Annotated in this window: 51 protein-coding genes (2 of these 51 cut by a window edge); 27 read left to right on the top strand and 24 right to left on the bottom strand. The window is 69.2% G+C overall.

The annotated features are described in order from the left end of the window. Window positions 1–1,850, top strand: partial view of a VWA domain-containing protein gene (locus tag QHF83_RS22990; RefSeq protein WP_282420053.1) — the 3' portion only. The gene continues 154 nt to the left of window position 1, outside the view; only the last 1,850 of its 2,004 coding nucleotides appear in the window; its start codon lies beyond the left edge, outside the window; the stop codon is at window positions 1,848–1,850. Window positions 1,851–1,862: 12 nt separating this feature from the next. Here the strand turns inward: QHF83_RS22990 and QHF83_RS22985 are convergent, their stop codons facing one another. Further along, window positions 1,863–3,206, bottom strand: a complete 1,344-nt coding sequence (locus tag QHF83_RS22985) for an alkaline phosphatase family protein (RefSeq protein ID WP_282420052.1) — start codon at window positions 3,204–3,206, stop codon at window positions 1,863–1,865. Window positions 3,207–3,439: 233 nt separating this feature from the next. On the opposite strand from QHF83_RS22985, the gene QHF83_RS22980 reads away from it, so the two are divergent. From QHF83_RS22980 to QHF83_RS22970, 3 genes are all read left to right on the top strand, one after another. Continuing rightward, entirely contained in the window at window positions 3,440–5,053 is a 1,614-nt protein-coding gene (locus QHF83_RS22980) for a sigma 54-interacting transcriptional regulator (RefSeq protein ID WP_282420051.1), read from the top strand. A gap of 141 nt (window positions 5,054–5,194) precedes the next feature. Beyond that, window positions 5,195–5,917: a patatin-like phospholipase family protein gene (locus QHF83_RS22975; RefSeq protein ID WP_282420050.1), complete on the top strand. Its 723-nt coding sequence runs from the start codon at window positions 5,195–5,197 to the stop codon at window positions 5,915–5,917. Next, window positions 5,914–6,408, top strand: a complete 495-nt coding sequence (locus QHF83_RS22970) for a cupin domain-containing protein (RefSeq protein ID WP_282420049.1) — start codon at window positions 5,914–5,916, stop codon at window positions 6,406–6,408. Before QHF83_RS22975 ends, QHF83_RS22970 begins: the two co-directional genes overlap by 4 nt. 142 nt (window positions 6,409–6,550) lie before the next feature. On the opposite strand, the gene QHF83_RS22965 is transcribed toward QHF83_RS22970, so the two are convergent. Then, window positions 6,551–7,141, bottom strand: a complete 591-nt coding sequence (locus QHF83_RS22965; RefSeq protein WP_282420048.1) for a PepSY-associated TM helix domain-containing protein — start codon at window positions 7,139–7,141, stop codon at window positions 6,551–6,553. Further along, entirely contained in the window at window positions 7,134–7,850 is a 717-nt protein-coding gene (locus QHF83_RS22960) for a molybdopterin-dependent oxidoreductase (RefSeq protein ID WP_282420047.1), read from the bottom strand. Before QHF83_RS22960 ends, QHF83_RS22965 begins: the two co-directional genes overlap by 8 nt. A gap of 197 nt (window positions 7,851–8,047) precedes the next feature. Between QHF83_RS22960 and QHF83_RS22955 the strand changes: the two genes are divergently transcribed. Both QHF83_RS22955 and QHF83_RS22950 read left to right on the top strand, forming a co-directional pair. Further along, window positions 8,048–8,263, top strand: a complete 216-nt coding sequence (locus QHF83_RS22955; protein WP_282420046.1) for a KGG domain-containing protein — start codon at window positions 8,048–8,050, stop codon at window positions 8,261–8,263. 50 nt (window positions 8,264–8,313) lie between these two features. Then, on the top strand, window positions 8,314–8,643 hold the full coding sequence (locus QHF83_RS22950; protein WP_211365420.1) for a KGG domain-containing protein: 330 nt from the start codon (window positions 8,314–8,316) through the stop codon (window positions 8,641–8,643). 86 nt (window positions 8,644–8,729) lie between these two features. On the opposite strand, the gene QHF83_RS22945 is transcribed toward QHF83_RS22950, so the two are convergent. Beyond that, window positions 8,730–10,268, bottom strand: a complete 1,539-nt coding sequence (locus QHF83_RS22945) for a deoxyribodipyrimidine photolyase (protein ID WP_282420045.1) — start codon at window positions 10,266–10,268, stop codon at window positions 8,730–8,732. Between the two features lie 228 nt (window positions 10,269–10,496). Here QHF83_RS22945 and QHF83_RS22940 point away from each other — a divergent pair, with 228 nt between their 5' ends. Further along, window positions 10,497–12,644, top strand: a complete 2,148-nt coding sequence (locus tag QHF83_RS22940; protein ID WP_282420044.1) for a S9 family peptidase — start codon at window positions 10,497–10,499, stop codon at window positions 12,642–12,644. A gap of 91 nt (window positions 12,645–12,735) precedes the next feature. On the opposite strand, the gene QHF83_RS22935 is transcribed toward QHF83_RS22940, so the two are convergent. Beyond that, window positions 12,736–14,196 (bottom strand): cellulase family glycosylhydrolase, encoded by a 1,461-nt coding sequence (locus QHF83_RS22935; protein ID WP_282420043.1) that lies wholly within the window; start codon window positions 14,194–14,196, stop codon window positions 12,736–12,738. A gap of 86 nt (window positions 14,197–14,282) precedes the next feature. Here QHF83_RS22935 and QHF83_RS22930 point away from each other — a divergent pair, with 86 nt between their 5' ends. After that, window positions 14,283–14,729 (top strand): hypothetical protein, encoded by a 447-nt coding sequence (locus tag QHF83_RS22930; protein ID WP_282420042.1) that lies wholly within the window; start codon window positions 14,283–14,285, stop codon window positions 14,727–14,729. Between the two features lie 26 nt (window positions 14,730–14,755). Here the strand turns inward: QHF83_RS22930 and QHF83_RS22925 are convergent, their stop codons facing one another. Beyond that, on the bottom strand, window positions 14,756–16,243 hold the full coding sequence (locus QHF83_RS22925) for a vWA domain-containing protein (RefSeq protein ID WP_282420041.1): 1,488 nt from the start codon (window positions 16,241–16,243) through the stop codon (window positions 14,756–14,758). A 101-nt stretch (window positions 16,244–16,344) separates the two neighbouring features. Between QHF83_RS22925 and QHF83_RS22920 the strand changes: the two genes are divergently transcribed. After that, window positions 16,345–17,307 (top strand): hypothetical protein, encoded by a 963-nt coding sequence (locus tag QHF83_RS22920; protein WP_282420040.1) that lies wholly within the window; start codon window positions 16,345–16,347, stop codon window positions 17,305–17,307. Between the two features lie 6 nt (window positions 17,308–17,313). On the opposite strand, the gene lpdA is transcribed toward QHF83_RS22920, so the two are convergent. From lpdA to QHF83_RS22880, 8 genes are all read right to left on the bottom strand, one after another. Continuing rightward, on the bottom strand, window positions 17,314–18,723 hold the full coding sequence (lpdA, locus tag QHF83_RS22915) for a dihydrolipoyl dehydrogenase (RefSeq protein ID WP_282420039.1): 1,410 nt from the start codon (window positions 18,721–18,723) through the stop codon (window positions 17,314–17,316). A 167-nt stretch (window positions 18,724–18,890) separates the two neighbouring features. Beyond that, window positions 18,891–20,072, bottom strand: coding sequence for a thiamine pyrophosphate-dependent enzyme (locus QHF83_RS22910; protein ID WP_282420038.1), 1,182 nt, complete (start codon window positions 20,070–20,072; stop codon window positions 18,891–18,893). A 42-nt stretch (window positions 20,073–20,114) separates the two neighbouring features. Further along, on the bottom strand, window positions 20,115–20,909 hold the full coding sequence (locus tag QHF83_RS22905) for a hypothetical protein (protein WP_282420037.1): 795 nt from the start codon (window positions 20,907–20,909) through the stop codon (window positions 20,115–20,117). Window positions 20,910–21,009: 100 nt separating this feature from the next. Further along, window positions 21,010–22,233 (bottom strand): hypothetical protein, encoded by a 1,224-nt coding sequence (locus QHF83_RS22900; protein WP_282420036.1) that lies wholly within the window; start codon window positions 22,231–22,233, stop codon window positions 21,010–21,012. A gap of 135 nt (window positions 22,234–22,368) precedes the next feature. After that, window positions 22,369–22,983: a DUF4149 domain-containing protein gene (locus QHF83_RS22895; RefSeq protein ID WP_282420035.1), complete on the bottom strand. Its 615-nt coding sequence runs from the start codon at window positions 22,981–22,983 to the stop codon at window positions 22,369–22,371. Further along, a complete protein-coding gene (locus QHF83_RS22890; RefSeq protein WP_282420034.1) occupies window positions 22,980–24,011 on the bottom strand; it encodes a tocopherol cyclase family protein in 1,032 nt (343 codons plus the stop codon). The genes QHF83_RS22895 and QHF83_RS22890 overlap by 4 nt, the downstream gene beginning before the upstream one ends. Then, window positions 24,008–25,039 carry a HEAT repeat domain-containing protein gene (locus QHF83_RS22885; protein WP_282420033.1) on the bottom strand — a complete coding sequence of 344 codons (1,032 nt, stop codon included), beginning with the start codon at window positions 25,037–25,039 and terminating at the stop codon, window positions 24,008–24,010. Before QHF83_RS22885 ends, QHF83_RS22890 begins: the two co-directional genes overlap by 4 nt. 60 nt (window positions 25,040–25,099) lie before the next feature. Then, entirely contained in the window at window positions 25,100–25,777 is a 678-nt protein-coding gene (locus QHF83_RS22880; protein ID WP_282420032.1) for a hypothetical protein, read from the bottom strand. Between the two features lie 316 nt (window positions 25,778–26,093). Here QHF83_RS22880 and QHF83_RS22875 point away from each other — a divergent pair, with 316 nt between their 5' ends. The 5 genes from QHF83_RS22875 to QHF83_RS22855 all read left to right on the top strand — a co-directional run bounded on the left by QHF83_RS22875 (window position 26,094) and on the right by QHF83_RS22855 (window position 32,274). After that, window positions 26,094–26,399 carry a YfhL family 4Fe-4S dicluster ferredoxin gene (locus tag QHF83_RS22875; RefSeq protein ID WP_282420031.1) on the top strand — a complete coding sequence of 102 codons (306 nt, stop codon included), beginning with the start codon at window positions 26,094–26,096 and terminating at the stop codon, window positions 26,397–26,399. A gap of 23 nt (window positions 26,400–26,422) precedes the next feature. Next, window positions 26,423–27,181, top strand: a complete 759-nt coding sequence (locus QHF83_RS22870; RefSeq protein ID WP_282420030.1) for a hypothetical protein — start codon at window positions 26,423–26,425, stop codon at window positions 27,179–27,181. Between the two features lie 96 nt (window positions 27,182–27,277). Then, the gene (locus QHF83_RS22865; protein ID WP_282420029.1) at window positions 27,278–28,198 is read left to right on the top strand and encodes a hypothetical protein; all 921 of its coding nucleotides are present in this window, start codon (window positions 27,278–27,280) and stop codon (window positions 28,196–28,198) included. A gap of 37 nt (window positions 28,199–28,235) precedes the next feature. Then, entirely contained in the window at window positions 28,236–30,221 is a 1,986-nt protein-coding gene (locus QHF83_RS22860) for a protein kinase (RefSeq protein WP_282420028.1), read from the top strand. Window positions 30,222–30,279: 58 nt separating this feature from the next. Further along, entirely contained in the window at window positions 30,280–32,274 is a 1,995-nt protein-coding gene (locus QHF83_RS22855; protein ID WP_282420027.1) for a cation:proton antiporter, read from the top strand. Window positions 32,275–32,283: 9 nt separating this feature from the next. Here the strand turns inward: QHF83_RS22855 and QHF83_RS22850 are convergent, their stop codons facing one another. From QHF83_RS22850 to QHF83_RS22830, 5 genes are all read right to left on the bottom strand, one after another. After that, window positions 32,284–32,982 (bottom strand): hypothetical protein, encoded by a 699-nt coding sequence (locus QHF83_RS22850; protein ID WP_282420026.1) that lies wholly within the window; start codon window positions 32,980–32,982, stop codon window positions 32,284–32,286. Between the two features lie 33 nt (window positions 32,983–33,015). Further along, window positions 33,016–35,466 (bottom strand): hypothetical protein, encoded by a 2,451-nt coding sequence (locus QHF83_RS22845; protein WP_282420025.1) that lies wholly within the window; start codon window positions 35,464–35,466, stop codon window positions 33,016–33,018. Window positions 35,467–35,508: 42 nt separating this feature from the next. Continuing rightward, on the bottom strand, window positions 35,509–36,357 hold the full coding sequence (locus QHF83_RS22840; RefSeq protein WP_282420024.1) for an ABC transporter permease: 849 nt from the start codon (window positions 36,355–36,357) through the stop codon (window positions 35,509–35,511). Continuing rightward, window positions 36,350–36,880, bottom strand: coding sequence for a hypothetical protein (locus tag QHF83_RS22835; protein ID WP_282420023.1), 531 nt, complete (start codon window positions 36,878–36,880; stop codon window positions 36,350–36,352). The genes QHF83_RS22840 and QHF83_RS22835 overlap by 8 nt, the downstream gene beginning before the upstream one ends. Window positions 36,881–36,969: 89 nt before the next feature. Beyond that, on the bottom strand, window positions 36,970–37,788 hold the full coding sequence (locus QHF83_RS22830; RefSeq protein WP_282420022.1) for a rhomboid family intramembrane serine protease: 819 nt from the start codon (window positions 37,786–37,788) through the stop codon (window positions 36,970–36,972). A gap of 116 nt (window positions 37,789–37,904) precedes the next feature. Between QHF83_RS22830 and cysS the strand changes: the two genes are divergently transcribed. The 3 genes from cysS to QHF83_RS22815 all read left to right on the top strand — a co-directional run bounded on the left by cysS (window position 37,905) and on the right by QHF83_RS22815 (window position 42,123). Then, the gene (gene cysS, locus QHF83_RS22825) at window positions 37,905–39,470 is read left to right on the top strand and encodes a cysteine--tRNA ligase (protein ID WP_348980460.1); all 1,566 of its coding nucleotides are present in this window, start codon (window positions 37,905–37,907) and stop codon (window positions 39,468–39,470) included. 410 nt (window positions 39,471–39,880) lie between these two features. Continuing rightward, window positions 39,881–40,861, top strand: a complete 981-nt coding sequence (locus QHF83_RS22820; protein WP_282420020.1) for a DnaJ C-terminal domain-containing protein — start codon at window positions 39,881–39,883, stop codon at window positions 40,859–40,861. Window positions 40,862–40,956: 95 nt separating this feature from the next. Continuing rightward, window positions 40,957–42,123: a hypothetical protein gene (locus QHF83_RS22815; protein WP_282420019.1), complete on the top strand. Its 1,167-nt coding sequence runs from the start codon at window positions 40,957–40,959 to the stop codon at window positions 42,121–42,123. 78 nt (window positions 42,124–42,201) lie between these two features. On the opposite strand, the gene QHF83_RS22810 is transcribed toward QHF83_RS22815, so the two are convergent. The 3 genes from QHF83_RS22810 to QHF83_RS22800 form a co-directional block, all read right to left on the bottom strand. After that, window positions 42,202–42,624, bottom strand: a complete 423-nt coding sequence (locus tag QHF83_RS22810; protein WP_282420018.1) for an HNH endonuclease signature motif containing protein — start codon at window positions 42,622–42,624, stop codon at window positions 42,202–42,204. Continuing rightward, window positions 42,621–42,848 (bottom strand): hypothetical protein, encoded by a 228-nt coding sequence (locus QHF83_RS22805; protein ID WP_282420017.1) that lies wholly within the window; start codon window positions 42,846–42,848, stop codon window positions 42,621–42,623. Before QHF83_RS22805 ends, QHF83_RS22810 begins: the two co-directional genes overlap by 4 nt. A 661-nt stretch (window positions 42,849–43,509) precedes the next feature. After that, on the bottom strand, window positions 43,510–43,701 hold the full coding sequence (locus QHF83_RS22800) for a rubredoxin (RefSeq protein WP_282420016.1): 192 nt from the start codon (window positions 43,699–43,701) through the stop codon (window positions 43,510–43,512). Window positions 43,702–43,777: 76 nt separating this feature from the next. Here QHF83_RS22800 and QHF83_RS22795 point away from each other — a divergent pair, with 76 nt between their 5' ends. The 5 genes from QHF83_RS22795 to QHF83_RS22775 all read left to right on the top strand — a co-directional run bounded on the left by QHF83_RS22795 (window position 43,778) and on the right by QHF83_RS22775 (window position 47,945). Further along, window positions 43,778–44,134 (top strand): hypothetical protein, encoded by a 357-nt coding sequence (locus QHF83_RS22795; RefSeq protein ID WP_282420015.1) that lies wholly within the window; start codon window positions 43,778–43,780, stop codon window positions 44,132–44,134. A gap of 29 nt (window positions 44,135–44,163) precedes the next feature. After that, entirely contained in the window at window positions 44,164–44,523 is a 360-nt protein-coding gene (locus QHF83_RS22790) for a hypothetical protein (protein ID WP_282420014.1), read from the top strand. 343 nt (window positions 44,524–44,866) lie between these two features. Further along, window positions 44,867–45,688: a hypothetical protein gene (locus QHF83_RS22785; protein WP_282420013.1), complete on the top strand. Its 822-nt coding sequence runs from the start codon at window positions 44,867–44,869 to the stop codon at window positions 45,686–45,688. An 83-nt stretch (window positions 45,689–45,771) separates the two neighbouring features. Next, a complete protein-coding gene (locus tag QHF83_RS22780; protein WP_282420012.1) occupies window positions 45,772–47,415 on the top strand; it encodes a long-chain fatty acid--CoA ligase in 1,644 nt (547 codons plus the stop codon). Between the two features lie 8 nt (window positions 47,416–47,423). Continuing rightward, window positions 47,424–47,945, top strand: a complete 522-nt coding sequence (locus QHF83_RS22775) for a hypothetical protein (RefSeq protein ID WP_282420011.1) — start codon at window positions 47,424–47,426, stop codon at window positions 47,943–47,945. On the opposite strand, the gene QHF83_RS22770 is transcribed toward QHF83_RS22775, so the two are convergent. Continuing rightward, on the bottom strand, window positions 47,942–48,430 hold the full coding sequence (locus tag QHF83_RS22770; RefSeq protein ID WP_282420010.1) for a GreA/GreB family elongation factor: 489 nt from the start codon (window positions 48,428–48,430) through the stop codon (window positions 47,942–47,944). The two genes, QHF83_RS22775 and QHF83_RS22770, sit on opposite strands and share 4 nt — an antisense overlap. A gap of 22 nt (window positions 48,431–48,452) precedes the next feature. Next, the gene (locus QHF83_RS22765; RefSeq protein ID WP_282420009.1) at window positions 48,453–49,145 is read right to left on the bottom strand and encodes a 50S ribosomal protein L11 methyltransferase; all 693 of its coding nucleotides are present in this window, start codon (window positions 49,143–49,145) and stop codon (window positions 48,453–48,455) included. A 62-nt stretch (window positions 49,146–49,207) separates the two neighbouring features. Here QHF83_RS22765 and QHF83_RS22760 point away from each other — a divergent pair, with 62 nt between their 5' ends. The 5 genes in view from QHF83_RS22760 to QHF83_RS22740 are tightly spaced (at most 54 nt apart) and all read left to right on the top strand, a layout consistent with a single transcriptional unit that may run on beyond the window. Continuing rightward, entirely contained in the window at window positions 49,208–49,921 is a 714-nt protein-coding gene (locus QHF83_RS22760; RefSeq protein ID WP_282420008.1) for a hypothetical protein, read from the top strand. 40 nt (window positions 49,922–49,961) lie between these two features. After that, entirely contained in the window at window positions 49,962–50,975 is a 1,014-nt protein-coding gene (locus tag QHF83_RS22755) for a lysylphosphatidylglycerol synthase transmembrane domain-containing protein (protein WP_282420007.1), read from the top strand. A 15-nt stretch (window positions 50,976–50,990) separates the two neighbouring features. Beyond that, window positions 50,991–51,545, top strand: a complete 555-nt coding sequence (locus QHF83_RS22750; protein ID WP_282420006.1) for a Uma2 family endonuclease — start codon at window positions 50,991–50,993, stop codon at window positions 51,543–51,545. A 54-nt stretch (window positions 51,546–51,599) separates the two neighbouring features. Then, entirely contained in the window at window positions 51,600–53,609 is a 2,010-nt protein-coding gene (locus QHF83_RS22745) for a sulfatase (protein ID WP_282420005.1), read from the top strand. Window positions 53,610–53,655: 46 nt separating this feature from the next. Beyond that, a protein-coding gene (locus tag QHF83_RS22740) for a hypothetical protein (protein WP_282420004.1) crosses the window boundary here: on the top strand, window positions 53,656–55,712 show its 5' portion. Its footprint extends 343 nt past the window's final position; 2,057 of the gene's 2,400 nt are visible here — the first part of the coding sequence; the start codon lies at window positions 53,656–53,658; its stop codon lies off the right edge, out of view.

Below are 55,712 nucleotides of genomic sequence, written 5' to 3'. Positions count from 1 at the left end.
GCCACGCGGACCTGGTCGTGCGACGCACGGTCCACAATGGCGGTCCGCGGCACGATCAGGCGACGTTTTACATCGACGTGCCGTCCGGCGCCGTGGCCGTCGGACTACGCACGCTGGGGACCCTGGACGGCAAACCGCACTGGTTCGACGGCGAATTGCTGGAAGCGGAGAAAGCAGCGGCGCGGTATCGAGAGCTGACGGGAATCGGCGGGTATTACCCGAAGGATCCGGCCTTATTGTCGTGGCGAAGCCAGAACCTGCTCGCGCTGCAGGTGTTCCCCTGCCCGCCCGGCGAGGACAAGACGATCGAATACACGCTGCGGCTGCCCACGCAGTACCGCGAAGGGCGTCATCACCTCGATCTCTCGGCCCTGGGCACCGAGGAGCTGCCCGCCGAGGCGACGGTGTCGCCGATGATCGCGGGCGAGGCAATTTTCGTCGATGATACGCGGCAAAAGGCCCCGGCGAAGATCAGCCTGAAGGAGGCGGTGGACCTTTCGGTCGCGCCCGCGAGCGAAAAACCCGTCGAAGGCGCGCTCGCGTCGGTGGGATTCGCCAAGCAGAAGAACGTCGTCCATTTCCACATCGACGCGGCGCCCGCGCTCTCGCGTGTGCCTCGCGGCGCGCACGTCGTGGTGCTGATCGACGCATCTCGATCGCTCGATCCGGAGCAGGTCGAGGCAGAGGTCGCCATGACGCGGGCGTATCTCTCCCATTTTCCGGACGCCCGCGCGTCCGTGCTCACGTTCGATCGCGCGGTGCACGCCTCGAAAAAGGGGTTCGTCTCGGTACGTGAGGCGCTCGATGGGCTCGATGGATCGAAGATTGTCCGGCAAAACGGCAGCCACATCGACGAGGCGCTCTCCCGCGCGGACGCGCTACTCGCGGCATTGCCGGAGAGCACGCCGAAGCGGATCCTGGCCTTGACGGACACGCGCACGCGGCAGGAGCTCACGCCGGAGCGGCTGCGTGGTCAACTCTCGAAGAGCGGCGCGCTCTTGCACGTCGGCGTGGTGGACGGCGCGTTTTCGACCACGCTCACGCGCGACGACGCGCACGCCTGGGCTTCGATGACGCGGCCCACGGGCGGGCTCGTGTGGCAAGCTTCGATCGATACGGCCGATCAGGGCGACGAGCCCCGGACGGTGTACGAGGAGCTCGCGCGTCCCAAGCGAATCGACCATTTCCAGGTGCACGCGCAGGGCATTGCCCCGGAGACGCTCACGCCTCCCGAGGTGCTGGTGGAGGGCACGTCGTTCGAGGACCTGCGTTTGTCGGAGAAACAGGTTCCGTTCGTGGAGGTGACGGGCGAGCTCTGGGCGACGCCCATGCGCCGGGTGCTCGTCGCGGACGAGGCCGAGAATCGACGGTGGGCGGGGCTCGTGTTCGGCTCGGACCTGCTTCATTCGATCGAAGAAGCAGACATGATGCCGCTCGCGATGATGGGGCGGGCCGTGTCGCCGGTGACGAGTTATCTCGCGATCGAGCCGGGCGTGCGTCCTTCGACGGAAGGCCTCGAGGAATTCACGGGGAGCGGCTGGGGGTTCGGGTCCGGCCTTGGCCGGCTCTACGGCGGGCACCGCGTGAAGCCGCCGCAGATCAGCATGTTCGACAAGCAAGCGTTCCTGAAGGACGAGCTTTCGCGTGGGCTTCAGGCGTGCGGCGGCGCGGGGAAAAAGACGACCGTGGGGCTCGAATCGACGCTCGAGGAGATCGTCTCGGTGCGGGCGACGATCGACGGGGAAAAGGCGGGGTCGAAGCTCGTCACGTGCCTGGAAGAGGCGGCGTGGGGAATCGAGCTGCCGACAGCGTTCGCCGCGGTTTGGCAGGGTTTTACGGTCGTGCTTTGAGCGGACCGCGTTTCATTGCAGCGCGGCGTTCCACATCGCCTGCCAGAGCTCGGGGTACGCGCTCGCGACGCGCGCCGGGGCGTGGTCGCAAAGCGCGCGCGCCGCGAGGTCGAATGCGAGCGCGCCTTCGGTGCGAGGCGTGAGCGAGCGCTTGCATTTGCGACCCGGCCGTTCGGGCGGGCTCGGCGGGACGGGCAAGGACGCGCGGGCGGCGCCGCGGTTCAGGACCGCGGAGACGCTGCCGATCCCCTGCGCGGCCCGGCGCGCGACGGCCTCGGAATAGACGCCGTCTCCGAATTTCTCGGCGATGAGCTGCAGGATCGAGGTGTGGTCGAGCAGGCCGCCGTGGATCGTGCCGCGCTCGACGAGCGGCGAGACGACGAGCGCAGGGACACGTACGCCCGCCGTCTTGAACGGCCCATCGTGGATCGGCGGCGGCGAGACGTGGTCGTAAAAGCCTCCGTGCGAGGCATACGTGACGATGAAGAGCGTGCGGCCGAAGCGCTCGGCGTTCGACGTGAGCGCCTGGTAGACCTGGAGCAAGAATCGCTCGCCGGGCGCCATGGGCAGGGGCGGGCGGTTGTCGTTCGGCGGGCGGCCGAGGTGGAAAGGCGCGTCGAAATAAGAGGGCTCGATGTAAATGACCTTGGGGAACGTGGCGTCGGACTCGTTCCGGACGTCGTCCGCGAGCCGTGCAGCCGGGCGGAAGCGATCGCTCGTGACCTCGCCGTGCATCCAGGGGCAAAGGGTGAAAAAGGACAAACCGTCGTGATACACACGATATCGGATGCCACGCTGCCTCATCCAGTCGAAGACCGTGTCGTGCAGCGGCAGGAGGCGGGGCGTGGTGTCCGCGAGTAGAGAATAGCCGCACGTCGCCATGAGCCGGTTCGGCGCCATACCCGTGGGCAACGGAGCGAACCAGCGGTCACAGACGGCATAACTCTTCGCCAGGAAATTCGTGACGGGCGCGCCCGAGCACCGCAGAAAGCCCATCGGCAAGGTTCGCGACGCGCGGTGCGCCGAAAGCGCATGCGCCCGCACGAAGCCATCCATCGCGCGCTCGCCCGAAGAGGTCCTGCGGCCGAGGGAGAGGTGGACGGAATGGCTATCCTCGGGGAGCTCCGCAGCCATTGCGCCGTCGCGCATCTCGTGCGGGTGATGCACACGCCCCTCACAGGTGTTCTCGTAGCGCGTGTCGAGGAGCTTCCCGTCGACCGGCGTGCCCACGAGGCCATCGAGCTGCCCCTCGTACGACCCACCGTCGAGGCTCAGATGGCCGAGGACGTGATCGAACGACCTGCTCTGCATCATCAGGACAACGATGGTGTCGATGTCCTCCAGTTTGTCGCGCACGGCCTACCTCCAACCGGTTAACCGTCGAAATGATAAATGGGGTTTGCACGCGGCGTGCCAGCGTGGAACGATGCACTCGTGAGCTTGGATAGGGGCTCGACACACCGCGGCGATGCCCCGCGCATCACGGCCCACACCGGACGTATCGCCGACGTGTCGGCGGACGTGTCCGTCGACATGTCGAACGCGTCGTAGGCTTGTAGGACACCCCCTTTTCGTGATATCAATAGTACGTGTCCTCACAAGACGCGGAGCTCTCGACGCTCGATGGGCTCAACCCGCCGACACACGCAGACGGCCCCGAGGCGGGGTTCGGTAGCTCCCATATCCCCGCGTTGACGATTGTCTGGCACCCGACGCTGGAGCGGGTCGGCGATCGAGCGCTCCTGCCGTTACGTCACGGGGGTGCCGGCGTCCCTCTGTCGCGGCTCGAGCCCGAGTTCTCGCGCCCGGGTTCGAGTAAGCGCGAGCCACTCGGCGACGCACACGTGAGCCGCACACCCATTCGCCTGCACCGACTCGAAAACGATTGCATTCGCATCGAAAGGCAAGACAGCCCCACGCGGGTCGTCGCGAACGGAACGCCGCTCGAAGGCTATCGCGATTTCCTCGAGAGCGATTTGAAGGCCGGGATCGTGCTGGAGCTCGCGAGCCGCATCGTGCTCCTCTTGCACCTCGACGAGCTGCGCCAGGAGTCGGGGGATAACCTCGGCCTCGTGGGCGCGAGCCTGGGAATCGAGCGCGTCCGCCGCGAGATCCGGCAGCTCACGAGCCTCGACGTGCCCGTTCTGGTGCGCGGTGAAACCGGGACGGGCAAAGAACTCGTCGCGCGTGCCCTCCATCACATGGGAGTGCGACGGAGCCGGCCCTTCGTGGCCGTGAACATGGGCGCCATCCCACCCGCGCTCGCCGCCTCGGAGCTGTTCGGCGCCGACCGGGGCGCCTTCACGGGCGCGCGCGCCCACTCCGGATACTTCGGCGCCGCGGAAGATGGGACGCTGTTTCTCGATGAAGTGGGCGAGATGCCGCTCGACGTGCAGGCGTCCTTGCTCCGGGCCCTCGACGTGGGCGAGGTGCAGACGCTCGGGGCCTCGCGTATGCGAGAGTTGCGGGCGCGTATCGTCGCAGCGACGGACGCGGATCTCGAAGTGAAGGTGCAAACGGGGGCCTTTCGCGGGCCGCTCTTGCATCGGCTGGCGAGCTACGAGCTCGTGATTCCGCCCTTGCGCCAGCGGCGGGACGATATCGGGCCGCTGTTCGTACATTTTCTCCGCACCGAGCTCGATCGCTTCGGAAAGGCGGACCGGATCACATTGAACCAAGTGGGGCTCCCCGCGTCGTTCATGGCGGCGCTCGTTCGCCACGATTGGCCCGGAAACGTGCGGCAGCTCCGGAATGTCGTGCGGCAGCTCGTCCTCGGGAGCCACGACACAGGCCCGCTGGATCCAGGTCCGGCGCTCGCGGCGCTGCTTTCGATGAACACGCCGCCCGCGGGCGGAGGCTTCGGGAGCGCCGGCGGCGCCGAGGCGGGGGCCTCGCCGACGAAGGAGCCCATTACGCCGCGACGCAGCCGCAAGCCGAGCGACGTGACCGAGGAGGAGCTGCACGAGGCGCTGCGCGCGTGCAACTTCGACATGAAAGCCACGGCCGAGCGGCTGAGGATCCCGCGGAGCTCGATCTACAACCTCGTCGATCAACACAAGGTGCGGCGCGCGAGCGACCTCGGACGGGAGGAGATCCTGCGCTGCTTGAGGGAATGCGACGGGAACGTCGAGCTGATGGCGAGGCACCTCGGCGTCTCGAAGGTGGCGCTGCAGCGGCGCATGCGCGAGCTCAAGATCGGCTGAGCGCTCGATCGACGCGCCCAGGGCGCATGTTTCGGCTAGGATGCGCTCCCGCCTGCCATGTCATCCGCCTCGGCCGCCCCCCACGCCTCCGTTCGTCCCACCCCCACGCTGCGGGAGTGGCTCCGCGAAGGTCCCTTTTCCATGGGCCTTTCGTCGGGGTTCTTCGGGTTCTTCGCGCACGCGGGGGTGATGACCGTGCTCGAAGACGAAGGGCTCTTGCCCACGCGGGTCTCGGGCTCGAGCGCGGGCGCGCTCGTGGGCGGGATCTGGGCGGCGGGCGCGAGCGCGGTGACGATCCGCGACGAGCTCTTGCGGCTCAAGCGCGAGGATTTCTGGGACGTGCGGCTCGGGCCGGGGCTGCTCGCGGGAAAACTCTTCCGCGCGCGGCTCGAAGCGCTCTTGCCGGTGCGCTCGTTCGATCGGTGTCGCGTGCCGCTCGCGGTGAGCGTGTACGACGTGTTCGCCCGCGGAACGCGGGTGCTCGCGGAAGGGCCGCTCGCGCCGGCGATCCAGGCGTCGTGCACGGTGCCGGGGCTGTTTCACCCGGTCTGGCACGAGAGGCGGCCGCTGCTCGACGGCGGGATCCTCGACCGGCATGGGCTCGCCGGAATGCCCGCAGAGGAGCGGCTTTTTTATCACCACCTCGCGTCGCGCTCGCCTTGGCGAAAGGTGGATAGCCCTTCGCTGAAGGTGCCGGAGCGCGCGGGGATGACCGCGCTCGTCATCGAGGCGCTCCCGCGCGTGGGTCCGTTCCGGCTGCCCGAAGGCGCGCGAGCGTTCGACATCGCGGCGCGGGCGACGAAAGAAGCGCTTTCCCGGCCCGCGAAGGGCCCCGAGATCTGCGTGCAGGGAGGTTCGACATGACAACCGAATCCACGAAAAAACCGTGTCTCATCCGGGCCCGCGATCGCGGACCCGAGGCCTCGATGTCGCATCCGTTCAACCCGAATTCGCTGGTCCACGGGCACCTCTTGGGCATGGCGACCGGGCTCGAGAGGATCGGGGTCAATCTGATCCGGGTCCCGCCGGGGAAAGAGTCGTTCATTTATCATCGCCATCACGGAGAGGAAGAGTTCCTCTACATCCTGAGCGGCCGGGGCATCGCCGAGATCGGGGACGAGGAATTCGAGGTGGGGCCGGGCGATTTCATGGGTTTTCCCGTGCCGTCGGTCGCCCACCACCTCAAGAATCCGTTCGAGGAGGACCTCGTGTACCTCTCGTGCGGCGAGAAGAAGTCGACCGAGATCGCCGAGTTCCCGCGGCTCGGCAAGACGATGATCCGCTCGGGCAACCAGGTCTCGCTCTTCGAGACGAGCGCGGCCGAGGCGTTTCCCGGGCTCGAAAAGGTGAAATGAAGCGGGGCGCGGACGATCGGCAGCCTGTGGAATCATCGTCGCGAGCGCCCCGAAGCTAGGGCGACGGAGCGAGGAATCCAGAAGGATTTCGAGCGATGTCGACCGACGATTCGGGGCGCGCAGCAGATGAGTCCACAGGCTGTCAGGGGCCGCCGCCCGAGAGCACGACGTAGGCGATCGGGACCGCCGCGCCGACGAGCACGAAGATGCCCCCCCGGCCGATCAAACCCTTCCGGCCGGGAAGCATGAACATCCCCGAGAACGCGAGCAAAAGGAGCAGGACCGCGTAGCCGTCGGCCACGTAGGTCCACGCCTTCTTGCCGCGGTTCAGGTGCAGCCAGTTCGCGAGCCGCAGGAAAAACCGCGGCTGTTCGCCCTCGTCGAGCACCTTGCCGGTCTGCGTGTCCACGTGGAGCGTGCGCCGGTCGAGCGTGATTTCGAGCTGGTTCGGCGCCGCGCGGTAGACGTCGCTCGGTTTGGCCGGGATGTTCAGTCTTTGAAGGACCCGCTCGGCGACGGCCTGGTCCTCGCCTTCGAGAGGGCCGCCGAGTTCGTGCGTGGATTGGTAGCTCTTGAAATTCGGGTCCCAGTCCGCGATGTGGTTCACCGCGAGGCCGGACGCGGCATACACGAGGGTGAGCCCGACCGCGAGGTTTCCCGCGTCCCGGTGGACCGTGCGCAAGAGGCCTCGCAGGGACAATCGCCGCCGGGGCTCGGGCGCGCCCTCAGCCATATCGCTCCTCGGCCCACGGGTCGGCGTGGTTGTGGTAGCCGCGCGTCTCCCAGTAGCCGGGCCTGTCGGTCCGGACGAACCTGACGCCCGTCACCCATTTCGCGCTCTTCCAGAAATAAAGGTCGGGCACGAGCGCGCGGGCCGGCGGGCCATGCGGGCGCGTGAGCGGATTGCCCTCGTGCTTGTGCGCGATGAGCACGTTCGGCGCGGTCGCCTCGGCGAGCCGGACATTGGCCGTGTATCCATTCGCCGCCTCGAAGATCACGTGACGCACGGTGTCGCGCACCTTCGCCATCTTCGCGAGCTCGGCGACCTTGACGCCGGTGAAACGCGCGCCGAGCACGCTCCAGCCCGTGACGCAGTGGACGTCGCACGTCTGCTCGGTCTGCGGCAGCGCGAGGAGGCCCGCGAAATCGAGCTCGAAAGGATTGTCGACGTCGCCGTGGACGCGGAGCTTGAAGGCCGAGGGGCTCGGGTCGCCCGGCTCGCCGCCCATGGGCTTGAGCGCGTCGAGGATGCGTTGGCCGGGCGGCAGGCGCGGGCGGCCGTCGGGGCGGAGCTGCTTGCCGCGCGGGTCGCTATCGGCGGCGAGGACGTAGGTGCCGCCGCCGAGCGCGATGAAGGTGGTGCCAGCCGCGGCGGCGCGCAGGAAGGCGCGGCGACGGATGACGTTTTCGAGCTCGGGCAACTCATCCTTGGGCTTGGACACGAAAGCCTCCTCGATCGAGCACACTCATCCTAGCGTTCTACGCGCGAGCGTCGAGGCGGTTTCAGCGGCGGCTCCGATCTCGATCCGTCGCACGGCGATGGCGGGCCCGGAGCGCGGGAGGAGCCCTCCTCCGGGGGTCCCCCCATTGACGTCCCGGTCTGCCGGAGAATGTTCGGCGGGAGCTGGGAGGGAACTACATGGCAGAGCAGCGCAAAGACGAACCGGGCAAAGGTCAGATGACCGTCGAAGAGGCCGGTCGGAAGGGCGGGCACATCGGCGGCGAACACACGCGGGACAAGTACGGCCCCGAGTTCTACTCCGAAATCGGCCACAAGGGCGGCCAGCGCGTTCGCGAGCTCATCGAGGAAGGCAAACAGAGCGAAGGCGAGGGCGGCCAGGGCCAGAAACGCTGAGCGACGAGCGCGAGCTCGCCGCGCGATTGCCATCAACGAAGGAGACGACCATGGCGGAGAAAAAAGAGCAATCCGGTAAGGGTCAGATGACCGTCGAGGAGGCCGGACGGCTGGGCGGTGAGGCCCGCAAGGAAGAGCTCGGCTCCGAAGGTTACGCCGAGATCGGGCGCAAGGGCGGCGAGACCGTGCGCGAGAAGTACGGCCCCGAGTTTTACTCCGAGATCGGGCACAAGGGCGGGCAGAAGGGCGGCGAGACCGTTCGCGACAAGTACGGCCCCGAGTTCTACTCCGAGATCGGTCACAAGGGCGGTCAGCGCGTGAAGGAGCTGATCGAGGAGGGCAAGCAATCCGAAGGCGAGGGCGGAGGCGAGAAGAAGTAAATCTTCGCGCGTCGCGATGCGGCGTGTCGAAACATGAATGCCCGAGGGCCTGGGTCGGATAAAGGAACTTCCGCCCGGCCCTCTTTTCATTTCGTGTAGCGTTTGTCTCGACGAGCGGCGTCGCTCGGGCTGCCGAACTCGACGAGGTAACGCTGGAGGTCGATCTTCTTCAGCGTGTTCGCCGAGCTCATGTAGCGGACCGTGCCGTAGACGGGCCTTTCGGGGCCCCAGGGGCGGTCGTAGCGGCCGAACGTCCAGAGGATGCCCGAGTACGAGTTCGGGTCGCGGCCGTCGAGCGCGTACTTGTCGTTGAGATGGATCAGGACGGAGAGGGCCTCACGCGGGGTGCGGGTCCATTCGAGGACACGTTTGCCCCAGAGCATGCGCAGGTAGTTGTGAATGCGGCCGTCGCGGAGGAGCTCGCGTTGCGCCGCGTTCCAGAGGGGATCGGCCGTGCGCGCGCCCTCGAGCTCGGCGAGAGTGTAGAGGGACGGGCGGGGATCGGATTCGTGATCGGCGAGGGTTTTCAGGGCCCAGTCCGGGAGGGAATCGAAGCTCTGCGCGTCGTCGGGCCGGAGGGCGCAGAGGTTCAGGCCGATCTCGCGCCAGGTGACGAGCTCGTCGAGGAAGGATTCGACGGGCGCGCTCATGCCCCAGAAGCCCTCGCGCTTGCCGCGCGCGGGTTTGGTTTTTTTTTCGGACCAGCGTTCGAGGCGCTCGAGCTCGGCGAAGATTTCGTGCGTGGAGACGTGGCCGAAATGTAGATAAGGCGAGAGGCCGCTCGTGGCGCGGGCGTCGGGATCGTTGCGCTCGGTCTCGTAGCGAATGAGGTTCGATTGAAGGAAACGCGCGAGCGCGGCGCGGCCCGCCTCGGGGCCGCCCGGAATGCGGGTGACGAGGGGGACCGTGTGGTCGATCGGGAGCGCGGCGAGCGCCGCGGGCGAGGCGGCGAGGAGATCGGGCGAGGCGGCGGGCCAGCGGGAGAGGAGGTCCGGCGCGAGGAGGTTTTCCGGAGGGGCCGGCAGGCCCGCGGCGAGGGGGTCGGCGAGCGGCCTTCGGCGGAGGTGCGGGAGGAGGTTTTTCTGGAGATACCCGCGGAACGAGAAGGCCGTGGTGAAGACGCGCTCGGGGGCGTGGATCGGGAGGAGGCCATTGGAGTCGACCTGCTCGAAGCGGACGGGAATTTGTTTCGCGGCCGCAGCGATCATGCGCGGGAGGAAAAACGTGGGATCATCGTCGGTGACGACGACACACGCGCGGCCGGCGAGCGCGGCGACGAGGCCCTTGCCCGCCCCGGGGCGCGGTTCGACGTAGGCGTGATGCGTGACGCGGGCCTCCGCGAGGCGGCGGGCATTGTCGGCCATGCCGCGGAGGACGAAGGCGTGGAGGCGATCACTCGCGTAGGGATACCCGGCGCGAAGGGCCTCGAGGACGACGAGGGGGCGGCCGAGGGCGCGCGCCCATTCGGCGGCGCGTTCGAGGCCGTAATTGAAATGGGTGCGCCGCGACGCCGTCATCCAGTAGAGGACGAAGTCCCCATTCGGCCGGAGCTCGCGGTCGTTCGCCAGGCGCACGCGGTCCGAGGGGACGCGGGTGTCGCGGAGGAGCGTGTCAGGGTTCGTCATGGCCATGTCCGGACGCGGTTCCCCTAAGCCAGGGACAACCACCCGCAAGGGGCGAGGTCGGAAGAGGGTCGCAAAAGCACCGGACAGTGAAGTAAGTAACATGTCCGGAACACGCTTTTTTCGCACGACGCTCGGGACGCCCGACCGATTCTTGGAGTATGAAGGCGTCCGTCACACGCACCGGTGGGGAGCGTCCACCTCCGGGTACGCATGAGGGAGGTTTGCCCGATGGCACTCGCGAAGAAGATCGGCCTGTCGTTCGTCCTGTCGCTGCTCGTCGGCGTCGCCGCTTGCGCCGAGACGGCGGAATTCCCGCCGCCCGAGACGCCGCCGCCTCCGCCGCCCGCGCGCACGGCCGACGCGACGCCGCCCGCAGCCGCGACGGCCGCGAAGGGCCCGGCCGCGCCGCGGGTCGATTCGTCGCTCATCCCGCGCGACATCCTCTTCGGCAACCCCGACCGCTCGAGCCCGATGCTCAGCCACGATGGCAAGCAGATCTCGTTCCTCGCGCCCGTCGACGGGGTGATGAACGTGTGGGTCGGCCCCGCGGACGATCCCTCGAAGGCCAAGGCCGTGACGAGCGACAAAGTGCGCGGGATCCGGCAATACTTCTGGGCCTACACGAACGACCACGTGCTCTACGTGCAGGACAAGGGCGGCGACGAGAACTGGCATCTCTACGCGGTCGATCTGAAGAAGGGCGAGACGAAGGATCTCACGCCGATCGACGGGATCGCAGCGCGGATCTCGGGCGTTTCGCAGAAGATCCCCGGCGAGGTGCTGGTCGGGATCAACGACCGCGACAAGAAGGTGCACGATCTCTACCGGATCGACATCAAGACCGGCGAGAAGAAGCTCGTCTTCAAGAACGAGGGGAACTACGCGGGTTTCGAGACGGACGACGATTTCAAGGTCCGGCTCGCGATGCGCAAAGGTGCCGACGGCGGTGACGTGTTCATCGACCCGAACGCGAAGCCGAAGGAGAAGGGCAAGGAGCCCGAGCCGTACCTGACGGTGCCCTTCGAGGACGCCGAGACGACGAGCCCCGTGGGCTTCGACGGGTCGGGCAAGACGCTCTACCTGCTCGACAGCCGCGGCCGGAACACGGCGGCGCTCTTCGAGCTCGATTTCGCGACGAAGAAGGCGAAGCTGCTCGTCGAGGACGCGAAGGCGGACGTGCAGCGCTTCATCTCTCACCCGAAGACCGGCAAGCTGCAGGCGGCCGCCGCGGTGTTCGACAAGCCGACGTGGCAGACGATCGACAAGTCGATCCAGGCGGACCTGGAGCTGCTCGGCAAGCTCGGCGACGGGGAGCTGCGGGTGCTCAGCCGGACGCTCGACGACAAGCGCTGGCTCGTGGCGCTCGTGCTCTCGGACGGGCCGGTGAAGTATTACCGGTACGATCGCGACAAGAAAAAGACGGAATTCCTGTTCACGAACCTGAAGGCGCTCGAGGGCAAGCCGCTCGCGAAGATGCACCCGGTGGTGATCAAGTCGCGCGATGGGCTCGATCTGGTGAGCTATTTGACGCTGCCGAAGGCGTCGGATCCGGAGGTCGACGGTCGTCCGGACAAGGCGCTGCCGATGGTGCTGCTGGTGCACGGCGGGCCGTGGGCACGCGACGCCTGGGGGCTGAACTCGATGCACCAGTGGCTGGCAAACCGCGGGTATGCGGTGCTCTCGGTGAACTACCGCGGCTCGACCGGGTTCGGGAAGAAGTTCCTGAACGCAGGGAACAACGAGTGGGCCGGCAAGATGCACGACGACCTGATCGACGCGGTGAAATGGGCCGTGGACGCGAAGGTCGCGGACGGCGCGAAGGTGGCGATCATGGGCGGGAGCTACGGCGGGTACGCGACGCTCGTGGGGCTGACGTTCACGCCGGACCAGTTCGCGTGCGGCGTCGATATCGTGGGGCCGTCGAACCTGAAGACGCTGCTCGCGACGATTCCGCCGTACTGGGCGCCGATGGTGGCGACGTTCCACAAGCGAATGGGCGATCCCGGGACGCCCGAAGGGTCGAAGCATCTGGAGGATCGGAGCCCGCTGTCGCACGTGGACAAGATCAAGAAGCCGCTGCTCATCGGGCAGGGCGCGAACGATCCGCGCGTGAAGCAGGCCGAGAGTGATCAGATCGTGAAGGCGATGCAGGCGAAGAACATCCCGGTGACGTACGTGCTGTACCCGGACGAGGGGCACGGGTTCGCGCGGCCGGAGAACCGGATGAGCTTCAATGCGGTGGCGGAGACGTTCCTGGCGCAATGCCTGGGCGGGCCGATCGAGCCGGTGGGCGATGACTTCAAGGGGTCGAGCCTGCAAGTGCCGGCGGGCGTGGAGCAGGTGTATGGGATCAGTGAGGCTTTGCCGAAGAAGTAGGGCGGCAGTTCCGTACTGAAAAACCCTCACCCCCAAGCCCCCTCTCCCGCCCGCGGGAGAGGGGGTTTTGTTTTGCCTGCGGCGAGGGGTTTTACCGGGGGACGACCGCGATTTCGACGCGCGTTTGTCCCGCGGCGGGGCGGACGAGCAAGAGGCCGGGGTGCGTGGCGTCGACGCAGCCGTTCGAGAGCTCGACGCGGTATCCCGTCGGATAGCTTCGCTCCGGGACGACGATTTCGGTGACGCCGTTTTCCGTGGGCGCGTCGTACGTGAGGGCGAAGCTGCGGGCGGCGACGTCGTAACGGAACGCGGGCGCCTCGCCGGCGACGGCGCGTGCGTACGGGCGGGCGACGACCGAAGTGATCGCGGTCGCTTCCTGGCCCTCGTAATCGATGAGGGAGAGGTCCTCGAAGTTCCAGGTCTCCTTCGAATCGCTGTACTCCCAGTAGGTGAAATGGAGGGCATTGTCGTCCATGGCCTCGTAGACGGCCGTGACGAACTCGCCGGCCGTCTCGAGGTCCCGCGGGACGCCCGATTCGCCAATGAGGACGGGCATGTTCCATTCGCGGCCCTTGTCGGCCCATTTCGAGAGATACGTGGCCGCGTTCGAAGGCGACGGGGCGCCGCCGAAGAGGGCGACGGGGTCGTACCAGTGGGGCGCGAAGACGAGGCCCTCGCCCTCGGGTTTGTCGAGGTACGTGGAACCGCCGATCGCGTCGGTGCCGGTGGCGTCGAAGAAGACGAGCGCCGTGGGATCCTTCGCGTGGATGAGGGCCGCCATTTCGGTGTAGAAGGGCGTGAGGACGGTTTGCTCCCACGTCTTCAGGTCGGCCGTTCCCTGGTGCGGCTCGTTGATGGGCTCGTAGCCGAGGACGCCGGGGCGGCCGGCGTGGCGGGCCGCGATGCGCTCCCAGAGGGCGCGGAACGCGGTGCGGGCGCCGTGTTCGTCGGTCCAGAACTTGTCGAAGGCGGCGCGGACGTCGTCGTCCTGGGAGTAGCGGACGAACCAGTCGTGGCAATCATGGTGCGGCTCGGGCGTGGGGAATGGGAGGGTCCAGGCGGGAAAACCGTCGCCGCAATAGACGTCGGAATAGATGTCCTGGTGGAAGTCGACGATCGTCCAGATGCGGCGCTTCCAGGCTCCGTCGAGGAGGGCGTCGTATCGAGCGAGGAAGGTTTCGTCGTCCATGCCCTGCGAAGGCTCGACGGCGGCCCAGACGAACGGGACGCGGAGCGCGGAGACACCCCAGGAAGCAGCGCGATCGAGGTATCGATCGAGCGCTTCCTGGAAGTCAGCCTCGGACGCGAAATCGAAGGGGACGAAGGGCGCGAATTTGCTGCGGCCTCCCGCATTGACGCCGCGAAGGAAGACGACGCGGCCGAGGGCGTCGCGAAGAGCGGTTCCAGAGGCCGTGAGGCGGTCCTCCGGAGGCGCAGGGAGCGCGATTTCGCAGCGCGGGGCATCCGGGAGGGCAGCCGGTTCGTCGGTGGAGCCACAGGCGAGGAGAGGGAGGAATGTGGTGAGGGCGAGGAGAAGGCGAAAATGTTGCACGAGGCGGATGGTAGCGGCACGGCGTGGGCGCTGTCACGGCGCGTGATGGGCAGAGGCCGGGTGGCTCTGCTAAGCTCGCGGTGCCTATGCGTTTCCTCGGCTCGATCGCGGCGGTCCTGCTCCTCTCGGCCTGCAATGGCGGCGCGCAGCCGCCCGATTCCCCGCAGCCGACGGGCAGCTCGACGACGGAGGCAGCGCCGGGCGGATCGACGACGGCCGTGCCGCCGGACGAGCCGGCCCCGACGACGACCGTGATAGTCCCGGTCCCGGACAACACGACGGGGAGCGCGCCGATGCCGACGGTCAGCGCGACGAGCACGCCGGACTCGGCCGCGCCGACGAACGGTTCGTGCGGGGGAAGGACGTGCGGGGCCGGCGAGAGCTGCGCGTCGTATTACGGGATCGCCGGGCCGCGCGGGCCGATGTTCCACGAGTGCGTCATCCGCTGCCGGCGCGGCGCGCCGAACGACGGGTGCCCGACGGGCAGGACGTGTTACACGGTCGCGGATGGTCCGGGCGACGTTTGTCGCTGAATACCATTACTCTGATGTAAAAACGTTCAATCCTCGATCGCGCCGAGGAGCGTACGGAGAACCTCGGCCTGCGTGCTGAGCGCGGGATCGTGGCTCGTGCGGGAGAGGGCGGCGAGCGAGTCGGCCTGGAGCTTGACGACGGGGCGGAGGCCACCGAGGTCGTCGAAGCGGCTGCCCTGGAAGATGCGGCCGAGGCGCCTGACCATGGCGAGGGCGGAGGCATACGCGATGACGTCGCCGTGCCGGGCGCTCGCGATGCGCTCGACGTTGTCGTCGTACCGAGCGTCGATGGTGCGCGTGGCCGTGTGCCAGGTGCCGGTGGCGGCGTCGCGATACCGCGCCGAGACGGTGATCTCGCAGGGTTCGCCCGGGACCCACACGGGCATGGCGATGCGGGCGATCTCGGTGCGCGCCTCGCCCGCGTAGAGGTCGCCGAGGAGGAGGCGGTCGTGGTCGATCGAGAGCGCGGCGAGGCCGCCCGAGACCTCGAGCACGCGGACGGGCGCAGGGACGGAGTGGACCGTGAGCTCGACGTCCTCGAGGACGACGTCGCCGGGCGGAGGGACGATCCGAGCGACGGCGTCCTCGCGATCGGCGAAGGATCCACCGGCGAAGACGTCGTCGCCGAGGGGCGCGAGGTGCGCGACGTCGAGGCGATCGGGCGTGCCGACGGCGGAGATCCGCACGCTGTCGCGGCGCAAGGAGGCGACCTCGTTCGCGAGCCGGAGGCCGGCCTGCGCGATGCCGATGCCGTCACTGAGGACGAGGACCTGTCCCGCGGAAGGGAGCGCCCCGCCCTCGGCGACCTTCACCCCGACGAACCCTCGCGCGAGGGCGAGGGCGCCCGCGAGGTCGCGCGTGCTCGCGACGGCAGCGCCGCCGCGCGGTCGTTCGAGGACGCGCGTGATCGCGCCGTCGAGCAAGGTGCGATGCGAGCCCGGCAAGGCAGGGACGACGACGCGCGGGCCCGAGGCGTCGATGATGGCGACGCGGTCGCGATCGCCGAGGTCGTCGAGGGCGATGCGGGCGAGGGGCGCGGTGTTCGGGTTGCGACCGTCGAGCACGATGGCGAGGCGGCGCGGCTCGCGGACGGAGGGTTTGGCGGCGGGGAACGCGTCCGCCGGGGCGATGGCGTCGATGCGGAGGAGGACCTCGCCGCCCCAGCTCGGGACGAGGGTGTCGCTCGACCGGACGACGACGGCGAGGCCGCGGCCCGAGAGCGCGATGGGGCTCGAGGTCTTGCGCCAGATGCCGTCCTTGGGGACGAGGAAGCCGGTGGGCGGGGTCCAGGGGTCGTTCGGGCTGCGGCGAACGACGGGCTTGGGGAGGTCCGTGACGTCCATGAACTCGACGCCGTTCGCGGTGATGACGGAGGCGCCGCGGCGGCCGCCGGAAGGCGCGAAGACGACCTGGCCGTCGCGGGTGAGCGCCGGCGGCGCGCACGCCGACAAACCCACCGCGGTCGCCACCACGAAGGCACCCAGGAACCGGCTCGCTCGCCCGCCCGTGCTCATCAGGGTTCCCGTAGGATACGCCAATCGCGTCGGAAAGGGGCGATCGAGCGTGTCGTGACCGCGATGACGCCAGCGTCCGTTCATGGCACAAGCTCGGCGCGATGGAGAAGGCGACGGCGGGCTTCCGCATAGGCGCGGACGAGAACGGTCTTGGACCTCGGCTCGGGCCGATGCTGGTGACGGCGGTGATGGCGCGCGTGACCGAGGAGGGCGCGGCGCTCGTGGGTCGAAAGCCGCGTGGAGGGCTGGCCGAGCGGCTCGGGGACTCGAAGGCGATGGTGGCCTACGGGGACGTGGGTCTCGCGGAGGCGTGGGCACGCGCGCTGGTGGAGCGAGGCGGCGGACGCGCAGCGGCGGCGCGGACGCCGGACGAGCTCGCGCACGCGATCGCGAGTGAGGATCGCGCGGAGCTCCGGGCGGCGTGTCCGCCGCACGTGGAGGCGCAGTGCTGGGGCGCGGAGGGGGAGGCGTTCACGGCGCCGACGGAGCTGGTTCGAACGATCCACGCGGATCTCGATCGGCTGGAGAAGAAGGGCGTGACGATCGTGGCGGTGCGGAGCGAGGTGCTCTGCGCGAAGCGGCTGAACGAGGGGCTCGCGGCGGGGAAGAACCGGTTTCAGATGGATCTGCACGCGATGGAGCGGCTGATCCTGTCGATGCGGAAGGACGCAGGGCAGGACGTGCGAGCGGTCTGCGGGAAGGTGGGCGGGTTCGGGAAGTACGGAAGCGCGTTCGGGCCGCTCGGCGGGCGGATGCACATGGTGCTGGAGGAGACGCGGGCGAGGAGCGCGTACATGTTCCCGGGGGTCGGCGAGATCGCGTTCGTGCGGGATGGGGACGCGACGGATCTTTTGGTCGCGCTTTCGTCGATGGTGGGCAAGTGGATGCGCGAGATCCTGATGGGGAGGATCGTGCGGCACTACCAGGCGATCGTGCCGGATCTGCGCGGGGCGAGCGGGTATCACGATCCGGTGACGGCGGCGTTCGTGGAGGCGACGCGCGTCACGCGGAAGAAGCAGCGAGTGCCGGAGGAGTGCTTCGAGCGGAAGGGGGCGGAGGGCTAGCGCGACTCAGCGGTTCACGATGTGGACCGCCGCGCCCATCGCGTGCGCGGCGGCTTCCATGAACGCCTCGCCGAGCGTCGGGTGCGGGTGGATCGTGAGCGCGATGTCCTCGGCGAACGCGGCCATCTCGAGCGCGAGCGCGCCTTCGCTGATCATCGTGCTCGCCTCGGGGCCGACGATGTGCACGCCGAGCACCTGCTTCGTCTTCTTGTCGGTCACGACCTTCACGAAGCCGTCGGTCTCCATCATCGCCATCGCCTTGCCCAGCGCCGCGAACGGGAACTTGCCGACCGAGACCTCGATGCCCTTCGCCTGCGCCTCCTCGGCCGTCAGGCCCGCGGTCGCGATCTCCGGATCCGTGAAGATCGCGCCCGGGATGCACGCCCAGTCCTTCGCCGCCTTGTGGCCCGCGATGACCTCCGCGATGACCTCGCCCTCCTTCGACGCCTTGTGCGCGAGCATGGGCGGACCCGAGACGTCGCCGATCGAGTAGATCGTCGGGACGTTCGTCCGACCAAACTCGTCCGAAGGCACGAACCCGCGCTTGTCGATGTTCACGCCCACGTTCTCGAGGCCGAGGCCGCGCGAGTTCGGGCGCATGCCGACCGCGACGAGGACCACGTCCGTGACGACCGTCTCGGGCTTGCCCTCGACGTCGATCTTCACCGCGATCGAGCCGTCGGCCTGCTTCTCGTAGCCCATGGCCTTCGTGTTCTTGAAGATCTTGCCGCCGCGCTTCTGGATGCGGCGCTCGACGACCTTCACGCAGTCCTGATCGACGCCCGTGAGCAGCGTGGGCAGCGCCTCGACGACCACGAGCTCGGCGCCGAAGGCCTGGTAGACCATGCCGAGCTCGAGCCCGATCACGCCGCCGCCGATGACGAGCAGCCGCTTCGGGACCTCGCGCAGGCTCACGGCCTCCTTCGCGCCGATGATCTGCTTGCCGTCGAACTTGAAGCTCGGGATCTCGATGGTCGACGAGCCCGTCGCGAGGACGATGCCCTTCGTCGCCTCGATCGTCTCGACCGAGCCGTCCGCCTTCTTCACCTCGACGCGGTTCGGCGAGACGATCGTCGCCGTGCCCGCCATGAGGTCGGCGCCGTTCGACTTGAGGAGACCTCGCACGCCGCCCGTGAGGCGCTTGACGATGCCTTCCTTCCAGTCCTGCATCGCGTTCGGGTCGTGCTCGACCGAGCCGAGCTTGATGCCCATCGTCGCCATCGACGAGTGCGCCTTCTCGTAGGTGTGCGCCGCGTTGATGAGCGCCTTCGACGGGATGCAGCCCCAGTTGAGGCAGACGCCGCCGACGTCTTCCTTCTCGATGCACAGCGTCTTCTGCTTGAGCTGGCCGAGCCGAATCGCGCAGACGTAGCCGCCGGGGCCGCTGCCGATGACGATCGCGTCGTAGGTCTTCATCCGATTCTCCAAGGTGGAACGCGGGCCGACAGCCCTTTTCGGGCGCGGATTACCATGTCGAGGGAAAGGTGGGGGCGGAAAAAGCGGTCGGCCAGGGGGCGTCCAGGGTCAGCGAAAAATCCGGGGGGTTTGGGGGGGGCTCTCGGGCCCCCCCATCGTGACGACAATCAGTGCCCGCCGCCGCCCTGCGAGCCCCCATAAGGCCGGCTCGACAGGACCTCGGCGCGTTGCTCCGCGAGGTGCCACGGCAGCTCCGCGTAGACGTCCTCGAAGAGCGTCTCGCGCGCGGGCGGGCCGAGCGCCTCGACCTCCTGGATCGCCGCGCCGATCTCGGCCATGAGCCCGTCCTCGAGCGCCGCCTCTTCCGCCTCGTCGAGCAGGCCGCGGTGCACGAGGTGCCGCCGCAGACGCACGATCGGGTCGCGCTGCGCCCACGTGTCGACCTCCTCCTGCGAGCGATACCGCGTGGGATCGTCGCTCGAGGAGTGCGCGCCCATGCGGTAGGTCACAGCCTCGATGAACGTGGGTCCGCCGCCGCTCCGCGCGCGGGCGACAGCGTCGCCGACGACACGGTGGACCGCGAGGACGTCGTTGCCGTCGACGCGCACCGAGGGGACGCCGTACGCGCGGCCCTTCACCGCGAACGTGGGCGAGGCCGTCTGCTTGGCCGCGGGGACGCTGATCGCCCAGTGGTTGTTTTGACAAACCAGGACGCAGGGGACCTTGAAGACGCCCGCGAAGTTCAGGGCGTTGTGGAAGTCGGCCTCGCTCGTGCCGCCGTCGCCGACGAAGCCGACGACGACGCTGCGGTCCTTGCGCATCTTCGCAGCCCAGGCGGCGCCGACGGCGTGCGGGAGCTGCGTGGCCATGCAGCTCGACCACGCGACCTGGTTCACGGCGCGGCCGCTCATGTGCGAGGGCATCTGCCGGCCCTTGAGGACGTCGCCCGCGTTGCCGAAGTACTGCGCGATGTAGCTCTTCAGCGGGAAGCCTCGCACGAGCATGATCGCGCTCTCGCGCAGGGCCGGGAACACCCAGTCGTCGCGCTCGAGCACGAGGCCCGTCGCGATCGGCGTCGCCTCCTGGCCGCGGCACTCGCCGGCGAAATGGATGCGGCCCTGGCGCTGCAGGAGCATCATGCGCGTGTCGATGAGGCGCACGCGCTTCATCTCGCGGTAGGCGCGGAGCAGCACGTGCGGGGACAGGCCGGGGTCGGTCGCGGGATCGGCGCTGCCGTCGTCGCGGAGCACGCGGAGGAGCCCTAGATCCGGGGCCTCGGCGGCGCGAGGAGCCGGCGTCGCGGGCGCCTCGTGCGCTTGCCCGTGCGCCTCAACGTCGTGTTCGTGCATGCGGGCGAACCTAGCGCGAATCCGCCCGGGTGTAGAGGGGCTTCAGGGGCGGCAGACGCCGTAGAGCGGCGTGTCGGGGGTGCACGTCTGGCCCGCGGGACAGCCGCCCTTGCCCGGCTCGAGGTCCTGCCAGCCCATGTTCAGGCAGCTATACCGGCAGACCGCGTCGCAGCGCTGGGCCTCGCCGCAGTCGTTGATGGCGTCGCACGGCTCCCCTTCGGCGGCGAACTTCCCCGACGGCGGGACACAAAGCGCGAGCTCGTCCTCGAGCACGGTCAGGCGGCATTCGGCGTCTTCCTCGCACTCGCTCCCGTCGAAGAGCGTGCAGGAGGGGGCGAAGTTGCAGGTCCAGATCCGCTTCGAACCGTAGTTGAGACGGACGCTGCACTTGGCGCTGCCGCAGAAGAACGCGGGCTCGCTCTGGCAGCAGACGGGCGTACAGTAGCCAAAGACGCAATAGAGGCCGGCCGCACACTCGCCGAAGGCCACCGAGCACTTCGCGCCAACCCCCTTGATGCCGCCGCCGCCCTCGCAGACCGTGCCCGTGCCGAGCGAGTTCGGCCGGCACGTCTCGTTCGCGCCCTCGCAGTCCTGCGTGAGCAGGTTGCAATCCGACTGTTCGACGTCGCCGAAGTCCGTGCACATGGGAGGCGCTCCCCCGGTGCCCGACGAGGTCGTCATGCCGCCCGTGCCGCCCTCGCCGCCCGTGCCACCCGTGCCGCCCGTGCCGCCCGTGCCCGCGGAGCCGCTCGAAGGGTTTTCGGTGCCCGGACAACCGAGGAGCAGCCCAGCCGAGAGCGATACGAGGACGAGGGAAGCCAAGCGGATCGGCGACATGCCGCGACGATATCACGAGCCGCGTCGAGGCTCCGAAAAGTGAAGAGGCCGCAGCGAGCCCGCCGCGGCCTCTTCGAGGTGCGTCAGCGTCCGCGAAGGCTCAGGGCATGCCGCCCATGCCGCCCGCGCCGCCGGCACCACCCGCGCCGCCAGCGCCGCCAGCACCACCCGCGCCGCCAGCACCACCCGCGCCGCCAGCACCACCGGCGCCACCGGCGCCACCGGCGCCACCCATGCCGCCGGCACCACCCATGCCGCCATCGGGCGCCAGCGCGCCGAGCGGGTACTCGAGGTCGACGCAGTACTTGCCGTGCACGGTGTCGGTGCAGGTCAGGCCGTTCGACGCATTGCCGCAGGCCGCCTGGCCCTGGTCGCACTTGGGCATCGGCAAGCAGTAGCCGACGTTGGCCGGGTTGCCCTGGATGATGCCCCAGCACCAGAAGTCGGGGGCGACGCAGTCCTCGTGCGACGTGCAGCTATTCGTGCAGAACCCGAGGTCGCCGGGGCCCGTGCAGTTGGTGTCCGGGCCCGGGGTGCAGCCCTGGACGACCGGCGAGAGGACGCAGAGGCCGTTCGCGAGGCCGCCGCAATCGCCCGCGTTCAGGTCCCCGCCGAGGGTGCAGAGGCCGGAGCAGAAGCCCTTGCCCTCCGAGAGGCCGCCGATGCACGCGCCATTGCCACACTCGTCCGCGGCCATCGGATTGCAGAGCGCGCCGAAATCCTTGCCGGGCGTGATGTCGGTCACGCAAAGGCCCGACGCGAGATTACAGATCCGGCCCGCGCCGCAGGCCTCGTCGTTCGTGCACGACGGGAGGCAGACGTCGCCGGCCGTGAGCCGGATGCAGCCGAGATCCTCGCGCCCCTGGCACTTGAAGGGATCGAGATCATCGGCGAGGGTCTGGAGCGGAGGATTCCCGACCTCGCACGACGGAAGGCAACGCCCCTCGGGGGCGCTGCCGTTCGCGCCCTTGTAACAAATGCTGCCGACGCCCGGACAATCGCCGCTCTTCTGGCAGGCCTTGCTACAGTAACCATTCTGCGGGCCGCCGCCGAAGATCGGGTCGTCCTTGTCCGCCGCGATGCAGGTCCCGGGGGCACAATCGGCGTCGGTCGTGCAAGGCATGGCGAGCCAATCCCCCGAATCGACCGTGCCGCCCGTGCCACCGACGCCGCCGGTCCCACCCGCGCCGCCTGCGCCGCCCGTGCCGCCCGTGCCAGCCGTCCCCCCGGGGTTATTATCGCTCCCACAGCCCGTGCTGTTCATCGCGAGCCCGAGGCTCAATCCAAGGGTCGCGAGGACCCACCATGCACTCTTCATCTTCATCGGCCGCCTCCACGCGAAGGAAAAGAAAGACCAGGCCACCCGCGTGACGGGCAGCAAACCTCGCCTTCCGGAAGGCCAAAGCATACCTGCTGAGACGGACGAGGGCCAGCCGCTCGGCCAGTCGGGAGCGGCGCGTCAGTCGTCGCGCGGGCCCGGCGGCAAGGGCGCGACCGCCTCTTCGTCGTCCTCCTCGTCGTCCGGTCTTCGCGGCTGGATGGTGAAGATGGTGAGCGCGACGAGGCCGAGGGCCATCCCCATGCCGATCTTGCCGAAGAGCTCCGCGCGCTTGTGCACGGCCTCGAGGAGCTGACCCTGCGGCGTGTCGTCGCGCTGCACGCCCTGCCTGTGCAGATCGCTGATGCGAGGCGAGAGCGAGAGGGCGACGTAGGCCGCGGAGACGGCCATGAAGAGCGTGCACGAGCGGCGCAGGCGCGAGAGGATCGTGCGGCCGCGGCGGCGCGTGGCGAGGGTGCGCGTGACCTCGGCGGCGAGCGCCGCGAGGGCCGCGCCGAGGGCGATCGCGTCGAACCGCGCGAAGACCGCGCCCATCACGTCACCCGCGATCGACCGCGGGAGCATGCTGAAGACGATCGGCGCGGCGTTGGCGCCGAGCGCGACCATGCCGCCGATGTACACGCCGCCCGCGAGGACGGCGACGAGCGCCGCGACGCGATCGACGACGGCGAGGATACGGTCCCGTTTTTCCTGCGGATCGGGGGCCAGATCGGCCTCGGTGAAGGTGTCGTTCATACGTGCATCCTCACGCCGTGGTCGGCGTCGCGCGTGCCGATCTCGAGCGCGGCGGCGCGGCTCTTCACGACGACGGGCGGCCTGCCCGACGCCTCGAAGCGCACGTGCGCGCGCGAGAGCTTCGTGTTCAAGCAGTACGTCATGGGGCCATCGGGGTTCGGGTAGTAGAGGCCGACCATGTCGTCCGTATCGGCCTCGAACGAGCCCTCGATGCGCGCGGCGCGGCCCTCGGCGGAGAAGCTGTAGCGGCGCAGGCCGACGTCGCCGTGCGCGCGCGCGATCTCGAGCGGCGCGTTCCAGGTGTAGGTCACGCCGCGGAAGCGCGCGCAGACGAGCGTGACGAGCGGCGTGAGCACGGGTCCCACGCGGACGCGGCCGGAGAGAGCTTCAACGACGAGATCTGCTTCGCTCTCCCACGTGTTGACGTGGCACCAGGCATAAAGATCCGCGTGCCCGCGGCCCCAGTTGTGCCCCTGCATGCCGCGCCAGTTGGAGAGATCCCAGCGCTCGCCGTCGACCTCGACTTCACCGGAGAACACGAGGTCGGGATACGGCGTGAGGGTCTTCGATCGGGGGAATTTGCCGCGGTACATCGAGGCGTGCGGGAACGGGACGAACGGGCTCGCCTCGCCCTCGAAACGAAGGTCCCAGCGAATCGAGTGCTCACGCCGCGCGATGCGTCCGTGCGTCTCGCCGGGCCGGATGCGCATGCGCTCCTCGGAGGCGCCGCCCGGCGCAGGGAGGCTCCAGGCGACGTCGAGGCCCTCCTTGCCGAAGATCGCGTCGGCATAAGGGAGCACGTGCTTGACCGCGACGTGCTTGCTCTGCCCGCCGCGGCGATCGAAGGCGATCGCCCAGCCCTCGGCGAGGGCCCGGCCAGGCTCGCGCGCGGAGGCGAAGATCGTGGCCTTGATCCAGAGCGCTCGGTCGCCCGCGGGGTCGTTCGCTTTGAGGAAGTAGCTCTCGACGTGATCGCGGACGGCCACGGGATCGAAGCGGACGGCGTTCGGATCTCTCGGTTCGTTCATGCCGGTTCGTCCTCCGCGAGCGCGAGGAGCGCTTCGCTCACGGCGTGCGGGTCGGCCCGCGAGGGATCCCCTTCCATCGCCGCGATGATCGTGCGGGCCGATCGAATGCGCGCGCGACCGACGGCGGCCACCGCGAGCGTGCGCTTGTTGCGATCCCACGAGCCGAGCTCGCCGACGATCTCGCGCGTGGCGCGCGCGTGGCCCATGCTCGCCAGCGCGACGCGCGCGTGCCAGGAAAAACGGTCTCGACCGAAGCCGAACGCGCCGCCGAACGCCCGCCGCTCGAGCCCCACGCGCGCCTCCGAAAGGCCGAGCGATCCCGCGAGCTCGATCGCGGCCGCCTCGTCCTCGGCGTCCTCCGTCTTGATCGCTCCGTTCACGACCGCGGCGAGCACCTTCGCGCCCGCTTGATCCTCGGCGCGGCCGAGCACCACGGCCGCGGCGACGCGCACCGTGGGTGAAGCGTGATCCACGAGCGCGCGCGCCCTCGCCACGAGGATCGGATCGACCACGTGCTCGCCTTCCTCGCCGCCGATCTCCTCGGCCATGCGGAGCGCGATGTGGCAGACGAGCGGGTCGGCATCCCGCGTGCGGGCGGCGAGCGCCTCCACGACGGACGCGCGATCCTTGCAGACGCGGGCGTACGCGATGACGGCCTGGAACCGCACCTCGGCGCGGGAATCTTCGAGCGCGCGGGCGAGCCTCTGGGCTGCGCGGCTGTCGCCGATCTCGCCGAGCGCGGTGAGGGCCATCTGCCGCACGTGAACGTCGTCGTCCTCGATGGCGACGAGCAGGGCGGGCAGCGCTTCGTTCGCGCCCACGTCGGCGAGCCCGAGCGCGGCGGCCGAGCGGACGGGCGCGGCTTCGTCGGAGAGCGCGCGTTCGAGGGCGCGCACGACCTGGCTGCGCGCTTCCTCGGCGTGGCGGACGAGGTCACGCACGGCGTCCTCGCGCACGGAGGCTTTGGACGAGCCCACGTCGCGGAGGGCGGCGTCGAGGGTGCGGGGAAGCGCGGGCGCCCGGAACATGCGCGGCGAGGCTAGCACGGCGGGTGCCGGATCACTTCCCGCGGATGGTCCGGAAAGACCTCAGGGACCGCCGCCTGCGCCGCCTGCGCCGCCGGCTCCGCCCGCACCGCCTGCGCCTCCGGCTCCGCCGGCTCCGCCTGCGCCTCCGGCTCCACCTCCACCGCCGGCTCCGCCCGCTCCACCTGCACCGCCTGCGCCTCCGGCACCGCCTGCGCCTCCGGCTCCGCCTGCGCCTCCGGCACCCGTCGGAACCCAGGGCGAAGGCGGCGCGGGCGGCGGCGCGGGCAGGCAGATCTGCGGCACCTCGATCGAGACCGGCGGCGGCGCGATCTTCACCACGCAGATGCGCTCGGCGATCGGCTCGAAGTCGATGATCCGCGCGGCGCGCTCCGACGGACGGGCGCACTCGTAGCCCGCGCGGCAATCATCGTTCGCTTCGCAGCCGGACATGCAGAACGTGCGACCGAAGCGACCCCAGCTCGCGTCGTCGGCGGAGCCACAGGCCGGATCGAGCTCGGACGAGAAGGCGACGCAAACGCCATCGCCCTCCGGGCATTTGTCGGGCTCGCACCCGAAGATCGTGCAGTAGCCGCCTGGCTGCGTGGTGTCGCAGAGGCGGTCGCCCAGTTGCGAGCAGTCGGTCGAGGTCGTGCAGTCGTCCCCGATCTTCGGCGAGCAGCCGGCGAGCGCAGCGACGAGGGCGGCGAGGAAGAGCGTGATCACGCGGGGTCGGGGCATCGCAGGGCAAGCGTACTAACGGGCCTCGGGCCGGCGTGCAACCGGGCGCCGCGGACGGCGCCGAGGGGCCGGGATCCGACGGCCGAACGGAGTCGACCGTGGCGCGCTGGATCGCGTTTGCGGCGTTGCTCTGGACGGATGGCCCGGGGCGCTGCAGGATGGGGACGCCGTTCCCTGCCCGCCCATGGTCTGGAGGGCGCGCGGCGCAGAGCCCGGGTCTTCTCGAACGTGCGGAACGCTCGAATTGACAGCCGGGGCGCCGCCCTTTAGATACCGGGAAATTCCGGACCGCACCCCCGGAGGACGAAGCAACCCCATGGCTACCTACATCACCGAAGATTGCATCAACTGCGGAGCTTGCGAGCCGGAGTGCCCCAACGAGGCGATCAGCGAGGGCGACGAGATCTACGTGATCGACCCCGAGCTCTGCACCGAGTGCGTGGGCTTCTACGACCACGAGGCCTGCCAGGCGGTTTGTCCGGTGGAGTGCTGCTTGCCCGACCCGAACCGCGTGGAGACCGAGGAGGCGCTCATCTCCCGCGCCTCCCGCCTGCATCCGGATGACGGCGAGCTCAAGAAGAAGGTCGCCGTGAACAACTTCCCCTCCCGCTTCCGCAAGTAACCCCGAGGAGCGCCGCCCCCGAGGTGCATTCGCCCACGGCCCGCCCCAAGCTCCGGCCGCTCGCCCTCGCGCTCTGCGCGCTGGGCTTGGGTGGTTGCGGCGGTGGCGTTCCCCTCCTGCATCCCGCACACGTCCTCTCGCCCGGCAAGGTCACGCTGGGCGCGGGTTTGTCCGGCCGGCCCGTCCTCGCCGCGCTCCCGAGCGCGCCCGGAACGGACGCGGCGCCGATCGAGCGTGCCCTCCAGGATCTGGCGATCGCGCCGGCCGTCGCGCCGTGGGTGGGCGGCCGCATCGGCATCACGGGCTCGAACGAGGCGGGCCTGACGTACTCCGGGCGGTCGGTTCGTCTGGACGGACGGCACGCGTTCACCTTGAGCAAGAGCGTCTCGCTCTCGATGGGGCTCGGCGGCGAGGTGATCCTGGCAAGGTCGGGCGTCGACGGCGGGGTCGGCGGGGGGACGGGCGGGGGGCTCGACGTCCCGCTGCTGCTCGGCTGGAAGAGCACGGGGGAGCTTTACTCGGGCTGGATCGGCCCGCGGGCGGGGATCTCCTGGGTGCGCGGGAGTGTCCTTCCGGACGACGCGACGAAGCCTTTGGCGCTCGCGGGCGAGCATGTCCGGGTCGGGATGGTGGCCGGGTTCCGGCTCGGGTTCCGCCACGTGCACGTCGCCCTGGAGATCGGGGGCGACTGGCACACGGTCTCGGGCAGCCTGGGCGAAACGGACGTCTCGTTCGATCAGTTCTCGCTGACCCCGGCGGGCGCCCTGGTCGTCGGCTTCTGAGCATTTCCTGCGAAATACGGCCCAGATTCGGGGACAGCGGAGCGACCTCGGGCGAGGTGCTTGCCCGCCCCGAGGACCCGCCATAAACTGCCAATCATGCGCTCTTCGAACGTCCCGCTGCCTGCGCTCCTCGCCTCTCTCGGCGTTGTCGTGGGCGGTTGCTCGGCCCCCGTGGCCGACGCCGACGAGATCACGAGCGCGATCGGGGCGACGACCGAGGCAATCGTCCTCGTCGAACGCAGCGCCGCCGAGGGTGAGTTCGTCCAGACGAACGTTTCGGCGAAGTTCATGCGCCTCGCGTCGGGCGCGGATCCCGAGCTGGCCGAGCGCGTGGTCGGTGGATCGTGGCTCGAGTTGCCGGCCGCGGGCGAGTGTGTGGCGCTCACGCCGTTCGCCGCGGCGGAAGAGGCGGACGCGCTCTCCGCGCTCGGCTCGATCGAGCTGCTCGACGTGGGCGACCTGTCGATCCAGGCCGGGACGACGCGCATGCCGCTCGCGACGCGGGCGTTCCCGGACGTGGGAGCGTTCGTCTCGGGCGTGTTCTACACGTCGCGCGACGCGCAGAGCGATCTGCCGGCGCCCGCGCGGTACGTGCTCGAAAGCACGGGCACGGGGACGCTGAATCCGTTCTCGATCGAGGCCGAAGCGCCGAGCGCGCCGGAGCGGGTTCGTCTCGGTGAAACCGCGCTCGCCGAGGGCGTGGTCTTCGAGGAAGGGGCGGCGGCGACGCTGCGGTGGAACGCGAGCGAAGCGCCCACGGTGGGCGATCTCGTCTACGTGGATCTGACGGCGCCGAGCGGCACGGGCATTCGTTGCACCTTCAACGATTCGGGCGAAGGCATGATCCCGGCGTCGGCGCTCGACAAGAAGAGCTGGGGCGCGCTGCCCGCGACGGTCGCGCTCTCGGTGCATCGGCTCCGCCAGGGTGGCTTCGCGGCCGCGGGGATCGACGCGGGGGAGCTGCGGTTCGACCTGTCCGTCGTCGGTCGCGCGACGATCGTGCCTTCGTCGCTCTGACGAACGTTCGTCCGGTAAAACCAGCGGGGACCCTTCGATGAACCCCGACGAGCGCGAGACGGCAGAGCGTTCCCGAACGCACGCGGAGGCCTCGCGAAGGCTGGAAGAGGCGTGTGATTTCACGGGGGCGGCGCGGGAGGCGCTGCTCGCGGGAGACGCGCGGCGGGCGGCGAGGCTCGGCGCGCTCGGGGGCGACGACGCGACGGCGCGGGAGGCGATCACGCGGGTCGCGGAGCGGCTTCCGAGGGAGGTCGCGCTCGCGACGGCGTCGGATCTCGGTTCACGAGGGTTCGGCAAGTACGCAGGGGCGCTCTACGCGCTTCTCGGCGAGCACGCGGATGCGGCGAGCGCGTTCGTCGCGGCTGGGGAGGTGCTGCTCGCGGCCGAGAGCTTCGAGCGCGCGGGGCAACCGGCCGAGGCGGCGCGCGCGCTCGAGAGTGCGCTGCGGCAACGGCCGGATCAGGCGGCGCCGCGGCTCGCGCTGGGCGCGCTTCTGGCGCGGCACGGGCGAACCGAGGGGGCGATCAAGGCGCTGCAGCAGATCGACGTGGCCGCGCCGGAGCGGGCCGCGGCGCTGCCGCTGCTCGCGCGGTGCTTCGAGGAGGTCGGGCTCGCCGAGGCGGCGCGAGAGACGCGCGCGGAGATGGCGCGGCTCGGGGTTCGCGAGGAGCCGCCCGCGAAGGACGCGCCGAGGGAGGCGGCCCGGAAAAACGACCGGCGCGGCGGGAGCGTGGTTCTTTTCGGGCGGTACGAGACGACGCGGGAGATCGCGTCGTCGGCGCACGCGCGGCTCGTCGAGGCGATCGATCGGATCAGCGGCGAGCGCGTCGCCGTGAAGATCTTCAGCGGGCTCGTCGAGGGCGCGGGGCGCGACGCGCTGCAACGCTTCGAACGAGAAGCGCGCGCGCTCGAGCGGCTGCGCCATCCGAACGTGGTGCCGCTCCACCAGTACGTGCCCGAGGGGCCGGCGATGGTGCTCGCGTTCATGCGCGGCGGGTCGCTCGCGGACAAGATGCGCGAAGGACCGATGGCGCCGGCGCGGGCCGTGGAGATCGCCTGTCTTCTGCTCTCGGCGCTCGGCGAGGCGCACCGGCTCGGGATCCTGCACCGCGACGTGAAGCCCGCGAACGTGCTGTTCGACGACGCGGGGACGGCGATGCTGTCGGACTTCGGCGCGGCGCACCTCGGCGACCTGTCGAGCACGGCGACGGCCGGCGCGATCGGCACGTACGCGTACATGTCGCCCGAGCAGAGGCTCGGTCGTCCGGCGGGGATCACGAGTGATCTCTACGCGGTGGGCGCCGTGCTTTACGAGCTGCTCACGGGGGAGGCGGCCGAGCCCATGCGCGGGCGTTTCCAGGGAGGAGCGCCGAGCGAGAAGAACCCGGAGCTCGGGCCGGAGCACGACGCAGCCGTGGCCGCGCTGCTCGCAGAGGAGCCCGATCGCCGGCCAGAAGATGCATTCGAGGCGCGGCGCGCGCTGTCGGCGCTGCGCTGGCCGGAGGCGCTGCCGAGGCGATGGGCCGCGACGAACGGGAGCGAGCGGCCAGCCGCGCCGAGGGAAGGTGAACGCCTGGGGCCGCCGCTCGCGCTGGGCGATGGTCGCGACATGGCGAGCTTGCGCCACGATGCGTGGCTCGATCGCGAGGTGCTCGTGATCCCGATGGACGAGGCGTCCCTCGCGCGGGCGCGCGCCTTCGCGCGGGCGGGGCATCCAGCGCTGCCGACGGTGCTGCGCGTGGATCGCGCGGCCGGCGAGATCTGGGCGGCGCCGCCGCTCGGAAAGGCGCTCGCGGATGCGCCGCGCACGCTCGACGCGGCGGCGATCGAGCGGCTCGGGCAGGCGCTCGCGGCGCTCGCGGCCGTGGGCGGCGCGCACGGCTACGTCGACGCGCAGCACCTCTACTGGTTCGACGGCGAGATCGAGCTCGCCTGGCCGCGCAAGCCAGCGACGCCGGACGCGGCCGCGAGAGACCTCGCCGCGATCGAGGCGCTCGCGCGCGGCATGCCGCCGGCACGCTGATCCGCGCGCGCTTCCTGCATCCCGCGTCCCGCACGGGCGCTCTGCGCCCACGCGGACCATGGAGCAGATCCCGATCCTGCGAGACCTCGCGATCATCTCGATCGTCGGCGTCCTCGTCGTGCTCGTGCTCGGCCGCGTGCGTTTGCCCGTCGTGGCGGGGCTTCTCCTCGCGGGCGCGTTCATCGGCCCCACCGGCTTCGGGCTGCTCAGCGACGTGCACCGCATCCAGTCGCTCGCCGAGATCGGCGTCGTGCTCCTGCTCTTCGGCATCGGCCTCGAGTTCTCCCTCGAACGGCTGCGCCAGATCGCCAAGACCGTCACGATCGGCGGCTCGCTCCAGGTCGGTCTCACGATCCTCGCGTCGGTCCTCTGCGCGCGTGTCGCGGGCGAGTCGCTCTCCCGCGGGATCCTCTTCGGCTTCCTGTTCGCGCTCTCCAGCACCGCGCTCGTGCTGCGCACGCTCGCCGAGCGCGGCGAGGTCGACGCGCCGCACGGTCGCTTCATCGTCGGCGCGCTGATCTTCCAGGACCTCTGCGTCGTGCCGATGGTGCTCGTGATCCCGATCCTCGCCGGCAAATCCGGCGGGGATCCGGCGCACGATCTCCTGCTCGCGCTGGGCAAGGCGGCGCTGCTCGTGCTCGTGACCGTCATCGTGGCTCGTTCGCTCGTGCCGCGGTTCTTCGCACTCGTGGACCGCGCACGGAGCCGCGAGCTCTTCCTCATGGCCGTGCTCGGCATCTGCCTCGCGACCGCGTTCTTCACGTCGCTCGCCGGCCTCTCGCTCGCGCTCGGCGCGTTCCTCGCGGGCATCCTGCTCGCGGGCAGCGAGTACGCGCACCGCGCGATCGGCGACGTCCTGCCGCTGCGCCACGCGTTCACGAGCCTGTTCTTCGTCTCGCTCGGCATGCTGCTCGACGCGCGCGTGCTGATCGAAAAGCCGCTCTCGGTCGGGCTGTACCTCGCCGCGTTCGTCCTCGGAAAGGGGTTCATCGCGACGCTCTCGGCCCTGTCGATGCGCTTCCCCGCGCGCGTCGCGTGGCTCGCCGGCGTGGGGCTCGCGCAGTTCGGCGAGTTCGGCTTCGTGCTCGCGACGCTCGCCGAGAGGAACGGGCTCATCACGCCGAGCGAAGATCGGGCGCTCCTCGCGGCCGGCGTGGTCAGCATGATGATCACGCCGCTCGCGATGCACCTCGCGCCGCGCGTGCGCGCCGGCGAGAAGATCCTGAAGCCGCTCGAACGCCTGCTCGGTGCGCGCGGCATCGACGAACCCATGCCCGAGCACTCCGCGCTCTCGGAGCACGTGATCATCGTGGGATACGGCGTCGCCGGGAAGATGCTGGCGCGCGCGCTCGCCGAGACGTCGGTGCCTTACCTCGTGCTCGAGCTGAACGCGGAGACCGTTCGCGCCGCGCGTGAGGCCGGCGAGCCCGCGTATTACGCGGACGTCACGAGCCCCGAGGCGCTCGCGAGCGCGCGCGTCGAGCACGCCGCCGCGCTCGTCTTGCTCATCAACGACCCCGAGGCCACGCGCCGCGCCGTGGCTGCCGCGAAGCAGAGCGCGCCGAAGATCCCCGTGCTCGTGCGCGCGCACTACATCGCCGCGGACCGCGCGCTCACCGAGCTCGGCGCCGAGGAGGTGGTGTTCGAGGAGCTCGAAGCCGGGCTCGAGATGATCGCGCGCGTGCTGCGCCGGCGCGGCATCCCGCGGAACGTGATCATCGAGCGCGTGAACGTCGCGCGCCGCGAGAGCAAGGGGCTCTTCATTCGAAAGCAGACGCTGCAGCGGCCCACGCTCGCGGAGCTGCCCGAGCTCGGCGAGCTCAAGGTGGAGACGTTCCTCGTGCGGCGCGGATCCTTCGCGTGCGACAGGAGTCCGCTCGAGCTCGATCTGCGCCGCAAGACCGGCGCGAGCCTCGTGGCGATACGCAGAGGCGGTTCCCTCTGCGAGGACGTCGCCGCGAGCGCGCCGTTCCGCGAGGACGACGTGCTCTACCTCGTCGGCAAGCTCGTCGCGATCGAGAGCGCGGTGCGGCTGCTCGACGAGGGCGACTAATCGGAGAGCTCAGGCAGCCTTGCGCCGGCGTCGCTCACGCACGCGGCGCGCGAGTGCTCGCACGAGCGCGCGCACGCCGAGGCCCGCGCCGAACAACAAGCCGAGCGACGAGGGCACACCGGCCGCCCACACGACGATCGGGATCGGCGGCCGCGTCGGGCACGTCGAGCGCATCGCGAAGCGGCACGCGTTCAGCTGATCGATCTCTTCCCGCGCGGCCGTGATCTCCGGCGTCTCGGGCAGCGCGCGCATCGCCGCCGACGCGAGCATCCACGCCGCGAGCGCTTCCCGATCGGCCGACGCATCCCGCGGCACGTGGTCCTTGATCGCCGCCGCGATCGCGCGCGCCCGGGCCGTGGGCTCGAGCTCCGCGAACGCCGCCGCGAACGACGACGCGACCTTGCTCGACATGCGCCCGAGACAACTGAGGGCCCGATCCTCGGACGGTCGCAGGTACACCGTGCTCCCGTCGGGCGTCAGGTGAGGGATCGATCCCGTGACGGGCTCCTCGCGCGAAAGCATGCGCCGCGCGCTGACCACGCACGGCGGCAAGCGCGGCGGCGGGCGCAGCCACACCGAGGCGTACTGCAGGTACGACACGAGCGCGGCTGCGAAGCCGAGCGCGGAAATCACGAGGATCGCGGCGATCACGATGCGCGCGCGACGCCCCCGCGCAGGCTCGGCCGAAGAGGAATCGGTCGCGCTCATGGGCAACGCTTTTGATCGGCCGTCGCCGGCCTGTCAACCGCGGAGCGCCTCGCCGGGCGTCTGCGCGACCTTGACCCAGACCGACGCCGCTTGCGGCTGGCGCATCGCCGCCGACAGATACGCGAGGAAGCGCGCGCAGGCTTGCTCGGCCCGCCGATCCGATGCCTCGCGCGCCCGCGCGAGCGCCGTCAACGTCTCGAGCAGCGCCCGATCCATGTTGCCCGCCGACGCGAGCGCGATGCCGTACGACAGGAGCGCCCGCGCATGCGCCTGCGGCGAGTTCGCCGCCGCCACCGCTTCCTTCAGCTTGCGCAGGCCCTCGCCGGGCTCGCCGCGCGCGAGCAAAACGAACGCGCTCATCCGCTCGACGAGCGCGTCGTGCTCTCCCGTCACCCGGAGCCGCACGAGGATGTCCTCCAGCGTCTCGACGTCGCCCTCGACGAGCGCCTGGCGCAGGAGCTTCGACAGCCGCTCCGCCATCACCACGGGATCCTCGACCGCGTCGGGATCCTCGCCGAGCGCCGCGACCGCATCCGCCACCGAGGCCTTTCTCGGCGACCCGAACGCCGTGACGCCCGCGCTTTCCGCGCCGAGGCTCTCGGGCGAGAGCGACCCGATCGGCGAGGACGGGTGAGGCTCGGAGCGGATCTGTCCCCCCTCCCCCATCGCCGCCTCGATCATCGACGCGATCGAGATCTCCTCGGCGTGCGGGTCGACGAGCAGCTCGCCCTCGTCCGAGAGCTCTGGCACTTGCACGTCCGGATCGAGGCTGCGCGCCTCGTCGATCAGCGCCGCCGCCGCCTTCCGCAGGCCTGCGCCTGCCGCCGCGAGCGCCGCCTCCGCCGCGAGCACCGCCGCCGAGGCCCGCTCCCCCGCGACGGCCGCGTGATACGCCGGCTCCGCGAGCCCGAGCGGCCCCACGTTCTGCTCGAGCACGCGCCCCGCCATGCGATGCCAGAGATCGCGCGTCCCCGCGTCGAGCAGCCCGATCAAGACGCGCGTCGTCGTCCTCGACGCGATCGCGAGCCACCCTTCTTCCGGCCGGTACGCCCATCCCGCGCCGCAGAGCGCGTCCTCCACGACGGCCACACGCGCGCCCGCGCCCGCCATCAGCGTCGACACCGCGTCCACGATCTCGTTCGGCGCATCCGCGCCGAGCAGCGCGACCCCCACGAGCGCCGCGCGCTCTCCCGGTTCGAGCCACGTTGCGCGCCGCGTGATCCACTCGTGCGCCGGCAAAGGTGCGCCTCGACCGCTCGCCCGATCCCGCGGCTCGGCCACGTCGCCGACCCACCTGAGCTCGCCCGTCGAGAGACCTTCCGCGAGCGCCTCGCGGATCCCGAGCGGCATCCCTTGCCCGCGACGCGCCCACCTCTCGGCCGCTTCCTGCGTGATCGCACCTCCGCAGAACGCGCGCGCGAGCTCCACCGCCGCTTCTTTCGGCAGCGGACCCAGCGTCACCTCCACGGCCACGGGGATCGACGAGAGCACCTCGGGCAGCGTCTCCTCGACGTCGATCCGCACCACCGATCGGAAGAACCCCGGCGGCGGGATCGCCTGCGACACCACCTCCAGCGTCGCGAGGTCGATCGACGTCACGTCGTCGACCGTGAGGAGCCCCGATCGTCCATCCACCGGCGCGAGCCACGCATCGACGAGCTCCGCGGCGCGCTGCGGGCTGATGCCTTCCCCTGAAAGCAGCTTGTCGAGCGCCGCGGCGAGCTCCTCCGGCAGCTCGGGCGGCGCTTCCCGCGCGAGCGACCGCGCGAACGCGTTGCGCAGCGCCCCGAGCGGCTCGCGTGGCAAGAACGTCGGCGCGATCCGGAGCGATCGCGGCGGCGCGAGCCTGTGCACGAGCTCCTGGAGCAGACGCGTCCCGCCCGCGCCCGGCGCGGCTCGCAAGAGACCTGCACATCCGAGCGGCACCGAGAGCTTGCCGAGCTCCTCCTCACGCCCGACGAGCGCCGGCGCGGCCACGAGCTTGTGCACGTTCGCCAGCGTGTCGCCCCGCAGCGGCGCGTAGATGTCGAGCCGCAGGCCCCGCACGATCGAGCCATCCGCGGCGCGCCCTCGACGCAGCCCCGCGGTCACCAGATCGCCGGACTGCACCGCCGCGACGTCCGGATCGAGCAGCACGTCACCGGGACGCGCGATCGCCGCGAGCCGCTCCGCGCGTAGAAGCGCCTGACCCCACCCGAGCCCGCTCGGCGTGCCGAGCGCTTGCATCTCGCCCTGCGCGATGCCGATCCGCAAGGGCTCGGCGTCCTGCGCTTCGGCCACCTGTTCGAGCGTGAACCCGAGCGCCTCGTCGAGCGCCTCGGCGGCGAAGTCGAAGCTGTACGCCTCGCCGCCCCACGCGCAGAGCGCGCCTCCATGAGCCTCCGCGCGCTTCCGGATCGCCAGCGCTCTCTCGAGATACCCCGATCCGGAGCCTGCCTCCGGGCCACTCGGCCCGTGGAAGCTCACCACGATACGTTCCGCCACGCGCGCATCGTCTCTCATCGCGCCCGGCAGTCAAAGGGGTTCTCAGCCGAAAATGATGAACCCTAGCTTCGTAAGGACGAAGTCCGCCACGAGGATCGAGATCGAAACGCCCACCACGGCCCGCGTCGTCGACTGCCCCACGCCCTCGGTACCGCCGCGCGTGATCATGCCGAAGTGACAGCCCACGAGCGCGATGATCGCCCCGAAGAACGGGCACTTCATGAGCCCCATCCAGAAGTCGCGGAAGTTCATCGAGCCGAGCGCGGAGCGCAGGAAGAACCCCCACGGGATCCCGAACTGCCAGTCGCAGATGATCATCGCGCCCGAAAAACCGATCACGAGCGCCAGCGCACCGAGCACCGGCATCACGATCACGCAGGAGATCAGCCGCGGCACCACGAGCTTCTTCATCGGGTCCGCCCCGAGCGCGCGGATCGCGTCGATCTGTTCCGTCACGGCCATCGAGCCCACCTCGGCCGCGATGCCCGATCCGATCCGACCTCCCACGATCACCGCCGTCAGCGTCGGCGCGAGCTCGCGCGAGAACGACAGGCCGATCACGCGGCCCGTGTACTCCATGCCGCCGAACTTCTGCAGGCCGAAGGCGAACTGCACCGCCATGACCATGCCCGTGAAGAGCGCCGTCGCGCACGCGATCCCGAGCGATCGGATGCCGAGCTGCTCCATCTGGTGCATCGTCGATTGGAACTCGAACGGTCTCTGGAACATCGCCGCGAACGTCTCGCGCGTCATCCGCCCGAGCTGCCCGAGGTGCACGAGGAAGTTCATCCCCCGCTGCGCGAGCCGCTCGTAGAACGGCGGCTCCGGCGGCAGCCCCGGCAGCTTCTTCGACGGCTTCTGCGACTCCACGCCCGCGGTCTGGCTACTCATCGGCCGGCACCGTCGCGAACCCTTTGACGAACTCCCGGAACGGCCCGACCGCGGCCGGGAAGCCCGCAGGGTCCGCGATGCAGTAGAGGTCGTAGACGCAGCCGTCCTTCTTCAGCACCCACACGTCGAACTGCCGCGGCACGCCGTCGAGCTTCGCCGTCACCACCGTGTGGAGCGCCTCGCGCCCGTCGAACGGCACGACCTCCTCGACCTCGATCTCGCGCTCCGTGAACTGCAAGAACAGGTGCTGCACGAGCGAGCGCAGCGGCACGTCCTCGCCGTCCACCTTGCAACGGCCCGACGCCGCGATCATCGCGTCGTTCGCCGAGTCCTCGAACGCGAGCGCCTCGCCGTCGAGCTCGATCCGTTTCCACGTCGAGGGCGGCGTCGGCACGCGGAACGCGTAGCCGCGCCCTCGGTAGACCGAGCCCGTGAAGCTCGGCGCCCCGCACGCGCCGATCCCGAAGAGCGCGAGGCAGAGGCCGAGCAAGAGCGCTCGGGGGCGACGAAAGGGCATTCCCATCGCGCGGGCGAACCTAACACGCCCAAGGGAGCGTCTCCGGCGGAAACCGACGACCTGACCATGCTGTGACAGACTGCGTAGTCCGTTTCTCACCAGCCCCACGGGTCCCGGCCCGAAGGCCGTCGCGGCGGCGGCGGGGCGCCGTAGGGCGAGCCGTAGGGGGATTTCGGCTTCGGGGCGGGCGGGCGGAACCGGTTCCAGCGGTCGTGCTCGCGGGGGGTTTTGTCGCGTATGAACACGCGGACGAGCAGCGCGCCCGCGACGAACCCGCCGAGGTGGGCGAAGAACGCGACCCCGCCGCCCGTGCCGCCGAGCGAGCCGAGCCCGCTGAAGAGGTTCACCACGAAGTACTCGAGGATGATGACCCAGGCCGGGAGCTCGAAGAAGATCCCGAAGAAGAGCCAGAGCGGGAGGATCGGGTTCAGCACCGTGATCGGCGAACGCGGGTAGAGCGACCCGTACGCCGCGAGCACGCCCGAGATCGCGCCCGAGGCGCCCACCATGGGCACGACCGACGAGGGGTTCACGACCACCTGCGCGAGGGCCGCGGCCATGCCGCAGAGGACGTAGAAGAGCGCGTACCTGCGGCTCCCCATGGCGTCCTCGACGTTGTCGCCGAAGATCCAGAGGTAGAGCATGTTGCCGCCGAGGTGCGCCCACCCGGACGGGTCGTGCATGAACATGCTCGAGAACATCGTCGGCAGGGCGGCGAGCGGCTCGTGCACGAGGCGCGCGGGCACGAGGCCGTGCTCCATGAGCAGCTCGTAGGCCCTCGCCTCGGTCCCGCGGGGGCCGGCCCCCGTGATCAGCATCTTCGTCCACACGAAGACGCAGATGTTCACGACGATGATCAGCCAGTTGACGTAGGGCGTGCGCCGAGCCGGCAGGCGGTCTCGAAGGGGCAACATGACGGGACCGCCTTACCATGCGCATCCCATGCCGGCCCTTCAAGGACACGAGGCTCCGCCTTCCCCCTCGTGACAGGCGTGGACCGTGCTGGTAGACGGTGAACGCGATGCCTCCGATCGGCCTACGCCTCCACGACACGATGACCGGCAAGCTGACCCAGCTGGTCCCCAAAAGGGCCGGCGAGGTACGCGTCTACTGTTGCGGACCCACCGTCTACGACGTCGCGCACGTCGGTCACGCGCGCGCCGCGCTCGCCCCCGACGTGCTCGTGCGGCATCTGCGCAGCCAGGGCGTGCGCGTCGTGTACACGCGCAACGTCACGGACGTCGACGACAAGATCCTCGCGCGTTCGCGGGAAAACGGCGAGACGCCGCTCGATCTCTCGGCCCGCATGGCAGCGCTCTACCAGGAGGACATCCGCGCGCTCGGCTGCCAGGACCCGGACCACGAGCCGCGCGTCTCCGACTCGATCGGCGACATCATCCGGATCATCGAGACGCTGATCCAGAACGGAAACGCGTACGTCGCCGACATGCCGAACGGCTCGAAGGACGTCTACTACGCGGTCCGCTCCTTCGCGGAGTACGGCAAGCTCTCGCACCGGCACATCGAGGACCTCTGCTCGGGCGCGCGCGTCGAGGTCTCCGAGCAGAAGCACGACCCGCTCGATTTCGCGCTCTGGAAGGGCGCGGGCGACTGCACGTGGGGCTGGGAGAGCCCGTGGGGGAAGGGCCGCCCCGGCTGGCACATCGAGTGCTCGGCGATGAGCGAGCGTTACCTCGGCTACGGCTTCGACGTGCACTGCGGCGGGATGGACCTCATCTTCCCGCACCACGAGAACGAGATCGCGCAGAGCGAGGCCGCGCATCCGGGCGAAGGGCCGTTCTGCTCGCTCTGGATCCACAACGGGTTCGTCAACGTCGACAAGGAGAAGATGGCGAAGTCGCTCGGCAACTTCGTCACGATCCGCGACGTCTACCAGCGCAACGACCCCGAGGCGCTCCGGTACTTCCTGCTCACGGTGCACTACCGCGGCCCGATCGCCTTCGAGACGGAGAAGCGCGCCGACGGGCGAGTGGTCTTCCCAGGCATCCTGGAGGCGGAGCGGCGGGTCGATTACCTCTACCACACGCTCGGCCGGCTCGGCTCGCTCGCGGAGCTCTCGAAGGGCGCGACGGGCGGCGACGACGCGCCGGCGCCGACGATGCGTTTGCCGAAGGAGATGGCGCCGATGATGGACCTCGCCTCGGCGGCGCGCGGCAAGGTCGACACGGCGCTCGACGACGACCTCAACACGCCCGTCGCGCTGGCGGTCGTGGGCGAGCTCGCGCGCGCGGGCAACGAGCTCGTCGACCTCGCGCAGAAGCGCCGCAAGGACCCGGAGATCGCGAAGGCGGCGCCACTCGTGGCGAAGATGCTGGCGCGCGCGCTCTGGTCCACGGTCGAGCCGCTCGGCATCTTGCAGACGCCAATGGACGTCTACCGGGCGCGCACGCAGGCGCGGCGGCTGTCGATCCTGGGCAAGACGGCGGAGGAGATCACGGCGCGGGTCGAGGAGCGGCGGCAGGCGCGGCAGGCGAAGGACTTCGCGCGCGGCGACGCGATCCGCAAGGAGCTCGAGGAGCTCGGGATCGAGGTAGCAGACAACCCGACCGGGACGACCTGGCGCCTCGGCGTGTAGGAACGACTCCCTCTTCTTGGGCTGGGGCCGCCGCGCCGGGGCGCTGCCCCGGGCCCCGCGGGGGCTATCCGCCCCTCGACCCGGACCAGGCACGGCCTGGACCGAGGGTGGAAGAACTGCGCTCCGCGCAGTTCTTCCAACGGGCCCGTTGGACCGCGTTGCCCGTCGAAAGGGCAGCGCGGCTGTTTCGGTTGGCAGGATCGTCGCCGGTCTTGACTCGGCCTGTTCGATGAACTGCGCATCGCGCAGTTCATCGACCCCGAGTCCAGGGCTTGCCCTGGTTCGGGTCGAGGGGCGAACAGCCCCCGCGGGGTCCGGGGCAGCGCCCCGGCGAAGCGCCTCCAGATGAGGTCGTTCGATCGCCTCCCCCCGTGACGTGGCCAGATCCGGGAATTACCCTTCCCCGGCCCATGGCTCGCGACCTTTACTCCGTGCTCGGCGTCGCCCGGGACGCAGACGAAGACACCATCAAGAAAGCTTTCCGCAAGCTCGCCGTCCAGTACCACCCGGACAAGGCGCCTGGAAAGGCGAACGAGGCGAAGTTCAAGGAAATCAACCACGCCCACGAGGTCCTGTCGGACAAGCAGAAGCGAGCGCTCTACGACGAGTTCGGCGAGGAGAGCCTGCAGCAGGGCTTCGACGCGGACCGAGCGCGCTTCGTGCGCCAGTACGGCGGAGGTCGTGGCCGAGCCGGCGCGCCCGGCGGGGCCGGCGGCGTTCCGTTCAACGTCGAGGAGATCTTCGGCGGGGGCGGAGGCGGCGGCGCGTCCGGCGATTTCGGCGACCTCTTCGGCAACATCGGCGATCTCTTCGGGCGGGGCCGCGGCGGGGTGCGCGGCGGCGGGGGCGTGCGGGCGCGGAGGGGGCAGGACGTCGAGAGCGAGGTGACGATCGATTTCGTGTCGGCGGTGAAGGGCACGACGGTGCAGCTCCAGCGCGAGGGCGAGGAGCCGATGACGGTGCGCATTCCTGCGGGCGCGAACGAAGGCAGCCGCATTCGAGTCCCTGGGCAGGGCGCGCCTGGAATGGGCGGCGGACCTGCCGGGGATTTGCTTTTGACGATCCACGTGACGCCGCACCCCTTGTTCAAGCGCGAGGGCGACGACCTGCGCCTCGACGTGCCGGTGAGCATCGGGGAGGCGTATTTCGGCGGGAAGATCAAGGTCCCGACGCCGGACGGCGAGGTGACGTTGAAGGTCCCGGCGCACACGCAGAGCGGGCAGGTGCTCCGGCTGAAAGGAAAAGGCGTTGCGCGAAAAGGAAAAGAGCCGGGGGATCTTTACGTGCGGTTCTTGATTCACATCCGCACGGAGGAGGATCCGCGCGTGGCCGAGGCGGTGAAGGAGCTGGAGTTGCCCGGGGAGGAGTTGCGGAAGGAATTGCGGTTTTAAGGCACGTTGTTCCTGTACGTTCCACTCGCGGTGCCACCGAAGATGTAACTTGAGAAGTGGCCGAGCGACGTTGTGAAGGGCACATGAGGCGCCCCATGGGTGATGCTTGGGTCTACATTGACGAATCGCAAGCTCCTCACGCCACAGGCGCGGAAGCAGGTCAGCCGTTTTGGTTGGGTGCTCTGATTACGGAGCAGCCGATCGAACAAGGTCTGATTGACGGCGCACTCGGCCAGCTGAAAGCAGACCCTGATTCAGTTGGAAATACACAAGACGAGGCCACGCTCGGCAGGGGATACTTCCACGCCTCAGAAGACTCGAAGAATGCTCACTCCTGGATTTGTCGTGCAATCGTCGATGCTCCTGTCCATGCCAAATTCTCAGCTACGAGGTGGTTCTTCGACAGGCACGACAGCAACGAGTACGATGGCGCGAAGCTCCACCGATTGACTGCCCTCCTTAGTGTCATGACCGCCCTCCAGGATGACTTCGAGACGATTCACGTCTTCGTAGCAAGCCGAGAGGGAAGCTTCGAGCAGACACACATGGTCCAATGGCCCGACTACTGCCTCAAGATGCAGCTTGGCGCCCTTGTGGACATGCCTATCCTACCTACCAGGTTTCCAAGAATCGACGCTCAGCTGGTCTCACCCAACCATCCCGGGATTCAAGCCTGCGACTTTATTCTTTGGGCGGTGCAGCGTTCGAAACCCGTCCGGCTCAGTCCAACAGGTAAGAGCGACTGGTTGAAGCGACTTGGGCTCCAGCTATGGGCGGATGGTGGCGCAGAAAACAGCGCTCAGCAGGCACTGGAGGGCATCCTGGGCAAAGGAATTGAGCGAGCCATCTTGCCTCCGATGGACTCACCTCCGCCTCGAAGGCTTGAGTCTCTCGATGCGGCGGAACGCTGGGCCCTCGTCCAGCAAATTGCAGATGATGTCCACCGTGCAGCCTCTCTCGCTGAAGGCAACCCGCGAATAGGTCACCTGGCAGCCTATCTTGAGCGCGCGTCTGCCGGTTGCGAGAGGGCGCATCAGGTGTCCCCTAACGAGTTGCGAGAACTGCTTGGCGCCATGATGGAGGCTTTTCTACTCACGTGCCATACGCTTCCCATGTTCGACGTGACGGACGGAGCTGCGTGGGCTCGCGTAACTGAAAAGCGAATCCTCGCAGCGGCATTCATGAAGGGTGATTGGCTATGGTTGCCGCCATCCTTCTCTTTACGCTCGCGCGACGTTGCCGCACCGGTTCCTACACGCTGAGCGCAGACCGACATGGCGGTGTGCCTTGCCCCCTCCGACGGGTCGGCATGTAGTACGCACGGTCTCGCATTCCCAGCCTCACAAGCCGGGGTAGCGCCCACGCAATGCTTCCTCTTGGCGAATCGCCATGGCGAGCGGACGGTTCATCCGGAGAAGCTCCACGGTCGCCCGCCCAATGGCCGTCTTTCCTTGGATAACCAGCTCGCTATCAAAGCAGAAATGATCTTCCCAATGCGAAGATCTAGGATCATACAGCGGGACGGACGCGCTCGTGAGCGGCTCCACGGCCGATGTTCGCGCTCCCTTGCGCAGCGAGCAAGATACGCAGGCGAGCGCCAGGTTGTCGAGCGCGGTCGGACCTCCATCCCGTCGCGGCTGCACGTGATCGACGTGGAACGTCGCTTCCTGACTCTCCTGGGAGATCCGGCAATATTCGCATCGGTTCCGCGCGCGCTCACGGACACGGCGTTGCACCGAGACCGGAACGTGCTCGCGGCTCATCCCACCGCCCGCGAAGCCCGCAGTCGCAGCAAGCTCAACAGATCGGCTAGCTCGACCAGCCCTTCCGCCTCGACCTGCTCATCTTCTGTCAACGGCTCGCCTCGATCCTGCTTGTCCAGGAGCGCTTGCAGACGCCGGTCGACACCCTCGGGCAGACGCAGCTGTGCCATCTCTCCTTGCAGTTCGAGGTCCATCTCCAACCGCACCTTGGCTGCTTCACCCATGGCCGACTCCAGGTCTCGTAGCTGAGAGTGACCCTACCCTTCTCGATGGGCCTGCGGCAAGGCAACCTTGCATCAAAGCATGGACGACGGCTCGCAAACGCGGCGCAAAGAGGACCGGCTGGCCCTGGCGACCAAGGGGATCGGCGCTGATGGCATGGGGTTGGCCGGCTGGAGTTGCTGAGGCCCACCTCCCGGTGGCACCCCGGCTGCTCCCCTCGGAACACCCGGACGCTCGTCGACCACCACCAGGGACTTGCTCGACCACCTCGGTGACCACGTCCACGAGCTCCGCGCCGGAGCCCCCGGGTTGCGCCACCCGAGGTGATGGGTCGACCTCTCGAGAAGCGAAGAAGTGTCACCCGAGGTCCCGGTCTGAAGTGTCACCCAAGATTCCGGTTGCACGACCGCCGGGAGGCTCACGCGAGCCGGGAGGAGGTCGGTGGGCGACCGACTTTGAGATCAAGCCAACCTCCGGAGGTCGATGGCCGACCGCCGGGAGGCTCACGCGAGCCGGGAGGAGGTCGGTGGGCGACCGACTTTGAGATCAAGCCAACCTCCGGAGGTCGATGGCCGACCGCCGGGAGGCTCGCGCGAGCCGGGAGGAGGTCGGTGGGTGACCGCCGGAGGCTCGCGGGAGCGACGGCGCGGCTTTCCCCCTCGATCAGACGTATTGCGACCAGAGCTGGAACTTGCTCTTCGGCCCCCCGCACTTCGGGCAAACCCAGGTATCAGGGAGCTTCGCGAACAACGTCCGAGGGGGGATGTTGTACTCGGGGTGGCCGAAGTATTCCTCGAACGTGAAATAACACTTCGGGGTCGTGCACTCGAACCTGTGATACGTGGGTTCTCCCATGCCCAGAGGGGTAACACGGCGCGGGCGGCGCTGTCATCCGCGTCGCTTTGCGGCGGTGTATGGTAGCATGCCCCCCATGCTTCGCCCCCTCCTCGCTTCGTCCGCCCTCGCCGCCCTGCTCGCCCTCGCGGGCTGTACCCGGTGCCCCGATTGCCAGTGCATGCTGCCCGGCATTCACGTCACCGTCGTCGATGCCAGCACGAAACAGGCGATCGCCGCAGGGGTCGAGGTGAAGACGGGGACCACGTCCTGCGACCTCAGCGTCTCGGAGCGCATCTGCAACGTCGCTCCGGGTGCCCATACCGTCGAGGTCTCCGCGATGGGGTATACGTCAAAGACGGCCTCGGCCGTATTGCCCGAGCCCGAGAAGGACACCTGCTGCGCCTGCGGCGCGAGCGTCCCCGTGACCGTGGAGCTCACGCGGTTGCCTTGAGAGGCGGCGAACATGATAGATACCTCTCCATGCTCCGCCACCTCCTCGCCTCGGCCTGCCTCCTCTCCCTGCTCACCCTCGCCGGCTGCGACGAATGCGGCGAGATCGATTGTGCTTGCCTGCAGGGCTCCATCGTCGTGACCGCCGTCGACGCGACCACGAAAGAGGCGCTCTTCGACGCCAAGGTCGCCATCGGCAACGACCCCTGCCCGGAGCATGCATCGGAGCACTACTGCTTTGTCGCCGCCGGGACCTATTCGGTTCAGGTCTCCGCGACGGGGTATGCTCCGAAGACGGTCTCGATCGTATTGCCCGAGCCGCAGGGGGAGGGCTGCTGCATCTGCGGGGAACGCGTCGAGCAGGCCGTCGAGCTCACGCAGATGCCTTGAGATTCATTCGTGTAGCAGAGCGAGACCGGCGGCGCCGTCTCCGAAATCGACGTTTGCCCTCGGCATTGCCGCCCACGAACAAGCTTTCGACGCCTGCATTCTCCGTTTACCACCGGCTTTGACACACCGCACAATCACGAGCCCAGCTCGGTCGAGCCGCGAACTCGTGGGCACCTGCGCGGAGGACGCCGACGTGGAACTCGGAAAGATATTCAAGGCGCTGGTCGGAAAAATCGCGCTTTCGCAAGACGATCCGGCCGTTGCCAACGGCATCACGGGGATGGTATTCGTTTCCAATTGGGAACGTGCCAGGTCGCAACGCTCCCCCACCCCATCGAGGCCTATGCTCAAACGAACCCTGATCCTCACGGCATTCGTCTCCCTCACCGCCTCCACCGCGTTCGCGCAGGGCCAAACCGGCGACACCTCCGCGCCGCCGCCGCCTCCGCCGGCCGACACCACCGCGCCGCCGCCCGACGCCGCCGCGCCGCCGCCCCCCGCCGCGACCCCGGTGCCCCCCACGGAGGCACCCAAAGAGGAGGAAAAGAAGGACGAAAAAGACCTGGATCCGGGCGGACGTGTTCGTTGGGGTGTCTCCGGCAACCTCGGATGGCACCTGCCGCAATCGATGTTCACCATCGGCGGCGAGGGCCGTATCGGCTACCAGGTCTCGAACATCTTCAGCGCCTACGCCGCCATCGGCGGCACCGGCGGCTTCGGGTTCAGCGCCGATATCGGATTCGATGGCCTCAGCGTGGGCGTCTCGGCCATCTCGTACTGGTATGTCGGCGCCATTGCCGAGGCCATTTTCAAGAACCGATTCTACGTCGGCGGCGGCCCCGTCCTCGCGCGCGGCGCCCTCGGCGGCATCACCACCGGCGTGAGCATCGACGGCGTCGCCGAGGTCACCGAAATCGCCTCCGCCGGCTTCAAGCCGGGCCTCAATCTCCGGTTTGGCCTCTCCACCGCGAACCCGAGCGGCCCCTCGCGCCGCCGCGGCGGCTTCAACATCGGCATCGACGCGCTCTTGCTCTTCCACCCGAGCGCGGTTTTCGTGACCACCCGCGCGGACGGACCGAACGGCACCGCAGGCGTCTCCGTCAGGGAGAGCGCGCTCGGCGTGAGCCTCGTCCCGATGCTGACGCTCGGTTACGATTCGCGCTGACGCCGCGCACGCCCCTTCCGTTTTCGTCCGCATCCCGGCTAACATCCCCGCCGCCCGCTCCCCATCCACGAGAGGAGTCGACGATGCTTGCCGGACGCATGATGGACTTTCCGCTCACCCTCACGCATTTTCTCGAACGCGCGCGCACCTTCTTCGGCCGCAACGAGATCGTCTCGCGCCTCCCGGACAAGACCCTCGTCCGCGCCACGTACGGAGACTTCTACCGCCGCACCGCGAAGCTCGCGGGCGCGCTCGCGCGCCTCGGGGTTCGTCCGGGCGATCGGGTCGCCACGCTCTCGTGGAATCACCAGCGTCACCTCGAGGTCTACCTCGGCGCGCCGGCCATGGGCGCCGTCGTCCACACCTTGAACCTCCGGCTCCACCCGAACGAGCTCGGCTACATTGCCAATCACGCCGAGGACAAGGTCGTCGTCGTCGACCGCTCGCTCCTGCCGCTCTGGCGCAAGTTCGCCGACCAGGTCCGCTCGGTCCGGCATGTCGTCGTCATCCCCGACTGCCCCGCGCAGGGCGAGGCGACGAGCGCCGAGATCGATTACGAGGAGCTCATCGCCCCCGAAAAAGACGAATACCCCTGGCCCACGCTCGACGAGCGCAGCGCCGCGATGATCTGCTACACCTCGGGCACCACGGGCAACCCCAAGGGCGTCGTCTACAGCCATCGCTCGACCGTCCTTCACACGCTCGTCGTGTGCAATGCCGATACCATCGGCGTCCGCGAAGCCGACACGGTCCTGCCCGTCGTGCCCATGTTCCACGCCGCCGCCTGGGGCCTGCCGTATGCGGCCGTCATGGCCGGCTCCAAGCTCGTCTTTCCCGGCCCGCACCTCGACCCGCCGAGCCTGCTCGATCTCATCGCCGCCGAGAAGGTCACGATTGCGGCGGGCGTGCCCACGATATGGCTCGGCATCCTCCAGCTCCTCGATCAGCACCCCGGCAAGTGGGACCTCTCGGCGATCCGCTCCACGGTCATCGGCGGCTCGGCGGCGCCGCCGGCCCTCATCGACGGCTTCAAATCGCGGCACGGCATCGACGTCACCCACGCCTGGGGAATGACCGAGACGAACCCCGTGGGCACGCTCGCGCGGGTCAAGCACGGTTTGTCCCACACGGACGATGCCACGAAGCTCGGGTGTAAAGCGTCGCAGGGGTATGCCGTGCCGTTCGTCGAGCAGCGGCACGTCGGCGAGGATGGCCAGATCCTCCCGTGGGACGGCGAGACCATGGGCGAGCTCGAGGTGCGCGGCCCCTGGGTCGCCTCCTCGTATTTCGGCGGCGAGGGCCCCGATCGGTTCACCGAGGATGGATGGTTCAAGACGGGCGACGTCGTCACGATCGATCGCGAGGGTTATCTCCGGATCACGGATCGATCGAAGGACGTCATCAAATCGGGCGGCGAGTGGATCAGCTCGGTCGCGCTGGAGAATGCGCTCATGAGCCACCCGGCCGTGCTCGAAGCGGCCGTCTTCGCGGCGCGGCACCCGAAATGGACCGAGCGCCCGCTCGCGGCGATCGTGCTCAAGGAGGGCAAGACCGCCACGCGAGAGGAGCTCAATGCTCACATCGAGGCGAAATTCGCCAAGTTCTGGCTCCCGGACGATTACGTCTTCATGGCGCAGATCCCGCGCACCTCGACCGGCAAGTTCCTGAAGACGAAGCTCCGCGAGCTCTACGGCGATCACCTCGAAAAGAAGGGCACCGCGGAGTAACACGGCGCATGCGTCCCTCCCTGCCCCTCGCGCTCGCTCTCGTCGCTTGCGGCGGAGCTCCGCCCCGGGAGATACCGGCGCCTGCCCCGAATTCATCCGCCGGGGCGCTCGCCGCGGTGCCGGAGCGGCCTCCCGACCCGTGCTCGCGCACGGCCGAGCTCGTGCGGATCGCGCGCGTGCCCGAGACGGAGAACGACCTCATGCTGACCCCGGACCCCGGCTTCGGCCAGAAGACGATCCATTTCGCGGGCTCGCTGAACGACGACCGTTTCCCCGACCTCATCGTCTACTTCAACGACACCTGTGGCAGCACGCATGAATGCATGCGCGGCGTCTACCTCGGCTGCGGCGAGGAGAAATACCTCCCCGTCTGGGGTCCCGAGTACGCCTTCGACATGCGGCCGACCGATACCGAGACGGCGAATGGCTATCGCCTGATCAAGCACACCGCACGCACGGGCGAATACGAGGCGATCGACGTCGAACTCCACTTCGACGGTCGATCGTACGAGCCCGCGCCCCGCCCTTAAGCCACGCTCTCCACCTTGTACACCTTCGTCCCCTGCGGCGTCGGCACCTCGGCTTCGTCGCCCTCCGACAAACCCATCAGCGCCGCGCCGAGCGGGCTCGTCGGCGTCACCACCTGCACCTCGGTCCCGCCCACCTTCACGCGTTGCCCGCCCGCCGCGGGCAGCACGAAGCAGACGAGCTTCGCGCCCCGGTGCGAAAGCGTCACGAGCGCCGTCGCCGCGATCCCGTCGCCCGACGCAAACGCGCGCACATGGATCGAGCCCAGCAGCGCGAGCGACCGTTCGAGCTCCCGCGCTCGCTCGGCTTGGCCCCGCGCGAGGTAGGACGCCTCGGTCGAGCGCATGTCCTTGTCGTTTTCGGGCTTGTTTTCCTCGTGTGACGCGGCCGCGGCCGCCTCGTGGGCGATCCGCGCCATCGTGGCGAGCTCGTCCGAAAGCCGCGTACGAAGCTCCTTCAGGAGTGCCTGTTTGTCGACCTGCACCATCCGCTCTCCGTGGACGCCCCCATCAAGCCACGGACGCCCCACCCCCCGCAAGCGTCACGCGGTACACGACGCCCCATTTCTCCGTCGTCCCCTCCACATCGTCGATCACCGGCACCCGGTACCGCGCGATCTCCTCGATCCCCTCGGACGGCAGATATGCGCGCCCCGGATCCCCGAGGAGCACGACCTTCCCCTCGGCCGCGCGCTCCCGGAGCCACGGCAAAACCACGCGCGTCATCGCCGCGTCGTAACAAACGTCCCCCGCCAGCACCACCTCCGCCCCCTCGGCCCACGGCGGCAAACCCGCGCGAACGAGCGCGTCCTCGACGTGCGCCTCCACGGTCGCGCCGGCGTCCTCCGCGTTCATCGTGATCGCCACGGCGGCCAGCGGATCCGTGTCCACGGCGACGACGCGCCGTGCCCCTGCGCGCGCGGCGGCGATCGCGCAGAGGCCCGAGCCCGAGGCCAGATCGAGCACGGCCTTGCCACGCACGAGCTCCGGCTGATCGAGCACGAGCCGCGCGAGCGCTTGCCCGCCGGCCCAGGCAAACGCCCAGAATGGCGGCTCGATCCCGTGCGTCTGGAGAAACGCCTCGGTGGCGCGCCAGAGCGGCGTCACCTCCGTCGCCAGCCGGAGCCGGATCTCGGGCAGGAGCGGCGGCGCGCACGGCGCCGTGTTTTCCTCGATGAATCGCCTCGCCTCGGCCTCGTGCATGGACGCGCGCGAGCGTACTCGATGCTTGACGCCCGCGCGGAAAAAAGGTCAGTAGGGGGCCGATGTGGGCAAACGCTCGTCTTGCCATTTGCGCCGTCCTGGGTCTTTTTGCCGCGGCTTGCGGGCCTGCGAAGCCTGCGGAGAGCCCGGGCGGCGCGTCGCCCACGGTCGCGGTCGCGGAGGCCGAGCCGAGCGGTGACCCGATCGGGCCCGACGTGACGAGCCCCGGGGATCAGTTCGAGCTTTCGATCGGTGGCAAGGTCTACTCCGTGGCCGACGGCAAACCGTTCGAGGTGCAGCTCGGCGGCGAGCGCTTCGAGGCCACGATCCGATCGAAGCAGGTCCTGCAATACCAGGCGAACGGGATCTCCTTCCGCTATCCGAAAGAAATGACCCTGGAGGAGGAGAGGTCCACGGGCGTTTCGAACATCACGGTCGAGGCGGCCGATTCGACGTTCTTGATGCTCCAGGTCTATTCGGTGGACGTCGACCCGAAGGCGCTGAGCCAGTCGCTCGTGGACGGCATCGAGAAGGAGATGCGCTCGCGCGGCGGTCAGTTTCACCCGGACAGCGGCACCACCGTGACCCGGCGCCTGCGCGGCGAGAACGTCGAGGGGACGCGGCTCGAGTTCACGCTCGCGAAGGAATCGATGCGGACCGAGATCTTCGTCCTGCGCAAGAACAAGCTCACCATTTCGGTGCTGATCCAGCGCTCGGACGACGACGCGATCATGGCGGAGCGTCGCTTCAAGGTGATCACGGACTCGCTCCGCTGAGCTTGACAGGCGGCGCTTCGTGCGAGAGACCGAGGCGCTCGTGAGCGATCCTTCCCCGAACGAGGCTTCGAAGAAAGGCGCGCCGCGCTCGCTCGTGCGGCTCGCCGTGCGCCTCGTGGGCCCGGCCCTGCTCGTGGTCGTGTTCTTGCGCATGCGCGACGCGCGCGCTGCGTGGGATGCGCTCGCGACGGCCTCGCTCCTGCCGCTCGGGCTCGCATTCGCGCTGAACGCGGCGAGCTACTGGCTCAAGATCGTCCGCTCCGACGTCCTGCTCTCGGCGCGCGGCTACGACTATCCACGCAAGCGCGCCTGGCTCGGCTTCCTCTCGTCGGTCTTCGTCGGCATGTTCACGCCGGGCCGCGTGGGCGACGTGCTGCGCGCGCAATACTTCCGGCACGACCTCGGGATGCCTTATTCCGAAGGGGTCGCGGTCGTCGTGATCGACCGGCTCTGCGACCTCTACGTGCTCGTCGGGTTCGTGGCCGTCGGCGTGGCGCGATGGAGCTCGTTCTTCGTCGGGGATCTCGCGCTCGTCACGTGGGGCGGGGTCCTGGTCACGGCGCTCGGTCCGCTCGTGCTCTTCGTTCCCTCGTTCGCGCAGACGGCGATGCGCGCGCTTTACAAGAAAATGCTCGGCGACCCCACGGGCGAGGGATTCGATCGTTTTCTTCTGGCCCTGCGCGCCCAGCGCCCGAGGCACCTCGCGTCCGCGGTGGTGCTGACGATCCTCGCGTTCGGCGTGAATTACCTCCAGGGGTATCTGATCGCGCAATCGCTGCATTTCGATCTGGCCTTCTACGACGTCGTCTGCCTGCTCGCGGTGGCGAGCCTGCTCGGCCTCCTGCCGATCTCGGTCTCGGGCCTGGGCGTGCGCGAGCTCTTTTTCTCGATGGTCTTCCCTGCGCTCGGCCATCCCGGGGACACGGGCTTGCTCTACGGACTCGTGGTGTTCCTGGTGATCTACGTGGGCGTGGCGGCGATGGGGTTTGTCGGGTGGTACCTGGCGCCGCCGCCGTTCGGGGACAAACCGGACGTTCCCGGACGAACCTCTTGATGCTACGATGGGCGCATGCCCAACGCCCCGGAAGTCGAAGCAGCCTACGACGCCGTCCCGGAAGAGCAGATCGCCGAGATCATCGACGGTGAGCTCCATGTACAGCCAGGCCAGCACCTGTTGCATTGTCTGGCCAAGACCCGCCTCATCCAGCAGCTCGTCCCCTTGCCATCACGCCATGGCGAACCTGACGGCTGGGTCCTCCTGAGCAACCCCGTGCTGCACTTCGGTCCGCGTCCGGACAAGCTGCAGCCCGACCTGGCAGGTTGGCGCCGGGAGCGGATGCCGGAAATACCCGATGTCGAGGCGCTCACGCTCACGCCTGACTGGATCTGCGAGGTTCTCTGGCCGGAGACGTATCCCAGGGAGCGCGCGCGGAAGATCCGGGTTTACCGCCGCGAGGGCGTCGCCCACCTCTGGCTCGTGAGTCCGCGCGATCGAATGGCCGAAGTCTATCAGCTCACCAGCGAAGGTTATTTACAGGTCGAAGTGTACGAGGGGGACGTGTGCGAACGGATCGCACCGTTCCACGAAATCGAATTGGACCTCGGTGCGCTCTGGACCTGGTGAAGCCCTGCACCTCCACCCTTGTCCGTCCCGAGCCAACGTGCTTTCGTGGCATCCGTGTTCCCTGCCGATGGCGAGACCGTGAACGAAGCCGAGCCCCGACGGACTTCCGTCTCCGGCCCCGACGCGGTCCTCTTCGCCTGGATCACCGCGGCCGTCACGAATGCGATCACCATCGCGCGGTCCATCGCCTTGCCGCCGCGCCTCGTCACGCGCGTCCTGCATCACGGCTTCGACGCCGGCCATTTCCTCGCCCTCGGCCTCGCCTCCGCTGGCCTCGTGGGCCTGCACGTTCGTTTCGGCCGCGCGCGCCCGCGCGCATCCGCCGCCGTGCTCCTCGTGCTCTCGCTCGCCCTCGGCGCCCTCGTCTTGCCCTCGGACCTCGCGACGGCCATCGAACGCCACGCCTCGGGCCGCGCCGCCTGGGTCCAGCCGGCGCTGCTCGTCCTCTTCGTCGCGCTCCTCGCGCTCACCATCCCCCTCGCCGTCCTGCTCGGCCGCCTCGCGGCGCGCCCTTATCTCCGCTGGGTCGCCGCCGCCGTCGCCGCCGCTGTCCTCTCGATCAGCCCCGTCCTCCTCCAAGGCGATTACGCCGGCGTCCGCCTCTTCGTCGCGTTTGCCGCCGTGGCCCTCTTCGCCGCCGCGCTCGCCGGCGCCGCATGGCCCGCGCGCCTCGCTCCTTTCGCCGCCCGATTGCGTCCCCTCCGCGCCTCCTTCCTCGCCGTCGCCTCGCTCGGCGCCGCCGCCTCGCTCGTCGTCCCGCCGCGGCCCACCGTGGCCATGGCCATGCAGAGCCCGAGCGGCTCGCTCCTTCCGCCCTTCCTCGGCGCGCTCCGCGAAAAGACGGTTTCCTACGACGCCCCCGTGCCCCCCGAAATGGCCCCGTGGTTCGTCGACCGCAAGGCCGCGCCTCCCGTACCGCCGAGCTCCCCCGCCGTTTTCCCTGCCAACCCCGCGGTGTTCCTCTTCAGCATCGATTGCCTGCGGAACGACGTCCTCGCGTCCGGCAAATACGACGACAAGCTCCCGAACCTCGCCTCCCTCCGCAAGCGCGGCGTGTATTTTCGTTCGGCCCGCTCCGCCGGCTCGCAGACCGTCTACAGCCTCTCGGCGCTCTTCGCGGGCACGTACTTCTCCCAGCAGTACTGGACGCCGAACGCGGGGCCCATTCTCGGCCTCTGGCCCGCCAAGGACGAGACCCCGCGCTTCCCCGAGCTCTTGCGCGCCCGCGGCGCCACCACGATCACCTTCGCGAGCGCGGCCTGGCTCGTCAACCAGTACGGGATCGTCCGGGGCTTCTCCGAGGAGACCTTCGTCCGCCCCGCCGGAAACAGCCGCTGGACCATGAGCAAACCCCTCGTCGACGCGGCGGTCGCGCGGCTCGCGAAAGTGCACGGCGAGCCGTTTTTCCTGTACATCCATTTCCTCGACGCGCACAACCCCTACAACCTCGCGGGCACGGGGGGCTCCGAGTTCGACCGTTACCTCGGCGAAGTCGCCCTCGTCGACGCCCAGATCGGCCGTCTGCTCACCTTGATCGAGCGCTCGCCGCTCGCCGAGCGCGCCGCCGTCGTCCTGACGAGTGATCATGGCGAGGCGTTCGGCGAGCATGGACAGTGGGTGCACGCGAATTCGCTGTACGACGAGCTCTTGCGCGTGCCGCTCATCGTGCAGAGCCAGCGCTTCGCGCCGCGCGTCGTCGACGCGCCTGTCTCGGCCGTCGACCTCGGCCCCACGATCCTCGACCTCTTCGGCGAGAGCACGCCCGGCACCTTCATGGGCCAGAGCCTCGTGCCCTACCTGCGCGGCGAGAGCCCCACGCTCACGCGCCCGATCCTCGCCGAGACCCGCATGAAGCGCGCCCTCGTCCTGCGCGACGGTACGAAGATCATCGTCGACGATCGCAGCCACACCGTGGAGGTCTTCGACCTCGCCTCGGATCCAGGCGAGACGCAGAGCCTCGCGGACGACCCGGCGCGCCTCCACACGCCGCTGTCGCACCTGCGCCGGTTCCTCGCCACGCACACCCTGAAACGCGAGGGCTACGTCCCCCCGTATCGACGGTGAGCCGCGCTTGACGCCGCCCTCCCGGGCAGCTACGCCCTCGCCCTCCATGGAGTCGGGAGAGGCTCGGATCCAGGGCCGCTCGGGCCCGCGCCTCGGGAGCGCCGCCCTCACCCTCGTGCTCCTCGCGGGGATGGGCTTCTTCGGCAAGGTCGTCCACGCCCATTACCCCATCCAGCAGTGGCTCGTCTGGCATTACGCCGGCGCGTGGCTCGGCGTGCTCGTCGTCCTCGCCGGCGCCTACGGCCTCGGCCACGTCCTCGTCCGCCGCGCCCTGGCCTCGCGCCTCCCGCTCCTCGAACACGCGATCACGTCCCTCGCCGTCGGCGTCTTCGGCTATGAAATCCTCGTCTTCCTGGCGGGGGTTTTCCAGCTTTATCGGGCGGCCACGTTTTTCGCCCTCCCGCTCGGCCTGCTCGCCGCCGTCGCCGTGCCCCTCGCGCGCCACCTCGCGCACGTGCGCCGCGTCCTCGCGCGGGCCTCGCGGCGCGCGCCGCGGCTCGGAAACGGGGCGATCCTCGCGCTCGCGTTCGGCTGCCTCGGGCTCGGGCTCGTGTATTTCAACGTGCTCACCCCGCAAAACGTCCAGTTCGACGCGCGGTGGAAGCACATGGCGCTCGCCGAGGATTACGCGCTCCACGGCGGCATTCACCCCTCGGCCGAGGGCTGGGTCTTCTCGGCGCGCCCCCATTTCAGCTCGTATCTCTACACCTGGGCCTTCCTCCGGCCCTCGAGCCGCCTCTTCGACCGCATGGTCCTCGCGGCCCACCTCGAATTCGCGGTTTTCCTGTTCACCACCGTCGTCGGCATCCCCGCGCTCGTCCGTCGCCTCGTCCCGCGCGCCGATCCTCGCTGGATCTGGGCCGTCCGTTTCCTCTTCCCGGGCGTCCTGCTCTACGACAGCTCCGTGAGCGGCGGGGCCGATCACTTCGGGGCGATGTACTCCGTCCCGATCGCGCTCTGCACCTTCCGCGTGCTCCGCGATTTCGATCCGCGCCGGGCGGCCCTCCTCGGCGTGCTCGCGGCCGGCGCGGCGCTCACGAAGGAGACCGTGGCGATCATGCTGGTCCCCTTCCCGGCGCTCGCGCTCCTCGTCCAGTCGATCCGCGCTGCGCGGACCACGCGAAGCGCCCTCCGCGCCCCGCTCGTCTTCGGCCTCACCGCCCTCGTCGCCACGTCACCGCTCTGGCTGAAGAACTTCGTCTTTTATGGCGACCCGGTCTATCCGCTCTCGCACCGCTTCCTGAATCTGCATCCATTCTCCGAGGACGCCGCGTATCGATTCCAGTACGGTTATCTCGAAGGGAAGATGTGGGCCCCGACGCGGGACCTCGCGGGCCTCGCCGAGACGGTGAGCGCGCTCTGGCTCTTCTCGTTTCTCCCGAACGACTGGGGGAAATTCCACGGCGACGTCCCCGTCTTCGGCTCGCTCTTCACCCTCTTGCTCCCGGCCCTGCTCCTCGTGCGCGTGGACAGGCGCGTGTGGCTCCTCGTCGCGTGGATCCACGCGGCGATCTTCGCGTGGTACTCGGTCCACCACCAGGACCGGTATCTCCAGGCCGAGGTCCCGCTGATGACGGCCGTCACGGCGGTGCTCGTGCTCTCCTTGTATCGATCGTTCGGACGTCCCGCGCGGGCCGCGCTCTTCGGGCTCGTGGGATTGCAGGTCGTCTGGGGCGGGGACGTGTATTTCATCCAGACGCACGCCTACGCGAAATCGCCGCCCAAGCATGTGATCGACCTCCTGAGCGGCGGGTTCGACCAGAAATACGAGGAGCGTTTCGCCGTCCAGAAACGCTTCCAGACCCTCGGCGCCGAGGTGCCGAAGGGATCTCGCCTGCTGCTGCACCTCATGCACGTGCACCACGGCCACCTCGGCACGGGCCATCAAACGGTGCTCGACAATTACCTCTGGCAATTCGGCATCGAATACGGCCGCGCCGGCTCCCCCGAGGGCGTGCGCAAGCGCCTTCGCGAGCTCGGGGTCACGCACGCGTTCCTCGCGCCCGAAAAAGAGAGCGACGGTTCGAATTCGATCGCCGCGGACATCCTGTTCTGGGAATTCGCACAGACCGGGCTCGAAGAGCGCCGCATCGTGGAGGGCGG

Source organism: Polyangium sp. 15x6, from assembly GCF_029960785.1.
Taxonomy (GTDB): Bacteria; Myxococcota_A; Polyangia; order Polyangiales; family Polyangiaceae; genus Polyangium.
This window is presented reverse-complemented; position numbering and strand designations above follow the sequence as displayed.

What these genes read in the sequence shown, in the direction of transcription:
- QHF83_RS22880 (WP_282420032.1), bottom strand. Translation starts at nt 25,777, where the DNA reads ATGCCCCGACCCCGCGTGATCACGCTCTTCCTCGCCGCCCTCGTCGCT.
- QHF83_RS22775 (WP_282420011.1), top strand. Translation starts at nt 47,424, where the DNA reads ATGCGTCCCTCCCTGCCCCTCGCGCTCGCTCTCGTCGCTTGCGGCGGA.
- QHF83_RS22805 (WP_282420017.1), bottom strand. Translation starts at nt 42,848, where the DNA reads ATGGGTGAAGCAGCCAAGGTGCGGTTGGAGATGGACCTCGAACTGCAA.
- QHF83_RS22970 (WP_282420049.1), top strand. Translation starts at nt 5,914, where the DNA reads ATGACAACCGAATCCACGAAAAAACCGTGTCTCATCCGGGCCCGCGAT.
- QHF83_RS22945 (WP_282420045.1), bottom strand. Translation starts at nt 10,268, where the DNA reads ATGACGAACCCTGACACGCTCCTCCGCGACACCCGCGTCCCCTCGGAC.
- QHF83_RS22875 (WP_282420031.1), top strand. Translation starts at nt 26,094, where the DNA reads ATGGCTACCTACATCACCGAAGATTGCATCAACTGCGGAGCTTGCGAG.
- QHF83_RS22930 (WP_282420042.1), top strand. Translation starts at nt 14,283, where the DNA reads ATGCGTTTCCTCGGCTCGATCGCGGCGGTCCTGCTCCTCTCGGCCTGC.
- QHF83_RS22895 (WP_282420035.1), bottom strand. Translation starts at nt 22,983, where the DNA reads ATGAACGACACCTTCACCGAGGCCGATCTGGCCCCCGATCCGCAGGAA.
- QHF83_RS22860 (WP_282420028.1), top strand. Translation starts at nt 28,236, where the DNA reads ATGAACCCCGACGAGCGCGAGACGGCAGAGCGTTCCCGAACGCACGCG.
- QHF83_RS22900 (WP_282420036.1), bottom strand. Translation starts at nt 22,233, where the DNA reads ATGAAGATGAAGAGTGCATGGTGGGTCCTCGCGACCCTTGGATTGAGC.
- QHF83_RS22950 (WP_211365420.1), top strand. Translation starts at nt 8,314, where the DNA reads ATGGCGGAGAAAAAAGAGCAATCCGGTAAGGGTCAGATGACCGTCGAG.
- QHF83_RS22940 (WP_282420044.1), top strand. Translation starts at nt 10,497, where the DNA reads ATGGCACTCGCGAAGAAGATCGGCCTGTCGTTCGTCCTGTCGCTGCTC.
- QHF83_RS22925 (WP_282420041.1), bottom strand. Translation starts at nt 16,243, where the DNA reads ATGAGCACGGGCGGGCGAGCGAGCCGGTTCCTGGGTGCCTTCGTGGTG.
- QHF83_RS22830 (WP_282420022.1), bottom strand. Translation starts at nt 37,788, where the DNA reads ATGTTGCCCCTTCGAGACCGCCTGCCGGCTCGGCGCACGCCCTACGTC.
- QHF83_RS22790 (WP_282420014.1), top strand. Translation starts at nt 44,164, where the DNA reads ATGCTCCGCCACCTCCTCGCCTCGGCCTGCCTCCTCTCCCTGCTCACC.
- QHF83_RS22955 (WP_282420046.1), top strand. Translation starts at nt 8,048, where the DNA reads ATGGCAGAGCAGCGCAAAGACGAACCGGGCAAAGGTCAGATGACCGTC.
- QHF83_RS22815 (WP_282420019.1), top strand. Translation starts at nt 40,957, where the DNA reads ATGGGTGATGCTTGGGTCTACATTGACGAATCGCAAGCTCCTCACGCC.
- QHF83_RS22890 (WP_282420034.1), bottom strand. Translation starts at nt 24,011, where the DNA reads ATGAACGAACCGAGAGATCCGAACGCCGTCCGCTTCGATCCCGTGGCC.
- QHF83_RS22975 (WP_282420050.1), top strand. Translation starts at nt 5,195, where the DNA reads ATGGGCCTTTCGTCGGGGTTCTTCGGGTTCTTCGCGCACGCGGGGGTG.
- lpdA (WP_282420039.1), bottom strand. Translation starts at nt 18,723, where the DNA reads ATGAAGACCTACGACGCGATCGTCATCGGCAGCGGCCCCGGCGGCTAC.
- QHF83_RS22965 (WP_282420048.1), bottom strand. Translation starts at nt 7,141, where the DNA reads ATGGCTGAGGGCGCGCCCGAGCCCCGGCGGCGATTGTCCCTGCGAGGC.
- QHF83_RS22865 (WP_282420029.1), top strand. Translation starts at nt 27,278, where the DNA reads ATGCGCTCTTCGAACGTCCCGCTGCCTGCGCTCCTCGCCTCTCTCGGC.
- QHF83_RS22800 (WP_282420016.1), bottom strand. Translation starts at nt 43,701, where the DNA reads ATGGGAGAACCCACGTATCACAGGTTCGAGTGCACGACCCCGAAGTGT.
- QHF83_RS22765 (WP_282420009.1), bottom strand. Translation starts at nt 49,145, where the DNA reads ATGCACGAGGCCGAGGCGAGGCGATTCATCGAGGAAAACACGGCGCCG.
- QHF83_RS22905 (WP_282420037.1), bottom strand. Translation starts at nt 20,909, where the DNA reads ATGTCGCCGATCCGCTTGGCTTCCCTCGTCCTCGTATCGCTCTCGGCT.
- QHF83_RS22810 (WP_282420018.1), bottom strand. Translation starts at nt 42,624, where the DNA reads ATGAGCCGCGAGCACGTTCCGGTCTCGGTGCAACGCCGTGTCCGTGAG.
- QHF83_RS22885 (WP_282420033.1), bottom strand. Translation starts at nt 25,039, where the DNA reads ATGTTCCGGGCGCCCGCGCTTCCCCGCACCCTCGACGCCGCCCTCCGC.
- QHF83_RS22760 (WP_282420008.1), top strand. Translation starts at nt 49,208, where the DNA reads ATGTGGGCAAACGCTCGTCTTGCCATTTGCGCCGTCCTGGGTCTTTTT.
- QHF83_RS22795 (WP_282420015.1), top strand. Translation starts at nt 43,778, where the DNA reads ATGCTTCGCCCCCTCCTCGCTTCGTCCGCCCTCGCCGCCCTGCTCGCC.
- QHF83_RS22780 (WP_282420012.1), top strand. Translation starts at nt 45,772, where the DNA reads ATGCTTGCCGGACGCATGATGGACTTTCCGCTCACCCTCACGCATTTT.
- QHF83_RS22785 (WP_282420013.1), top strand. Translation starts at nt 44,867, where the DNA reads ATGCTCAAACGAACCCTGATCCTCACGGCATTCGTCTCCCTCACCGCC.
- QHF83_RS22750 (WP_282420006.1), top strand. Translation starts at nt 50,991, where the DNA reads ATGCCCAACGCCCCGGAAGTCGAAGCAGCCTACGACGCCGTCCCGGAA.
- QHF83_RS22820 (WP_282420020.1), top strand. Translation starts at nt 39,881, where the DNA reads ATGGCTCGCGACCTTTACTCCGTGCTCGGCGTCGCCCGGGACGCAGAC.
- QHF83_RS22770 (WP_282420010.1), bottom strand. Translation starts at nt 48,430, where the DNA reads ATGGTGCAGGTCGACAAACAGGCACTCCTGAAGGAGCTTCGTACGCGG.
- QHF83_RS22835 (WP_282420023.1), bottom strand. Translation starts at nt 36,880, where the DNA reads ATGGGAATGCCCTTTCGTCGCCCCCGAGCGCTCTTGCTCGGCCTCTGC.
- QHF83_RS22840 (WP_282420024.1), bottom strand. Translation starts at nt 36,357, where the DNA reads ATGAGTAGCCAGACCGCGGGCGTGGAGTCGCAGAAGCCGTCGAAGAAG.
- QHF83_RS22850 (WP_282420026.1), bottom strand. Translation starts at nt 32,982, where the DNA reads ATGAGCGCGACCGATTCCTCTTCGGCCGAGCCTGCGCGGGGGCGTCGC.
- QHF83_RS22910 (WP_282420038.1), bottom strand. Translation starts at nt 20,072, where the DNA reads ATGCACGAACACGACGTTGAGGCGCACGGGCAAGCGCACGAGGCGCCC.
- QHF83_RS22855 (WP_282420027.1), top strand. Translation starts at nt 30,280, where the DNA reads ATGGAGCAGATCCCGATCCTGCGAGACCTCGCGATCATCTCGATCGTC.
- QHF83_RS22920 (WP_282420040.1), top strand. Translation starts at nt 16,345, where the DNA reads ATGGAGAAGGCGACGGCGGGCTTCCGCATAGGCGCGGACGAGAACGGT.